At 69.5% G+C, this 55685-nt stretch carries 55 protein-coding genes (1 of these 55 cut by a window edge); 37 read left to right on the forward strand and 18 right to left on the reverse strand.

Features of this window, described 5'->3' with window-relative positions; all coding sequences use genetic code 11:
* Positions 1 to 41: 41 nt before the first annotated feature.
* Complete coding sequence (locus ASE44_RS13450) at positions 42 to 1682, reverse strand: stealth family protein (protein ID WP_369796452.1); 1641 nt, start codon at positions 1680 to 1682, stop codon at positions 42 to 44.
* Between the two features lie 188 nt (positions 1683 to 1870).
* Here ASE44_RS13450 and ASE44_RS13455 point away from each other — a divergent pair, with 188 nt between their 5' ends.
* Both ASE44_RS13455 and ASE44_RS13460 read left to right on the forward strand, forming a co-directional pair.
* Entirely contained in the window at positions 1871 to 3322 is a 1452-nt protein-coding gene (locus ASE44_RS13455; protein WP_056780599.1) for a CCA tRNA nucleotidyltransferase, read from the forward strand.
* An 85-nt stretch (positions 3323 to 3407) separates the two neighbouring features.
* A complete protein-coding gene (locus ASE44_RS13460) occupies positions 3408 to 4724 on the forward strand; it encodes a sugar ABC transporter substrate-binding protein (RefSeq protein WP_056781221.1) in 1317 nt (438 codons plus the stop codon).
* Between the two features lie 62 nt (positions 4725 to 4786).
* Here the strand turns inward: ASE44_RS13460 and ASE44_RS13465 are convergent, their stop codons facing one another.
* Positions 4787 to 5485, reverse strand: a complete 699-nt coding sequence (locus ASE44_RS13465) for a GntR family transcriptional regulator (protein ID WP_056780601.1) — start codon at positions 5483 to 5485, stop codon at positions 4787 to 4789.
* A 143-nt stretch (positions 5486 to 5628) separates the two neighbouring features.
* Here ASE44_RS13465 and ASE44_RS13470 point away from each other — a divergent pair, with 143 nt between their 5' ends.
* The 11 genes from ASE44_RS13470 to ASE44_RS13520 all read left to right on the forward strand — a co-directional run bounded on the left by ASE44_RS13470 (position 5629) and on the right by ASE44_RS13520 (position 18394).
* Positions 5629 to 7254 carry an ABC transporter substrate-binding protein gene (locus tag ASE44_RS13470; RefSeq protein WP_056010310.1) on the forward strand — a complete coding sequence of 542 codons (1626 nt, stop codon included), beginning with the start codon at positions 5629 to 5631 and terminating at the stop codon, positions 7252 to 7254.
* 128 nt (positions 7255 to 7382) lie between these two features.
* A complete protein-coding gene (locus tag ASE44_RS13475; RefSeq protein WP_056780603.1) occupies positions 7383 to 8396 on the forward strand; it encodes an ABC transporter ATP-binding protein in 1014 nt (337 codons plus the stop codon).
* Positions 8393 to 9460 carry an ABC transporter ATP-binding protein gene (locus ASE44_RS13480; RefSeq protein WP_056780605.1) on the forward strand — a complete coding sequence of 356 codons (1068 nt, stop codon included), beginning with the start codon at positions 8393 to 8395 and terminating at the stop codon, positions 9458 to 9460. The genes ASE44_RS13475 and ASE44_RS13480 overlap by 4 nt, the downstream gene beginning before the upstream one ends.
* Positions 9457 to 10389, forward strand: a complete 933-nt coding sequence (locus ASE44_RS13485) for an ABC transporter permease (protein ID WP_056010316.1) — start codon at positions 9457 to 9459, stop codon at positions 10387 to 10389. The genes ASE44_RS13480 and ASE44_RS13485 overlap by 4 nt, the downstream gene beginning before the upstream one ends.
* Positions 10390 to 10392: 3 nt before the next feature.
* Positions 10393 to 11328 carry an ABC transporter permease gene (locus ASE44_RS13490; RefSeq protein ID WP_157579953.1) on the forward strand — a complete coding sequence of 312 codons (936 nt, stop codon included), beginning with the start codon at positions 10393 to 10395 and terminating at the stop codon, positions 11326 to 11328.
* 72 nt (positions 11329 to 11400) lie between these two features.
* The gene (locus ASE44_RS13495; RefSeq protein WP_056780607.1) at positions 11401 to 12561 is read left to right on the forward strand and encodes a Gfo/Idh/MocA family protein; all 1161 of its coding nucleotides are present in this window, start codon (positions 11401 to 11403) and stop codon (positions 12559 to 12561) included.
* Positions 12558 to 14084 (forward strand): TldD/PmbA family protein, encoded by a 1527-nt coding sequence (locus ASE44_RS13500; RefSeq protein ID WP_200921073.1) that lies wholly within the window; start codon positions 12558 to 12560, stop codon positions 14082 to 14084. Before ASE44_RS13495 ends, ASE44_RS13500 begins: the two co-directional genes overlap by 4 nt.
* Positions 14081 to 15520, forward strand: a complete 1440-nt coding sequence (locus ASE44_RS13505; RefSeq protein WP_082456014.1) for a metallopeptidase TldD-related protein — start codon at positions 14081 to 14083, stop codon at positions 15518 to 15520. The genes ASE44_RS13500 and ASE44_RS13505 overlap by 4 nt, the downstream gene beginning before the upstream one ends.
* Positions 15517 to 16425: a DUF4438 domain-containing protein gene (locus tag ASE44_RS13510; RefSeq protein WP_082456015.1), complete on the forward strand. Its 909-nt coding sequence runs from the start codon at positions 15517 to 15519 to the stop codon at positions 16423 to 16425. Before ASE44_RS13505 ends, ASE44_RS13510 begins: the two co-directional genes overlap by 4 nt.
* Entirely contained in the window at positions 16422 to 17306 is an 885-nt protein-coding gene (locus tag ASE44_RS13515) for a DUF4438 domain-containing protein (protein ID WP_056780610.1), read from the forward strand. Before ASE44_RS13510 ends, ASE44_RS13515 begins: the two co-directional genes overlap by 4 nt.
* A 68-nt stretch (positions 17307 to 17374) precedes the next feature.
* Entirely contained in the window at positions 17375 to 18394 is a 1020-nt protein-coding gene (locus ASE44_RS13520) for a D-2-hydroxyacid dehydrogenase (RefSeq protein ID WP_056010326.1), read from the forward strand.
* A gap of 31 nt (positions 18395 to 18425) precedes the next feature.
* Here ASE44_RS13520 and ASE44_RS13525 read toward each other — a convergent pair whose 3' ends face one another.
* Positions 18426 to 18977, reverse strand: a complete 552-nt coding sequence (locus ASE44_RS13525; RefSeq protein ID WP_056010328.1) for a TetR/AcrR family transcriptional regulator — start codon at positions 18975 to 18977, stop codon at positions 18426 to 18428.
* Positions 18978 to 19062: 85 nt separating this feature from the next.
* On the opposite strand from ASE44_RS13525, the gene ASE44_RS13530 reads away from it, so the two are divergent.
* On the forward strand, positions 19063 to 19986 hold the full coding sequence (locus ASE44_RS13530) for a ketopantoate reductase family protein (protein ID WP_056780612.1): 924 nt from the start codon (positions 19063 to 19065) through the stop codon (positions 19984 to 19986).
* 36 nt (positions 19987 to 20022) lie between these two features.
* Here the strand turns inward: ASE44_RS13530 and ASE44_RS13535 are convergent, their stop codons facing one another.
* Positions 20023 to 20466 carry a RidA family protein gene (locus ASE44_RS13535; RefSeq protein WP_056780615.1) on the reverse strand — a complete coding sequence of 148 codons (444 nt, stop codon included), beginning with the start codon at positions 20464 to 20466 and terminating at the stop codon, positions 20023 to 20025.
* On the reverse strand, positions 20463 to 21752 hold the full coding sequence (locus ASE44_RS13540; RefSeq protein WP_082456016.1) for a pyridoxal phosphate-dependent aminotransferase: 1290 nt from the start codon (positions 21750 to 21752) through the stop codon (positions 20463 to 20465). Before ASE44_RS13540 ends, ASE44_RS13535 begins: the two co-directional genes overlap by 4 nt.
* 304 nt (positions 21753 to 22056) lie before the next feature.
* Here ASE44_RS13540 and ASE44_RS13545 point away from each other — a divergent pair, with 304 nt between their 5' ends.
* The 4 genes from ASE44_RS13545 (at position 22057) to ASE44_RS13560 (ending at position 27731) form a co-directional block, all read left to right on the forward strand.
* On the forward strand, positions 22057 to 23688 hold the full coding sequence (locus ASE44_RS13545) for an ABC transporter substrate-binding protein (RefSeq protein WP_056010334.1): 1632 nt from the start codon (positions 22057 to 22059) through the stop codon (positions 23686 to 23688).
* A gap of 124 nt (positions 23689 to 23812) precedes the next feature.
* Positions 23813 to 24886, forward strand: coding sequence for an ABC transporter permease (locus ASE44_RS13550; RefSeq protein WP_056780617.1), 1074 nt, complete (start codon positions 23813 to 23815; stop codon positions 24884 to 24886).
* 2 nt (positions 24887 to 24888) lie between these two features.
* Complete coding sequence (locus ASE44_RS13555) at positions 24889 to 26013, forward strand: ABC transporter permease (RefSeq protein ID WP_056780621.1); 1125 nt, start codon at positions 24889 to 24891, stop codon at positions 26011 to 26013.
* Entirely contained in the window at positions 26010 to 27731 is a 1722-nt protein-coding gene (locus tag ASE44_RS13560; RefSeq protein WP_056780624.1) for an ABC transporter ATP-binding protein, read from the forward strand. Before ASE44_RS13555 ends, ASE44_RS13560 begins: the two co-directional genes overlap by 4 nt.
* A 140-nt stretch (positions 27732 to 27871) precedes the next feature.
* Here ASE44_RS13560 and ASE44_RS13565 read toward each other — a convergent pair whose 3' ends face one another.
* Positions 27872 to 28186, reverse strand: coding sequence for a YbjQ family protein (locus ASE44_RS13565; RefSeq protein WP_056780626.1), 315 nt, complete (start codon positions 28184 to 28186; stop codon positions 27872 to 27874).
* 95 nt (positions 28187 to 28281) lie between these two features.
* On the opposite strand from ASE44_RS13565, the gene ASE44_RS13570 reads away from it, so the two are divergent.
* Entirely contained in the window at positions 28282 to 30000 is a 1719-nt protein-coding gene (locus tag ASE44_RS13570; protein WP_056781227.1) for a bifunctional 3'-5' exonuclease/DNA polymerase, read from the forward strand.
* A 25-nt stretch (positions 30001 to 30025) separates the two neighbouring features.
* On the opposite strand, the gene ASE44_RS13575 is transcribed toward ASE44_RS13570, so the two are convergent.
* Together ASE44_RS13575 and ASE44_RS13580 are read right to left on the reverse strand one after the other, a co-directional pair.
* On the reverse strand, positions 30026 to 31117 hold the full coding sequence (locus ASE44_RS13575) for a hypothetical protein (protein WP_235522608.1): 1092 nt from the start codon (positions 31115 to 31117) through the stop codon (positions 30026 to 30028).
* A gap of 8 nt (positions 31118 to 31125) precedes the next feature.
* On the reverse strand, positions 31126 to 32433 hold the full coding sequence (locus ASE44_RS13580; RefSeq protein WP_162235755.1) for a heparan-alpha-glucosaminide N-acetyltransferase domain-containing protein: 1308 nt from the start codon (positions 32431 to 32433) through the stop codon (positions 31126 to 31128).
* 204 nt (positions 32434 to 32637) lie between these two features.
* Here ASE44_RS13580 and rpsF point away from each other — a divergent pair, with 204 nt between their 5' ends.
* The 5 genes from rpsF (at position 32638) to dnaB (ending at position 36312) form a co-directional block, all read left to right on the forward strand.
* Positions 32638 to 33045, forward strand: coding sequence for a 30S ribosomal protein S6 (rpsF, locus tag ASE44_RS13585; RefSeq protein WP_228506624.1), 408 nt, complete (start codon positions 32638 to 32640; stop codon positions 33043 to 33045).
* 5 nt (positions 33046 to 33050) lie between these two features.
* Complete coding sequence (locus ASE44_RS13590; RefSeq protein ID WP_056010349.1) at positions 33051 to 33569, forward strand: single-stranded DNA-binding protein; 519 nt, start codon at positions 33051 to 33053, stop codon at positions 33567 to 33569.
* Positions 33570 to 33634: 65 nt separating this feature from the next.
* Positions 33635 to 33898, forward strand: a complete 264-nt coding sequence (gene rpsR, locus ASE44_RS13595) for a 30S ribosomal protein S18 (protein WP_056010351.1) — start codon at positions 33635 to 33637, stop codon at positions 33896 to 33898.
* A 12-nt stretch (positions 33899 to 33910) separates the two neighbouring features.
* On the forward strand, positions 33911 to 34363 hold the full coding sequence (gene rplI / locus ASE44_RS13600) for a 50S ribosomal protein L9 (RefSeq protein ID WP_056780635.1): 453 nt from the start codon (positions 33911 to 33913) through the stop codon (positions 34361 to 34363).
* A 575-nt stretch (positions 34364 to 34938) separates the two neighbouring features.
* Positions 34939 to 36312, forward strand: a complete 1374-nt coding sequence (gene dnaB / locus ASE44_RS13605; RefSeq protein WP_369796480.1) for a replicative DNA helicase — start codon at positions 34939 to 34941, stop codon at positions 36310 to 36312.
* Positions 36313 to 36659: 347 nt separating this feature from the next.
* Here dnaB and ASE44_RS13610 read toward each other — a convergent pair whose 3' ends face one another.
* Entirely contained in the window at positions 36660 to 36923 is a 264-nt protein-coding gene (locus ASE44_RS13610; RefSeq protein ID WP_157579957.1) for a hypothetical protein, read from the reverse strand.
* A 58-nt stretch (positions 36924 to 36981) separates the two neighbouring features.
* Between ASE44_RS13610 and ASE44_RS18580 the strand changes: the two genes are divergently transcribed.
* The 5 genes from ASE44_RS18580 to ASE44_RS13630 all read left to right on the forward strand — a co-directional run bounded on the left by ASE44_RS18580 (position 36982) and on the right by ASE44_RS13630 (position 40187).
* Positions 36982 to 37296, forward strand: a complete 315-nt coding sequence (locus ASE44_RS18580; RefSeq protein WP_157579959.1) for a hypothetical protein — start codon at positions 36982 to 36984, stop codon at positions 37294 to 37296.
* A gap of 105 nt (positions 37297 to 37401) precedes the next feature.
* Positions 37402 to 38124 carry an HAD family hydrolase gene (locus ASE44_RS19110; protein ID WP_082456017.1) on the forward strand — a complete coding sequence of 241 codons (723 nt, stop codon included), beginning with the start codon at positions 37402 to 37404 and terminating at the stop codon, positions 38122 to 38124.
* Between the two features lie 42 nt (positions 38125 to 38166).
* A complete protein-coding gene (locus tag ASE44_RS13620; protein WP_056780643.1) occupies positions 38167 to 38514 on the forward strand; it encodes a helix-turn-helix transcriptional regulator in 348 nt (115 codons plus the stop codon).
* A gap of 39 nt (positions 38515 to 38553) precedes the next feature.
* Positions 38554 to 39255 carry an NAD(P)H-dependent oxidoreductase gene (locus ASE44_RS13625; protein WP_056780645.1) on the forward strand — a complete coding sequence of 234 codons (702 nt, stop codon included), beginning with the start codon at positions 38554 to 38556 and terminating at the stop codon, positions 39253 to 39255.
* A 182-nt stretch (positions 39256 to 39437) separates the two neighbouring features.
* Complete coding sequence (locus ASE44_RS13630; RefSeq protein WP_056780647.1) at positions 39438 to 40187, forward strand: hypothetical protein; 750 nt, start codon at positions 39438 to 39440, stop codon at positions 40185 to 40187.
* A gap of 177 nt (positions 40188 to 40364) precedes the next feature.
* On the opposite strand, the gene ASE44_RS13635 is transcribed toward ASE44_RS13630, so the two are convergent.
* From ASE44_RS13635 to ASE44_RS13655, 5 genes are all read right to left on the reverse strand, one after another.
* A complete protein-coding gene (locus tag ASE44_RS13635; protein ID WP_200921077.1) occupies positions 40365 to 43220 on the reverse strand; it encodes an FAD-binding and (Fe-S)-binding domain-containing protein in 2856 nt (951 codons plus the stop codon).
* Positions 43221 to 43322: 102 nt separating this feature from the next.
* Entirely contained in the window at positions 43323 to 44108 is a 786-nt protein-coding gene (gene nagB, locus ASE44_RS13640) for a glucosamine-6-phosphate deaminase (RefSeq protein WP_056780650.1), read from the reverse strand.
* Between the two features lie 20 nt (positions 44109 to 44128).
* Positions 44129 to 45049, reverse strand: a complete 921-nt coding sequence (gene murQ / locus ASE44_RS13645) for an N-acetylmuramic acid 6-phosphate etherase (RefSeq protein ID WP_235522609.1) — start codon at positions 45047 to 45049, stop codon at positions 44129 to 44131.
* 66 nt (positions 45050 to 45115) lie between these two features.
* On the reverse strand, positions 45116 to 46279 hold the full coding sequence (locus ASE44_RS13650; protein WP_235522610.1) for an anhydro-N-acetylmuramic acid kinase: 1164 nt from the start codon (positions 46277 to 46279) through the stop codon (positions 45116 to 45118).
* Positions 46276 to 47613, reverse strand: coding sequence for an MFS transporter (locus ASE44_RS13655; RefSeq protein WP_056780656.1), 1338 nt, complete (start codon positions 47611 to 47613; stop codon positions 46276 to 46278). Before ASE44_RS13655 ends, ASE44_RS13650 begins: the two co-directional genes overlap by 4 nt.
* A 134-nt stretch (positions 47614 to 47747) precedes the next feature.
* On the opposite strand from ASE44_RS13655, the gene ASE44_RS13660 reads away from it, so the two are divergent.
* From ASE44_RS13660 to ASE44_RS13670, 3 genes are all read left to right on the forward strand, one after another.
* The gene (locus ASE44_RS13660) at positions 47748 to 48635 is read left to right on the forward strand and encodes a MurR/RpiR family transcriptional regulator (protein ID WP_056780659.1); all 888 of its coding nucleotides are present in this window, start codon (positions 47748 to 47750) and stop codon (positions 48633 to 48635) included.
* A 55-nt stretch (positions 48636 to 48690) separates the two neighbouring features.
* A complete protein-coding gene (locus tag ASE44_RS13665) occupies positions 48691 to 49674 on the forward strand; it encodes a GNAT family N-acetyltransferase (protein ID WP_056780661.1) in 984 nt (327 codons plus the stop codon).
* Positions 49675 to 49799: 125 nt separating this feature from the next.
* The gene (locus tag ASE44_RS13670; RefSeq protein WP_056780664.1) at positions 49800 to 50204 is read left to right on the forward strand and encodes a VOC family protein; all 405 of its coding nucleotides are present in this window, start codon (positions 49800 to 49802) and stop codon (positions 50202 to 50204) included.
* Here ASE44_RS13670 and ASE44_RS13675 read toward each other — a convergent pair.
* Positions 50159 to 50683, reverse strand: coding sequence for a hypothetical protein (locus ASE44_RS13675; protein ID WP_056780666.1), 525 nt, complete (start codon positions 50681 to 50683; stop codon positions 50159 to 50161). The two genes, ASE44_RS13670 and ASE44_RS13675, sit on opposite strands and share 46 nt — an antisense overlap.
* A 123-nt stretch (positions 50684 to 50806) precedes the next feature.
* Positions 50807 to 51022 (reverse strand): hypothetical protein, encoded by a 216-nt coding sequence (locus tag ASE44_RS13680; protein ID WP_056010402.1) that lies wholly within the window; start codon positions 51020 to 51022, stop codon positions 50807 to 50809.
* A 125-nt stretch (positions 51023 to 51147) separates the two neighbouring features.
* On the opposite strand from ASE44_RS13680, the gene ASE44_RS13685 reads away from it, so the two are divergent.
* Positions 51148 to 51360, forward strand: coding sequence for a hypothetical protein (locus tag ASE44_RS13685; RefSeq protein ID WP_157579963.1), 213 nt, complete (start codon positions 51148 to 51150; stop codon positions 51358 to 51360).
* Between the two features lie 49 nt (positions 51361 to 51409).
* Here ASE44_RS13685 and ASE44_RS13690 read toward each other — a convergent pair whose 3' ends face one another.
* Positions 51410 to 52171 carry an SDR family NAD(P)-dependent oxidoreductase gene (locus ASE44_RS13690; protein ID WP_056781234.1) on the reverse strand — a complete coding sequence of 254 codons (762 nt, stop codon included), beginning with the start codon at positions 52169 to 52171 and terminating at the stop codon, positions 51410 to 51412.
* 176 nt (positions 52172 to 52347) lie between these two features.
* On the opposite strand from ASE44_RS13690, the gene ASE44_RS13695 reads away from it, so the two are divergent.
* From ASE44_RS13695 to ASE44_RS13710, 4 genes are all read left to right on the forward strand, one after another.
* Positions 52348 to 52956: a hypothetical protein gene (locus ASE44_RS13695; RefSeq protein ID WP_056780669.1), complete on the forward strand. Its 609-nt coding sequence runs from the start codon at positions 52348 to 52350 to the stop codon at positions 52954 to 52956.
* A 34-nt stretch (positions 52957 to 52990) separates the two neighbouring features.
* Complete coding sequence (locus ASE44_RS13700) at positions 52991 to 53698, forward strand: hypothetical protein (protein WP_056780672.1); 708 nt, start codon at positions 52991 to 52993, stop codon at positions 53696 to 53698.
* A gap of 139 nt (positions 53699 to 53837) precedes the next feature.
* The gene (locus tag ASE44_RS13705; protein WP_056780674.1) at positions 53838 to 54221 is read left to right on the forward strand and encodes a cupin domain-containing protein; all 384 of its coding nucleotides are present in this window, start codon (positions 53838 to 53840) and stop codon (positions 54219 to 54221) included.
* A 111-nt stretch (positions 54222 to 54332) separates the two neighbouring features.
* Complete coding sequence (locus tag ASE44_RS13710) at positions 54333 to 54800, forward strand: lipoprotein (protein ID WP_162235756.1); 468 nt, start codon at positions 54333 to 54335, stop codon at positions 54798 to 54800.
* A gap of 66 nt (positions 54801 to 54866) precedes the next feature.
* On the opposite strand, the gene ASE44_RS13715 is transcribed toward ASE44_RS13710, so the two are convergent.
* A protein-coding gene (locus tag ASE44_RS13715; protein ID WP_056780680.1) for a S41 family peptidase crosses the window boundary here: on the reverse strand, positions 54867 to 55685 show its 3' portion. The gene runs 237 nt beyond the window's last position; only the last 819 of its 1056 coding nucleotides appear in the window; its start codon lies off the right edge, out of view; its stop codon occupies positions 54867 to 54869.

Below are 55685 nucleotides of genomic sequence, written 5' to 3' on the forward strand. Positions count from 1 at the left end.
ACCGCGTCGGTCCCTGAGCCTGTCGAAGGGCGGGCGCACGCTCAGCTGAGCTTGGCGGGTTCGATCTCCAGGGTGCTCGGCACGGCGGCCTCGCGCTCCCACGGAGCCGGGAACGGGAAGTAGCGGTCGAGGAAGTCGATCACCGCGGTGGTGCGCTCCTCGACGGAGATCTCCGGGCGGCTGCCGTCGTTCAGGCAGAACATGTCCTGGTCGCGTCGCTTCAGGAGCCGCTCCATCTGTCCGAGCGACTGCTTGAGCGTGGTCTCGATGTAGCGGACCTTCGCCTGGGTCTGCTGCACCGCTCGCCCGGTCATGAGGCCGTAGTAGTGGTAGAACGAGTTCGTCACCGAGATGTTGTCGGCCGCGCGGAAGGCACTGTGGGCCGTCGAACGGAACTCCTCGGCGAACTCCTGTTCCATCTCCGCCATGATGCTGCGGCGGAGCGGTGCGGCGCAGTGCTCGAGGTGCCTCGTGGTGACGCGTCCGAAGCGCTCGTGCAGGAGGCGACGGTTCACGCGGGCGGCGTTCTCGAAGCCGCTGCGGGACGGGTCGTTCGCGCCGAGACCGATACGGGTCGTCGCCTCGACGAACTTGCTGATCCCGCCGGGTGAGAAGAACAGCTCGGGGCTGATCGGCCGGCCGAGGAACATGTCGTCGTTGGAGTACAGGAAGTGCTCCGAGAGCCCCTCGATGCGGTGGAGCTGGCTCTCGACGGCCATGGAGTTGTGCGTCGGGAGGGCGTCGAGGTCGGCGAAGAACTCCTCGCTGCGCACGATGGTGACCTTGGGGTGCTCCGCCAGCCATTCGGGCGCGGGGGAGTCGGTCGCGATGAAGATGCGCCGGATCCACGGGGCGAAGGTGTGGACGCTGCGGAGCGCGTACTTCAGCTCGTTGATCTGGCGGAACCGGGCGTCGGAGTCGTCGCCGTCGCCGACGACGTAGCTCTGCATGCGCTTCGCCCTGGCGCGCTGGAACTCCTCCGACGAGCCGTCGACCCACGAGAACACGAGGTCGATGTCGAAGGTGACGTCGCTCGCGAGCGCACCGAACATGTGCTCGAGGGTGCGCCAGGTGCGGCCGTACCGTTCGACGGTGGTCTCGACCGCCTCCGTGCGCGGCATGTAGGTGCGCATGAGGACGTTCTCGACCGGAGCGGTGATCTCCTCGTCGCCGAACCGCCAGAACTCGAGCTGCAGCGCCGTCTCCATGCCGTAGCGGAGGCGACCGAGCGGTTCGATGCGCGGTCGGTAGAGGCGGAACACCTCGGCCTTGCGCGAGCCGGCGAGCAGGCCGTCGGAGAGGAGGTGCGGTTCGCCGGCGGGCTTCATGGAGTCCATGCGCGCCTTGATCGGGACGCTGTAGAAGGGTTCGTCGGCGAACGCCTCGGCGAGGGCGGCCTGCAGGCGCTTCCGGAGCGAGCGGTCGATGACGATGACGGGCCGGTCGTGCTCCCCGCGGATGAGGAGGTACTCGATCTCCGCCGCGTCGAGCGCCTCGGCGACGGCGAGGAGGTCTTCGACCATCGACTGCTGCGGCGTGAGGTGCCCGTTGATGAGCGTGTAGATGCCCTTGCGCTGGACCACGTCGGGGCGCTCGAACCGCGGTGAGCGGGAGCCGCCGGTGACGAGCACGAGTTCCGGAGCCGTGGTGAACGGGAGTTCCGGCGGATTGGAGTCCTTCACGGTACTGGTGAAGGCCGTCGGTGCCTGAGTGCCGACGGTGATCCGCTGGTCGTCGAGTTCGTTCGTGATCGTGTCCGCCTCTGGTCTGCTGGGGAGTGGGTTCCTCGTTATTGTACGGCCGTCGTCCACTCGCGGCGTCAGCTTGTCGGCGACGGGGCCTCCGGTGCCGTCCGGCTACGATTGATCCCATGGTGAGCGTGGCGGAATCCTTGGTGCGCCTGCGGGACCTGGCCTCGTCGCCCGTGGTCGCCCGGGTCGCGACGGTGTTCGCCGAAGCCGGCTTCGAGCTGGCCCTCGTGGGCGGTCCGGTCCGCGATGCGATGCTCGGTCGGCAGGTCAGCGACCTCGACTTCACCTCGAACGCCTCACCCGATCAGATCCTCTCCGTCCTCAAGCCGATCGCGAGCGCGTGGTGGGACGTCGGCCGCGACTTCGGCACGATCGGTGCGAAGGTGTCCGTCGTCGACGACGCCGGGGTCGAGCACGCCGACACGGTCGAGATCACGACCTACCGGGCCGACGCGTACGACGGCGTGACACGGAAGCCCGTCGTCGCGTTCGGCGACACCCTCGAGGACGATCTGCGGCGACGCGACTTCACCGTCAACTCGATGGCGCTCCGCGTGCCCGAGATCACCCTGGTGGACCCCTCCGGCGGGGTCGAGGACCTCGTCGCCCAGCTGCTGCGGACGCCGAGCGCCCCCGAGGTCTCCTTCGGCGACGACCCGCTGCGCATGCTCCGGGCCGCCCGGTTCGCCTCGCAGCTCGGGTTCCACCCCGCGGACGACGTCGTGCAGGCGATGGAGGAGCGTCGCGAGACCATCTCCATCGTGAGCCCCGAGCGCATCCAGGCCGAGCTCGGCAAACTGCTCGCGACCGACCGTCCGCGGGCCGGCCTCGAGCTGCTCGTCGACACCGGCATCGCCGACCTCGTCCTCCCCGAGCTGCCCGCGCTCCGGCTGGAGCCCGACGAGCACCACCACCACAAGGACGTCTACCAGCACTCGCTCACCGTGCTCGAGCAGGCGATCGGCTACGAGCACGCACGCCACCCCGGTGAGGCGCCGGACCTCGTCCTCCGCTGGGCCGCGCTCCTGCACGACATCGGCAAGCCGGCCACCAAGAAGATCGGCCCCGGCGCCGCGGTGACCTTCTACCACCACGACCTCGTGGGTGCGAAGCTCGCGAAGAAGCGCCTCACCGCGCTCCGCTACGACGGCGACACCATCAAGAGCGTCGCGCGGCTCGTCGAGCTGCACATGCGGTTCTTCGGGTACTCGGAGGGCGTGTGGGCGGACTCGGCGGTGCGGCGCTACGTGCGCGACGCCGGCCCGCTGCTCGAACGGCTCCACATGCTCGTCCGGGCCGACGTCACGACCCGCAACCGCCGCAAGGCCGACCGGCTCGGTTTCGCCTACGACGACCTGGAGCACCGCATCGTCGAGCTCCAGGAGCAGGAGGAGCTGGAATCGGTCCGCCCGGACCTCGACGGCAACCGCATCCAGGAGGTGCTCGGCATCGCGCCCGGTCGCGAGGTCGGCGAGGCCTACCGCTGGCTGCTGGAGCTGCGCCTCGACGAGGGCCCGCTCGGCGAGGAGGAGGCCACGCGTCGGCTCCTCGAGTGGTGGTCCTCACGCTGACCTCGTCACAGCCCGTCCCTGGCACTTCGCGGGCCTTCAGACTGAACTGCTAGCCTCCCTGAGGTCCCCGGAACGAAGGATGCTCATGCACAAGCGACACGCCGCCCTTGCGATCGCGGGCGCTTCGGCCCTGCTGTTGAGCGGGTGTGCCGCCGGGTCGACGGAACGCACGACCGTGACGGTCCGGGTCTGGGACTCGGCCGTCGCCGACGCCTACGAGACCTCCTTCGCCGCGTTCGAGCGCGAGAACCCCGACATCCGCGTCCGGGTGGACGTCGTGGAGTGGGCCGACTACTGGACGAAGCTCCGCACCGACGTCGCGGCCGACACCGCACCGGACGTCTTCTGGCTGAACAACACCTACCTCGCCGGATACGCCGACAGCGGCAGCCTCCTCGACGTCGGGCAGACCCTCGGCGACGACGCCTCGAAGGCCTGGGCGCCGAGCGTCGTCGATCAGTTCACCCGCGACGACAAGCTCTGGGCGGTGCCACAGCTGTCGGACGCCGGGATCGCGGTCTACTACAACGCCGACCTGCTCGACGCGGCCGGCGTGAAGCCCGAGGAGCTCACGAAGGCGACCTGGTCGCCCGACACGGCGAAGGACACGTTCCTGCCCTTGGCCAAGAAGTTGACGAAGGACGCGGCCGGTGTCTCGGCCGACCAGCCTGGCTTCAACCCGGCGGCTCCGGCCACCTACGGCACCGGCCTCGGCTACGACCTGCAGGCGGTGCTGCTGCCCTTCATCGGTTCGAACGGCGGCACGTACCAGGACGGCGACGATTTCGCCTTCAACGACCCGAAGACGAGTGAGTCCATCAGCTACCTCGTGAACGCGATCAACGGTGCCAAGGTCGCCCCGCCGGCCGCGTCGACGAACGCCGACGGCGATTTCGCGCGCGACGCCTTCATCCAGGGCAAGGTCGCGATGTTCCAGTCGGGGCTCTACAGCCTGAAGGCCGTCCACGACGGTGCCGACTTCCGCTGGGGCGTGGCCGAGCTCCCGTCCGGTCCCGCCGGTCGGGTGAGCGTGACGAACGGCATCGCGGCAGCGGGCAACGCGGCGACGGAACACCGCGACCAGGTGAAGAAGGTGCTCGCCTGGCTCGGCAGCACCGAGGGCAACGCGCCCGTCGGTTCGTCCGGCGCGGCCGTCCCCGCGGTGACCGCCGCCCAGAAGCAGTACTTCTCGTACTGGAAGGGTGAGGACGTCGACGTGCAGCCCTTCTTCGACGTGATCGACGACCACGCGAAGACGATCGCACCTCCGACGGGCGCCAGCTACGCCAAGGGCCTCGCGGCGTACGACCCGATCTTCAAGGAGATCTTCGCGGGCACGACGCCCGTGGCCGACGGACTCAAGAAGGCGCAGGAGGCGGCCAACGCCGCCATGAACGACTGAGCCTGCGTCCCGCAGGCGCGTGACGCCGCCCGCATCGCGGAGTGGTCACCGCGCTCGGGGCCTCACGCCGTTCCGGCGACCGGGTCGTCGTGCTGCGCGGCTCGGGCGTCTCCGGCGAGCCGCTCACTGACGCGCCCGTAGCCGGAGCCGATGTGGCGTTCGACGGTCTCGTCGATCTCGGCCGCCCGTCGTTCGAGGAGCAGGTCGAGGAGTTCGGTGTGCTCCTGCACGATGATGCTGTGGTAGTCGTCGACCTTGACGCGTCGCGTGAGGAGGAAGAGCGCGACCTGCCATTTGATGGCCTGCCAGGCGGTGTAGAGACGCGAATGGTCGGCGAGCAGGAACACCTGATCATGGAAGTCGATGTCGAGGCGGACGAGTTTGGCCTTCTGATCCGTCTCCACGGCGACGCGCATCTCTTCGATGATGGCGCGCATGGCGCTCACCTCGTCTTCGCCGGCTCGCTCGATCGCGCGTGACCAGGCGAGTCGTTCGAGCGCGGTCCGCAGTGTGGACAGCTCGAGGAAGTCCTGCGGTGACAGCGTGACGACGGACGCGCCCTTGTAGGGCAGCGACACGACGAGACCCTCCTGCTCGAGGTGGAGCAGCGCTTCTCGGACCGGCGCGCGACTGACACCGAGCGTGGTCGAGAGGTTCACCTCGCTGAGACGCTCCCCTTGGACGAGACGACCCTCCAGGATCGCCTCCCGGAGCTCGTTGACCGCGGCCCCTGTCAACCCGGTTCGTTCGAGAGTTTCCATGCCCGAATCCTAGCTCAAGCCATTCCTTGTTGTCGATTGTCGACAGTGTGCAGTCTGTGATATTGTCCACCAACAGCACATGAACGTTCCGTCGGCGGCTCGCTTCCTCAGGAGGTCCGGCACAACCCTGACAGGAGTACTCAGTGAAGAAGACACTGCGAGGCGCGCTGCTCGGAGCAGCGCTCGCGGTCGCCCTGACCGCGTGCAGCGCTGGCGGTGCGGGCGGCGGGAGTACGTCCGCCGCAGGCGGCGACCCCAAGTACGGCGGCACGATCACGACCGCGGCCGCATCCGATCCGGAGACCTTCGACCCGGCCGTCTGCACGGGCGCGACGTGCTGGAACATGATGCGGATGATGTTCGACCGCCTCTACGACTACGACCGCGACACCAGCGAGCTGAAGCTCCAGGCGGCCGAGTCCTTCCCGGAGGTGAGCGACGACGGCCTCACCTACACGATGAAGCTCAAGCAGGGGCTCACCTTCAGCAACGGTGACCCGCTCACCGCGAAGGACGTCGCCTACTCCTACGCCCGCGTCCTCGACCCCGCCACGAAGGCGGGCCTCGCGGAGTTCTGGCGCGGCATCGCCGGTGCCGAGGAGTACGCCGCCAACCCGACCGGACTGCCGAGCGGCATCGAGGTCGTCGACGACCAGACCCTGAAGATCACGCTGGCGACGCCGAACTCCTCGTTCAAGTACATCCTCGCCATGCCCGCCGGCTCGATCATCCCCGAGGGCAGCGGCGGGACCGTCGCGACCGAGCCCGTCGGCTCCGGGCCGTTCACGCTCGACACCTTCAGCGCGGGCAAGGAGATCACGCTCGACCGCAACCCGGACTACTGGGACTCGCCGCGTCCCTACGCCGACCACATCCGCATGATCCTCGGCGTCGACCCCGACAACCAGGTCCTCATGCTCCAGAAGGGCGACATCGACCTGATGGGCAGCCCGATCCCGCCCGCGAAGTTCATCCAGGTGACCTCGGACCCGAAGCTCAAGGACCAGCTCGTCGAGATCGAGAAGCCGAGCACCTACTACCTCACGATGAACGTCAACACGCCTCCCTTCGACAACCCGAAGGTCCGTGAAGCGGTCTCCCTCGCCTTCGACCGGAAGGCGCTGCTCAAGCTCGTCAACGGGCAGGGCACCGCGGCGACCGAGTTCATCCCGCCGAAGGTCCTCGGCTACACGGGTGACGAGATGACCCACGAGCAGGACGTCGCGAAGGCCAAGAAGCTGCTCGCGGAGGCGGGCTTCGCCGACGGCATCTCGACCGACATGTACGCCTGGAACGTCCCGCCCTTCTCGGCCCTCGCGCCGCAGATGCAGCAGGACCTCAAGGCCATCGGGATCGACGTGAACCTGCAGACGCTCGCCCCGAACACCTTCAGCGAATTGGCCGGAGCCGGCAAGGCCCCGCTCGCCCTGACCTTCTGGGTGGCCGACTACCCGGAGGGCTCGGACTTCCTGCAGGCACTCATGTCGTGTGCGTCGGCGGTCCCGCAGGGCCACAACTACGCGTACTACTGCAACCCGGAGATGGACGAGCTGGTCGCCCAGGCGCTCGCCGAGACCGATCCGGACGCGGCGACCGCGAAGTACGAGGAGGCGTCGAAGCTCATGCTCGCCGACAACCCGATCGTGCCGCTGTACTTCGGCACCAAGACCGAGCTCCACAGCACCGGCATCGAGGGGTACTTCCCGCAGCCGATCTGGGGTTGGGACATGGCTGAGTACTGGAAGTCGGACGGCACCGCCAAGCGGTAGTCACCGGTCCAGCAGCACCTGGCGCACCGGCGCGCCGACCGCATCACCGCACCACGGAACCACGGCACCCGAACCGCGGGTGGTCCCTCGACGGACCACCCGCGGCGCCCCCACCGAAAGGACGCGACATGAGTGCGCTGCTCGACGTCTCCAACCTCGTGGTCGACTTCCCGACCTCGTCGGGAGACCCGTTCCACGCCGTCGACGGCGTCTCGTTCCAGGTCTCGGCCGGTGAGCGGGTCGGCATCGTGGGGGAGTCGGGTTCCGGCAAGTCCCTGACCTCGCAGGCCGTCATGCGGCTCGTGTCGGACCCGGGGGTCATCGCCGGTGGCTCGGTCCGGTTCGGCGGCGAGGACGTGCTCGGGTACTCGGATCGGGCGCTGCAGCAGTGGCGCGGCTCGCAGGTCGCCATGGTCTTCCAGGACCCCATGTCGAGCCTCAACCCGCTCATGCGGGTCGGTCGTCAGATCACCGAGTCGCTCGAGACGCACCTCGGTATGGGACGGGTCGCCGCCCGGGCACGTGCCGTCGACCTGTTGCGCCGCGTGGGCATCCCGGACGCCGAGGCCCGCATGAACGACTTCCCCGGCGCGTTCTCGGGCGGCATGCGGCAGCGCGTCTGCATCGCCATCGCCACGGCCTGTTCGCCGAAGCTGCTCATCGCCGACGAGCCGACCACCGCGCTCGACGTGACCGTGCAGGCCCAGGTGCTCGACCTGCTCGACGACATGGTCTCGGAGCAGGACACGGGCGTCATCCTCATCAGCCACGACCTCGGCGTGATCTCGAGCTTCTGCGATCGCATCCTCGTGATGTACGCGGGCCGCATCGTCGAGGAGGGCACGGCCGAGCAGATCGTCGGCGACCCGCAGCACCCGTACACCCACGCACTCCTCGGCTCCATCCTCAAGCTCTCGGAGCCGATCCCGCCACGCCTCCGCACGATCTCCGGCGCCCCGCCCACCGCCGGCCGCCGCCCGCGAGGCTGCTCGTTCGCGCCGCGCTGCCCGGCCGCGATCGACACGTGCCTTACGAATGACCCGGCGCTCGTCCAAGCGCCACTCGGCGGAACCGGACAGCGGGTCGCGTGCGGGGTCGTCGCCCCCGAGGCGTTCGCCGTCGAGCAGGAGTCGGCCGCATGAGCCGGCTGGACGGTTCGGACCTCGTCAACGGTCCGAGCAGCCGGTCGCGGACCGGTGAGGCGCTGCTCGAGGTGCAGGACCTCGAGGTCACCTTCCGACGCTCCGGTGGCATCGGTCGCCGTGCCGCGCGCGTCCCCGCCGTGCAGGGTGTCAGCTTCCGGCTGCGAGCGGGCGAGACCCTCGGCATCGCGGGGGAGTCGGGCTCCGGAAAGAGCACCATCGCCAGGACGCTCATGGGCATCAACCAGGCGTCCGCCGGCAGCATGCGCCTGAACGGTGAGAACGTCGGAGCGCTGCGCGGACGTCGGCTCGCCGAGTACCGGCGCACGATGCAGATGATCTTCCAGGACCCGTACGACTCGCTCGACCCGCGGATGAAGGTGGGGGAGACGCTGCTCGAGGCGATCTCGCTCCGGACCACGAAGGCGACCGATCCCAGACGGGCGGTCGAGGGCATCCTCGACCAGGTCGGTCTCTCCCGGAGCTTCGTCGAGCGGCGTCCACGCGAGCTGTCGGGCGGTCAGCGCCAGCGCGTGTCGATCGCGCGGGCACTCTGCGTCGACCCACGCCTCATCCTCTGCGACGAGGCGGTCTCCGCCCTCGACGTCTCCGTCCGGGCCCAGGTGCTCAACCTGCTGAAGGACCTGCAGGAGGACCTCGGCCTCGCGTACCTGTTCATCTCCCACGACCTGTCGACCCTGCGCTTCATGGCGGACCACGTCGGGATCATGTACCTCGGTCGCCTCGTCGAGATCGGGACGCGCGACGAGATCTTCGACAACCCGCAGCACCCGTACACCAAGGCGCTGCTGTCGGCCGTGCCGGAGCCGATCGTCCGCGACCGCTCGACGCGCCTCCCGCGGGTCCGCCTGACCGGCGAACCGCCGAGCGCCGCGAACCCGCCGAGCGGCTGCAGCTTCCACCCGCGGTGTCCGATGGCCCAGGAGGTCTGTCGCACGGTCGCCCCGCCGCTGCGGACGACGAGCTCGGGCCAGGACGCTGCCTGTCACTTCGCAGATCCGGTGCTGGTGCCGGAACCCGTCCGGATCGGAGCCGAGGCATGAGCGAAGCACTCCCTCCCGTGATCGGCCAGGGCGTCGACCTGGCGGCCACCGACGACGACCGGCCCATGCGCGCCCGCGAGGTGCTGCGCAGTCTCCGACGCGACCCCGCGGCCCTCGTGTCGCTCGTCGTGCTCCTGCTCATCGCCCTGATCGCCGTGCTCGCGCCGCTCATCACCCCGCACGACCCGCTCCAGACCTACAACGACATCGGGCTCGGGCCCCAGGGGCAGCCCCTCCCGCCCGGCACGCCCGGCTTCCTGCTCGGCACCGACGCCCTCGGCCGCGACGTCCTCTCACGACTCATCTCCGGGACGCAGGTCTCGCTCGTCATCGGCATCGTCGCCAACGGGCTTGCGACGATCGTCGGAGTGACGGTCGGTGTCATCGCGGGCTACTTCGGCGGCATCGTCGAGGCCGTCCTCATGCGGATCACCGACGTCGTCATCTCGTTCCCGATCCTGCTCCTCTGCACCGCGCTCATCGCGGTCACCACCCGGAGCACCACGAACGTCATCATCGTCATCGCCCTCATCTACTGGACGACGCTCGCCCGCATCATCCGCGGCATGGTCATCTCGCTGAAGCACCGCGAGTTCGTCGTCGCGACCCGCACGCTCGGCGTCAGTCACCTCCGGATCATGTGGAAGCACATCATCCCCCACCTGCTGCCGGCGATCATCGTGTACGCCACCCTCGGCGTCGCGTCCTCGATCCTCATCGAGAGCGCGCTGTCCTTCCTCGGTATCGGTGTCCCGATCCCGCAGGCCTCGTGGGGCCAGATGATCTCGGACGGCAGCACCTACTTCCAGATCGCACCCTGGATGCTCTTCATCCCCGGCATCTGCCTCATCGTCACGGTGATGGCGTTCAACCTGGTCGGCGACTGGCTGTCCGAGATGCTCGACTCCGCAGCACCGATGGCGAGGTAGACCGTGTTCTGGTGGCTTGCACGACGACTCGGCCAGATGGCCCTCGTCCTCTTCGGGGTGGTCAGCCTCGCGTTCCTCCTCGTCTACGCCGTGCCCGCGGACCCCGCGGCCACGCTCGCCGGGCCGAACGCGAGCGCCGAGACGATCGCGTCCATCCGCGCACAGCTCGGCCTCGACGCCCCACTGTGGGAGCAGTACCTGGGATTCATCGGGCGGCTCCTGAGCGGCGACCTCGGCACCTCCTACGTCCTGCGGGAGACGAGCGTGTTCGAGCGGATCGTCTCCGCCCTGCCGACGACGGTGCTCGTGGCGATCGGCGGGCTCATCTGGCAGATCATCCTCGGCGTCCCGGCCGGCATCTACGCCGCCTACCGTCGCGGTGGTTGGGTCGACCGCACGGTGACCTTCGTCTCGCTCATCGGGCTCTCGGCACCGTCCTTCTGGCTCGGCCTGCTCCTCATCTACTACTTCGCCTTCAGCTGGGGACTGTTCCCGCTCAACGGGCTCGGCGATCCGATCATCTGGTACCTCGTGCTCCCGACCTTCACCCTCGGCTCGGGCGGCGGCGCCTGGTACGCCCGCATGACGCGCACCAACATGATCGAGACCCTCGACTCGCCGTTCGTCCGTATGGCCAGGGCGAAGGGCATGCCGGAGCGCACCATCCTCTGGCGCCACTGCTTCCGACACGTCGCCATCCCGCTCGTCACGATGATCGGGCTCGACTTCGGCTACTTCCTCGGCGGCGTCGTCATCGTCGAGACCGTCTTCGGGCTGAACGGCATCGGCCGGCTGGCCTTCGACGCGATCTCGAACCTCGACACCCCGATGATCGTCGGCACGGTGCTCTTCTCGGCCCTCTTCATCGTGGTCGTCAACTTCATCGTCGACCTCCTCTACTCCGTCATCGACCCACGCGTCCGCCTGCAGCGCGCGTGACCTGAACCTCCGACCGATCCCACCACCGTCCGCGCATCGCACGATGCCGGCACCCGCAGAAGGAGAACCACCATGTCCGATCGCAAGCTCCGAGTCGCCGTCGTCGGTGCCGGCCGCTGGGCCGTCCGCTCCCACATCCCCGGCTGGCAGCGCGACCCGCGCGTCGAGGTCGTCGCGCTGGCCGAGATCGACGAGGAGGCGCTCGCCTCGGCGGCCGCGGAGTTCGGCATCGAGCGCGCCGTCACCGACTACCGCGAACTGATCGACGACCCCGATATCGACGTCATCGACGTCGCGACCGGTAACGCCATGCACTTCGAGATCTCGATGGCGGCCATCGCCGCGGGCAAGCACGTGCTCTGCGAGAAGCCCGTCAACAGCGACTACACCGAGACCCGGCGCGCCGCGGCGCTCGCCGCCGAACGGGGCGTGAAGACGAAGCTCGGCTTCACCTTCCGCTTCGCCCCGGCGATCCAGTACGCGAAGCACCTCATCGACCAGGGCTTCATCGGCGAGCCGTACATCTTCAACGGCTATGAGCAGAACAGCCAGTGGATCGACCCGAAGACGCCGCTGCGCCAGGTGGACCCGGACGCCGACCCCGACGTCATCGCCGTGTCCTCCATCGAGGGCTACGGTGCACCGATCATCGACATCATGCACTGGTGGCTCGACGCCCCGATGACGAGTGTCGTCGGCACCATGCGCAACTTCGTCCCCGAGCGGATGGTGCGCGACACGGGCGCCATGCAGCGCATGAACATCGACGACGGCGACATGTGGATCGCCGAGTTCGAGCAGGGTCGTCTCGCATCGATCCAGTCGTCCTACGTCACCGTCGGCAACTTCCCCGGCATCGAGGCCCGCATCTACGGCTCGGAGGGTGCGATCATCGTCCGCCTGGTCGAGGAGGCCGGGATCTGCCAGACGATCAAGGTCGCGAAGAAGGACCAGGTCGAGTTCGAGGAGCTCGAGATCCCGCAGGAGTTCTTCCCCGAGGGCGGGGCGTCCACGGAGCCGTGGCCGTTCCTCTTCTACTCGAACCTCTGCAAGGACTTCGCCACCGAGATCCTGTCCGGCGAGGACTTCAACCAGGGCAACTTCGACCAGGGCGCGCTCGTCCAGGAGACGATCAACGCGTTCGAGCTGTCGTTCCGCACCCGCGCATGGTGCGACTTCCCGCTCGCGCTCGCCCCGTCGGACGCGGACGACACCGAGGCGGTCCGCGCGTGACGAGCGCCGACACGGTCGCGCCGCTCGCCGCGGTCGACGCTGCGGCTCATGCGTGGGGCGAGCTCGCGGACGACCAGGCCGCCGCGACCATGCTCACGACGGTCCTCGCCGCGGTGGACGTGCCGGGCGTCAGCTATGCCGACGCCCGCCTGATCGAAGCCGAGGAGGTCCGCCTGTACTCGACGCTGGAGTCCGGCCTCGACGAGCGGATCGAGCACAACCTCGGCGTCGGTGTGCGCGTGCTCTTCAACGGCAGCTGGGGGTTCGCCTCCGTGCCGATCGACGACGACGACGACCTGACGCTCGCCGCCCATCGTGCCCTCGCCAACGCGCGGAACGCCGACCGGGTCTCGGACGCCCACCGCACCGAGCTGCCGCCGATGCCACCGGTGAGCGGCCGGTACGCGACCGACGTCGTCCTCGACCCGTTCGCGGTCTCGGCGTCGACGCGCCAGGCCCTGCTCGGCGACATCCTGAGCGCCGCCAGCGCCCCCGTCGAGGTCGTCATGGCGCAGGCCGGTCTGAACGCGAAACGGCAGCACCGGCACTTCGCCAACACCGAGGGCTCGATGCAGCACCAGCACCTCATCGAGAGCGGCGCGATGGCGCTCGTGAACGCGGTCGGCAACGGCACGATGCAACGTCGCTCCTTCCCCAACTCGTTCCACGGCAACACCGCGCAGGCGGGCTGGGAGTACGTCGAGGGGCTCCGGATGGTCGAGGAGGCCGACCGCATCGGTCGGGAGGCCGTCGAGTTGTTGACCGCCCCGCTCGCGCCGCAGGGCACGGCCGACGTCATCATCGGCCCCGCCCAGATGGCGCTGCAGATCCACGAGTCCACGGGTCACGCGCTCGAGCTCGACCGGATCCTCGGCGACGAGGCGAACTACGCGGGCACCTCCTTCATCGGACCGGACGCGGTCGGCTCGCTCCGCTACGGCTCCGAGGCGGTGAACATCACCTCGGACCCGACGGTGCCCGGCACCCGAGGTTCCTTCGCGTTCGACGACGAGGGCGTCCCGGCGTCCCGTCAGCCGCTCATCTCCGAGGGCATCATCCGCAACTTCCTCTCCACGAGGGACTCGGCCGCCCGGATCGGGGTGCCGTCGATCGGCGCAGCCCGCTCGGACGGCTGGGGCTACACCCCCGTGTGCTTCGCGACGAACGTGTTCCTCGAACCCGGCAGTGGGTCGACCGAGGAACTGCAGGAGCGCCTCGGCGACGGGTACTACATCGACGACAACCGCAGCTGGTCCATCGACGAACGGCGCCACAACTTCCAGTTCGGCACCGAGGTCGCGTACGAGGTGAAGCACGGTCGGCGGGGTCGCCTGCTGCGTGGCTTCTCCTACGGCGGCACGACGCCCGAGTTCTGGCAGTCCGTCGAGGCGGTCGCCGGGCCGGAGGAGTTCAAGGCCTTCGGCATGCCCTGCGGCAAGGGCGAACCCAAGCAATGGGGCTTCCTCGGGCACGGCGCGTCGCCGACGCTCGTGCGGAACCTCCGGATCGGAGTGGACCGATGAGCGACACCGACAGCACGACCACCACCGCGTTCAGGCCCGTCGTGGGCGGCGAGCGAGCCGCGGAGGCGCTCGAGGCCGCCCTGCGCGACGCCCCGGCCGACCGCATCGAAGCCTTCCTCACCGGTCGGCGCGGGGACTTCACCCGCTTCGCCGGCCGCCGGGTGCACCAGAGCCAGGCCATCGACGAGGTGCAGATCATGGTCCGCGCCGAGGTGGACGGGCGGGCGTCACTCGCTGCCGCCAGCTCCATCGCCGGGCTCGGGCGGGCGGTCGCGAACGCGAGTGCCGCCGCGCGCGAGCAGGCCGAGCGAGGACTCCCCGCCGCTGCTCCTCGAGCCGATCCCGGTCCGGTCGACGAGCCGGAGGTGTCCGGCCGCACCGCGTCCGGCGCCCTGCTCTGGGGTGAGGACACGGCGGCTTGGGACGTCGGCGAACACGTCGCCCTCGCTGACCGCGCGATGTCTGAGGCCGACCGGGCCGGTGGCGTTGCTGCGGGCATGTTCGGCCGCGCGGTCACCGAGGTCGCCTTCCACGACCGCGAGCGCGGCACCTCCCGGTACGCCGCGGCGACCGAGGCGCAGGGCTCCCTCACGGTCCGCATCGAGGACGGTTCGTCCCACTGGAAGGACCTCTCCCGATCCTCCGACCGTCTGCTCGCGGCGGAGTCGGTCGAGCGGACGCTTGCGGAGGCGTCCGCAGCGCGGGGCCGTGCGCCACTCGCCCCGGGTGAGTACGACGTGGTGCTCGGGGCGCTCGCCGCCGGTGAGTTCCTCGACTTCTTCGGAGCGTTCGGCTTCACGGGCGGAGCCTTGGCATCCGGCTTCGGCACGGCAGCGACCCGCCCAGGCGAGCAGGCAGCCTCATCGCTCGTCTCCGTACACGACGACGCGACGGCCGACCTCGGTCTCCCGTTCCCGTTCGACTTCCAGGGCACCACGAAGCGCGACGTCCCGTTCCTCGACCAGGGGCGGGTGGCCGAGGTCGTCACCGACCGCGAGACTGCGTTCGCCCTCGGCACGGCGTCGAGCGGCAACTTCCACATCGCCCGGGAGGAGGCGCCGCATGCGATCCCGATGAACGTCATCCTCCGCGCCGCCGACACCACCGAGCTCGACCTCATCGCGGGTGTCGAGCGCGGGGTCTACCTGCAGCGCTTCTGGTACACGCGCACCGTCGACCCGGTCCGCTCGACGATCACCGGGGTCACGCGCGATGCGTGCTTCCTCATCGAGAACGGCCGGATCACGCGCCCGGTCGAGTCGCAGCGGTTCACGGTGAGCGTGCTCGAGAGTCTCGCCCGGGTCGACGGCGTCGGTTCCGTCTCCCTGAGCCAGCCGCTCATGAACGTGTTCAACGGTGCCGCCACCGCGCCGCCGCTCCGTATCCGCGGTTTCGCCCTCGGCACCGCACCGGTCCCGAAGGGAACGACGGCATGAGTCTCAGGACGAACGAGGACCGCCTGGTCACGCAGATCCTGACCGGCGAGGTCTGGCCGCCCCAGGCCGACCGACACGGTTACCGGGTCGACCCCGACGGCCACCCCTTCATCCTGCCCGGCATGGGCGGGGTGACGATGGGTGCGCACGTCGGCGAGGCGGCCACGGGCTACGCGAGCGACCACCTCGAACCCGGGCTGTCGATCCGGCATGCGGGCGGTGAGGCGAACGCCGCACTGCAGTTCCTCAGCTGCGTCGGCAACGTCGTGACGGTGCGTTCGGGTGCCGCCGTCGGAGCGGAGGGTGTGGTCATCGGTCAGCATGCCTATGTCCTCGCCGACTTCGCCGACGGCTCGCTCCGCCAGGTGACCACCGGTGACGCCGTGAGTGTGGAGGCCCGCGGTCAGGGCCTGCGCCTCCTCGACCACCCGGACGTCCGGGTGAAGAACCTCGACCCGCGGCTGCTCCCGCATCTGCCGTTCTCGACGGCGACCGACGGGACGCTCCAGGTCGGTGTCGCCATGCGCGTCCCGGCGGAGGCGGCGGGCGCAGGAGGCGGCATGCTCTCGGAGTTCGCCAACACCGACCTGATGGGCGCCTACCCCGGGCTCAGTGAGGACCTCTCGCTCGGCCTCGAGTCGCTCCGCATCGGCGACATCGTCGTCCTCGAGGACCAGGACCACTCCTACGGCCGCGGCTACCGGCCGGGTTGGATCACGATCGGCGTCATCTCCACGGGCGAGTGTCGGCTCTTCGGGCACGGTCCGGGGCCGTCGACCCTGCTGTCCGGACCGGCGTCGGCGTTCACCGTCGTCGACGATCGCGCCGCGAACCTCGGCGTCGCGCTCGCCGGGATGGGCCGCGCCACCACCACGACCACGACCACGACGGAGACGGCCGCATGAGCTCGATCATCGCCAACAACCTGCTCGGCTTCGTCGAGCACGCCGGCCTCACTCCGATGGTGTCGTACCGGATCGACCGCGACGGACACCCCTACGTGCCGATCGGAGACGGCGGCATCGTGCTCGGCGTCCACCTCGGCGACTCGGTGTTCGCCACCGACGCCGACCACGCGGCACCGGGGGTCACGCTCGTCCATCCGGACGCCGGTTCGCGCTTCGGGCTGACCTCGTTCGCCTGCATCGGCAACCGCGCGACCGTGCGTTCCGGTGCCGCGACGGGGGCGACCGGTTCGGTCGTCGGCAAACGCGGCGAGGCGGGACGGGTCATCGTGTCCTTCGACGACGAGACGATGGCGGCCCTGCTGCCCGGGGACCGGGTCGCGGTGCACGCCATGGGCCAGGGGCTGCGACGCGAGGACCTGCCCGAGGAGATCGTCCTGCTGAACATCGACCCCGCGCTCCTCGACGCCCTCCCGATGACCGTCGAGCAGGGTGTCGTGGGCTTCGACGTGGTCGGCGTGCTGCCGGGCAAGGTGGCCGGGAACGGTATCGGTCGGCCCGCACACCAGTGGGACGTGGACCTCGCCGTCGTCCCGGACTCGCCTGAACTCGCGGGGATCGACATGCGGCTCGGGGACCTGTTCGCGGTCGAGCACCTCGACGTCCGCCACAACATGGGGTACCGGCGCGACTGGATCACCGTCGGGATCATCGTGCACGGTGGCTCACCCATGCCCGGTCACGGGCCCGGCTTCGTCCCGATCGCGTGTGGACCGAGCTCGGTCCTGCGGGTTCGTGCGGTGACCGAGGGGACTGACGGCGTCCGGCCCGCGCTCACCGCCGAACGGCTCGCAGCGGTGGCCCCCTGGCCGACCGCCTGACCGGACGACATCGCGGCACGCCGCGTCACGACCAACGCACCGCCGCGCCCGCGGCAGGATGGACCATCATGCAGATCCTCATCGCCAGCCACCTCGAACCCGAGCACGTCGAGGCGATCCGTGCCTCGCACCCGGACGTGGAGGTGCTCTACGACCCCGCGCTCGTCGGTGCCCCGCAGTACGTGTCGGACCACCACGGCCCCACGCCGCAGCTCTCCGCGGCCGACCAACAGCGGTGGGAGGACATGCTCGCGCGGGCGGAGGTCGCGTTCGACTTCGACTGGCAGGATCCCGCTGCGCTGCCGGAGCGCGCTCCGAAGCTGCGGTGGATCCAGGCGACGAGCGCCGGCATCGGCGCGTTCATGCGTCGCACCGGCCTCGACCGGAGCGGCATCGTCGCGACGACGGCCGGTGGCGTCCATGCCGTGCCGCTCGCCGAGTTCGCCCTCACCGGGGCGCTCTTCGTCGTGAAGGGCCTGCCGGATCTGCAGCGTCGGCAGCGCGAGCGCCGGTTCGAGCGCTACACCACCAGGCAGCTGGCCGGCATGCGGGTCACGGTCGTCGGCGTGGGTGGCATGGGATCGAACGTGGTGCGGACCTTCGACGCGATCGGTGCCCGGGTGACCGCCGTGGGTCGGGTGGGCGGCTCCTACGAGCTGCCCGAGGGCGTCGAGCTGAGCGATGTGGACCGCCTCGAGGAGGTGCTGCCGGGCACCGAGGTGCTCGTGCTGTGCACGGCGCTCACGCCGGAGACCGAGAACCTCATCAGCGCCGAGCGGATCGCGCTCCTCCCCGAGGGGGCCGCCGTGGTCAACATCTCGCGCGGACAGGTGATCGACGAGGACGCCCTCATCGACGCCCTCCGTTCGGGCCGGTTGGGCGGTGCGGCCCTGGACGTCTTCCGCGAGGAGCCGCTGCCCGCGGACTCGCCGCTCTGGGACCTCGACAACGTGCTCATCTCGCCGCACTCGGCGTCCACGGTGGAGAGCGAGAACGCGACCCTCACGGCGCTGTTCATCGACAACCTCGCCCGATATCGCGCGGGGGAACCCCTGCTCAACCGCTTCGACGCCGAGCGGGGGTACTGACCGGCGGATCCGCAGCCGGTCGGACCGTTCGTCAGGCGACGTTCCGCAGGCCGGCGACGAGCACCTCGACGGCCGCCCGGGCTTCCGACGGCCAGTGGGGGCGGTCCGTCGATGAGCCGATGCCGTGGAGGACCACCATGACGGCACCGACGGGCACGCCGTCGCGCATGTCCCCGTCGGCGACAGCGCGGGTGAGGAGCTCGGCGACGGTGCGCTCGAGTTCGCCGCCACCGGTCCGTTGCACGTCCGGGTCGACGAAGGCCGCGAGAGCGCGGGCGAGGCCGGTGTGGGCCACGACGTGTTCCACGAACCCGCGCAGGAAGGCGACCAGGTTGTCTGCGGAGGTCCGTGCCGGGTCCTGGGCCTCGGCGCAGAGGGTCGCCACCTCGCCCTCGTAGACCGCGGCTGCCAGCGCCGCCCGGGTGGGGAAGTGCCGGTAGAGCGTGCCGACACCCACGCCCGCCCGTGCTGCGAAGTCGTCGAACCGCAGCTGCGCGTCCTGGTCGAAGGCTTCCCGGGCCGCAGCGACGATCGCGTCGCGGTTCCGACGTGCGTCGGCCCGGAGCGGGCGTGATTCCGGCATCGGGCCGCCTTCCGTTGACAAGTGGAGGTAATCTCCATATCTTGTGTACATGGAGACGATCTCCATCTTATGACTGGAGTCGACGATGCGGATCTTGATGTTCGGGCGAGGGGTGATCGCCACCGTCTACGGCCGCATGCTCGACGAGGCCGGGCACGACGTCGAGTTCTACGTGCGGCCGGGACGCGCCGAGGAGTATGGCGACGAGGTTCGGCTGGACTGGATCGACGGACGGCGGAAGCCCTTCGGGCGGCGACGGCAGGAGACGTTCCGGACGTCGTTGCGCGAGACGCTCGATGCTGCGGACGGGTTCGAGCTGATCGTGCTCAGCGTCGGCCACCATCGGCTCGCCGAAGCGGCGGCGTTCCTGGCCCCACGCATCGGCGAGGCGAGCGTGCTGGTGTTCGGCAACGTCTGGAAGGAACCACTCGACGCGGTCGCACCACTGCCCGCAGATCAGGTCGTGTTCGGTTTCCCGCAGGCGGGTGGCGGATTCGGCGAGGACGGCGTCCTCCAGGTGGCGTCGCTCCCCTCGGTCGTCGTCGGCACCGACGGCGCATCCGCTTCGATGCGGGAGGCGGCGGTCGTCGCCGCCTTGCGGGAGACGGGCCTCTCGGTCCGTCGGGAGCCGGACATGCGCGGATGGCTGTGGCTGCACTTCGTGGCCGACGCCGGCATGTTCGCCCAGGCGCTTCGGAGTGGATCGCTCGCCCGGATGATCGGCGACCGCCAGGCGTTCCGCACCGCGTTCGCGACCGCGCGTGCGCTGCTCCCACTCCTCGAGGCCAGAGGGGTCGACCTCGGACGGCATCGGAGCGCCACCCTGCCGTTCAGGTTCCCCGGCCCCATGGCGGCCGCATCGGCGTGGGTGACCAAGCTCGTCCCGATGGCCGGTCGAAGCCTCGCCGCACACACCGACCCTCGCGCCGCGGAAGCACTCGCCGTGTTGGCGGACACCCGCCTGGAGGCGCGCCGGCTCGGCGTCCCGATCCCGCGTCTCGAACCCTGAGCGTCGGCATGGCCCGATTCCCGGTCGAGGGCAGCCTCAGTCCCAGGCGTCCGAACCCGGCTGCAAGCGGGCGATGAGTTGGATCTCGACGGGCGCATCGCCGGGAAGCGCAGCGACACCGAGTGCGGCCCGGACGGGCAGGGCGGCGTCCGGGAAACGCTCGACGACGACGGCGCTCGCCGCGTCGGCGATCTCGCTCAGCCGGACGAACCCGTCGGCCACCGCGAGGTACACCGTCAGTGAGACGACCTCTCCGAGCGCTCTGCCCTCGGGTACGACGCTCGCGGCGGCCGCGAGGGCTCGCTCCGTTGCCACTCGGGTGGCTGCCAGCGCTTCGACGTCGTCCAGTTCACGGCCGATCCGCCCGGTCGCCAGGAGCGCGCCGTCGACGCGGGGGGTCATGCCGGCCGTGTGCACCAGGTCGTCGACGAGCCGGGCGACCGAGTAGGCGCCGGCCGGCCGGACCGTCGCATCGATCATGCCTCGATGCCGGCCGCGGTCGCGAGTCCGGTCAGGCAGGCGACCATCCGCTCGAGCGCCGCCGCCCACTCGGTCTCGTCGCGGGCGTAGCAGATCCGGAAGTGGCCGGTTCCGGAGGGGCCGAACTGGTACCCGGGAGACACGACGACCTGAGCCTCGCGCTGCAGGGCTCCGGCCACCTCGACGTCCGACACCCCGAAGGCGGAGACGTCGAGGAACAGATAGGCCGTCCCGTCCTGCGGCGTCATCCGCAGCCCCGGCACCCGCGACAGGCTCTCGACGGTGGTCCGCTTGATCGCCTCGAGGTCGGCGATGCGTTCCCGGAGGAAGTCGTCGTCGTCGACGAGCCACCGGGCGAGCATGCGCTGGGCGTAGGCGGGCGCGCGGAGCGAGGTCATGGCGAGCGTCTGCTCGACCGACGCGATGACGTCCTCCGGGGCGACGACGACGCCGATCCGGAACCCGCTCATGGACTCGGTCTTGGAGGGGCCGAGGAGCGTGATGGTGCGATCCGCCATGCCGGGCTCCGAGCGGAGGTGCGGGAACGGGACATCGGTGTAGAGGAGTCGGCTGTACAGCTCGTCGACGAGGACACGGAACCCGCCGGCGAGGGCGAGGTCGGCGACCCGGGAGATCATGTCCGCGGGGTACACGGCGCCGGTGGGGTTGTTGGGGTGCGAGAACATGAGCAGCTTCGGCTGCTCGGGGAGGAACCGTTCGACCGCGTCGAGGTCGAGGCTCGGTTGTCTTCCGTCCAGGATGAGCGGGATGCGCTCGACCCGCGCGCCCAGGAAGGCGAGGATGCGTTCGCAGAACAGGTAGTCCGGGTCGGCGAGGAGGACGAGGTCGCCCTCGTCGACGAGCGAGGAGAGCGTGGTGAAGAGCGCTCCCTGCGTGCCTGGCGTCAGCGCCAGGTTGCCGGGGCCCACCGGGCTGCCGAGGAAACCGCCGATCGCCGTCGCGAGGTCGGCGAGCACGCCGGGGTCGCCGCGGTAGGGGGTGTACGCCCAGGCGCCGGTCGCGACCGCCTCACGGATGGCCTCGTCCGCCCAGGCCGGTGGCGGGAAGCGGACCGTGTCGAAGTGGGTCGTGTCGAGGAGCCCGTGGCCACCGCCGTCCAGGCGGAGCGAGAGGTCGGCCTCGCGGACCGAGAGCCCAGGCGCGGCATCCCGGTAGGTGAGGTGTGTTCGCGCCACGCGGGCGCTCTGGGCGGGGCGCAGGCCTGGAGCGGCGGGCGTGTCGCCGCCGAGCTGAGCGGTGGTGGCCGCAGGCGGGTGCACAGACATACGAGCTCCTCAGAACGATGAGGTCCGCCTCATCCGGACCTGTCATCTGTAGACTGTATACTATCGACAACCGGTGATCCATGATCCGTCTCGAAGCCGACACTCGTCGGGATCGGCGGAAACGCGCAGTCGTTGCGTCGCGACAGCCGCGCGCGCACGTTTCGTGCTCGTAACGAATCTGCACCGGAAGCCTCCTGAGTTTGAGGGAGTTGTTCGGACCGTGCTGTAATCCTCTACAAGCACGTGCGAAGAACCTGCACACAGCCGTGCCGTCTCTCACACACAGAAAATGAGGTCGACATCAATGTCATCCCCACGTAGTGGATTCCGGAAGAGCGCCGTCGCGCTCGCGGGTCTCTCCATCTCCGCTCTCGCCCTCGCCGGCTGCGCCGCCGGTGGCGGCAGCGGCTCCAGCAGCGGTGCCAGCGGCACGATCGTCATCGGTACGACCGACAAGGTCACCACGCTCGACCCGGCCGGTTCCTACGACAACGGCTCGTTCGCCGTCATGAACCAGATCTACCCCTTCCTGCTGAACACGCCGTACAACAGCCCCGACGTCGAGCCCGACATCGCCGAGTCGGCCGAGTTCACCTCGCCGACCGAGTACACGGTGAAGCTCAAGGAAGGCCTCAAGTGGGCCAACGGCAACGAGCTCACCTCCTCAGACGTGAAGTTCAGCTTCGACCGCCAGCTCGCCATCGCCGACGACAACGGCCCGTCGTCGCTCCTCGGCAACCTGGAGAAGACGGACGCGCCTGACGACCTCACCGTCGTCTTCACGCTGAAGACCGAGAACGACCAGACCTTCCCGCAGGTGCTCTCGAGCCCCGTCGGCCCGATCGTCGACGAGGACGTCTTCTCGGCCACCGAGCTGACGCCGGACAACGACATCGTCAAGGGCAAGGCCTTCGCCGGTCAGTACACGATCGACAGCTACAAGTTCAACGAGCTCATCTCGTACAAGAAGTACGCGGACTACCAGGGCCTCCTCGGCGAGGCGAAGAACGACACCGTCAACGTGAAGTACTACACCGACGAGTCCAACCTGAAGCTCGACGTCAAGCAGGGCAACATCGACGTCGCGTCGCGCAGCCTCTCCGCGACCGACATCGAAGACCTGAAGAAGGACAAGAACGTCAAGGTCATCGACGGCCCCGGTGGCGAGATCCGCTACTTCGTCTTCAACTTCGACACCATGCCGTACGGTGCGACCACCGCCGACGCCGACCCCGCCAAGTCGCTCGCCGTCCGCCAGGCCGCTGCCGACCTCATCGACCGCGCCGCGATCGCCAAGGACGTCTACAAGGACACCTACACCCCGCTCTACTCCTACGTGCCCGCCGGCCTGACCGGTGCCACCGAGTCCCTCAAGGGCCTCTACGGCGACGGCGACGGCGGCCCGGACGCGGCGAAGGCCAAGGAGACGCTCGAGGCAGCCGGCGTGACCGTTCCGGTCGCGCTCAACCTCCAGTACAACGGTGACCACTACGGTTCCGGCTCCGGCGACGAGTACGCGCTCATCAAGGACCAGCTCGAGGCGGACGGTCTGTTCACCGTCAACCTGCAGCAGACCGAGTGGGTGCAGTACTCGAAGGACCGTACGACGGACGTCTACCCGGCCTACCAGCTGGGTTGGTTCCCGGACTACTCCGACGCTGACAACTATCTGTCGCCGTTCTTCGCCACGGACAACTTCCTCGCGAACCACTACGACAACCCGGCCGTCAACGACCTGATCAACCAGCAGCGCTCGACGACGGACGCCGACGCACGGACGAAGCTCATCGAGCAGATCCAGGATCTCGAGGCGGCCGACCTGTCGACCATCCCGCTGCTCCAGGGCGCTCAGGTGGCGGTCGTCGGCAAGGATGTCGAGGGCACCGTCCTCGACGCGTCGTTCAAGTTCCGCTACGCACCCATCAGCAAGGGCTGAGTAGCCTGACCAACTGATATCCGACTATGGTGAGTCGGACGTCGCGATCGGGGTGGCTCCACAGAGCCGCCCCGATCGTCTGTCCGGGCTCTACCGAGTCGGTGATCGAGGAGGATCCACTGCAATGACGGCAGCTGTCGCAACCCCACCCCCCAAGGCGGCCAGACGTTCCGGAGGTGGCGGACTCTGGCGGTACCTCGTCATCCGCTTCCTGTTGATCATCCCGACGGTGTTCATCCTGGTCACCATGGTCTTCTTCCTGATGCGCCTGACCGGTGACCCGATCACCGCGGCGCTCGGAGGCCGGCTCCCGGCCGACCAGCTCGCGGAACGCATCAGTGCCGCCGGCTACGACCGGCCGCTCTTCGTCCAGTACTTCGAGTTCCTCGGACAGATCGCGGTCGGCAACTTCGGCACGACGATCTCCGACAACCGGCCTGTCATCGAGGTCCTCCTCACCTATGGCTCCGCGACCCTCGAACTCGCGATCTACGCCCTCATCGTCGCGTTCATCGTCGGCATCCCGCTCGGCATGCTCGCCGCCGCCCGCCGCGATCGCTGGCAGGACGCCGGCCTCCGCGTCTTCGCGATCCTCAGCTACGCCACCCCCGTGTTCTTCGCCGGCCTGCTGCTCAAGCTGATCTTCTCCGTCTGGCTCGGGATCCTCCCGGTCGCCGGTCGAGCCAGCACCGGCACGGAGCTGACGCTTCAGACCATCTCCAGCCCCTCCGGCATCTACCTGGTCGACGCGATCCGGCTCGGTGACCCGACGGCGATCAGCGACGTCCTCGCGCACGCCGTGCTCCCGGCCATAGCCCTCGGCCTGCTGACGGCCGGAGTCTTCCTGCGTCTCGTCCGCACGAACGTCATCGGCACGCTCGGCTCCGGCTACGTCGACGCGGCCCGCTCGCGCGGCGTCAGCGAGTTCCGACTCGTGACGAAGCACGCCTACCGTCCGGCGCTCATCCCGATCATCACCGTCATTGGCCTGCAGATCGCGCTCCTCCTCGCGGGCGCGGTCCTCACCGAGACGACGTTCGAGTGGAAGGGCCTCGGCTTCATGCTGAGCGAGTACCTGAAGGCTCGCGACTTCGTGGCCGTCCAGGGCATCGTCGCGCTCCTCGCGGTGATCGTCGCCCTGACCAACTTCATCGTCGACATCATCGCGGCGATCATCGACCCGAGGGTGAGGTACTGAGCATGAGTGCTCCGACAGCCACCACCGCCGTGCAGACCGCGCCCGCGAAGCGTCCGCTGCGCGAACGCCTGCCCGTCGTCAAGCAGTTCCGCCAGTCGGTGGGGCTGCAGCGCGCGATGCTCGTCATCGGTCTCGTCGTCACCGGCGTCTTCGTGCTCATCGCGATCCTCGCGCCGCTCGTCGCGCCCTACCGCTTCAACCAGTTGCGCGGCGACGACGGGTCGTTCGGCACGCAGCAGGCGCCGAACGCGACGAACCTCCTGGGCACGACCGTCGGCGGGTACGACGTCCTGTCCCGCGTGCTCTGGGGTGCCCAGACCGCGCTCTTCGTCATCGTGTCCGCGATCATCCTGTCGATCTTCATCGGCGTGCTGCTCGGCCTCGTCGCCGGATACTTCGGCGGCTGGCTCGACCGCGTGCTCGTGGTCGTGTGCGACGCCGTCTACGCGTTCCCGTCGCTGCTGCTCGCGATCGTCATGTCGATCGTGATCAGCCGCGGCCAGTCGAGCCTCTGGGGTGGCATCCTCGCCGCCGCGATCTCGATCACCGTGGTGTTCATCCCGCAGTACTTCCGGGTGATCCGCTCTGAGGTGGTCCGCATCAAGAGCGAGGCGTTCGTCGAGTCGGCGAAGGTGATCGGTGCGTCCAGCTCGCGCATCATGTTCCGCCACGTGCTGCGGAACGCGACGAGGACCCTGCCCCTCATCATCACGCTGAACGCCTCCGAGGCGATCCTCACGCTCGCGGGCCTCGGCTTCCTCGGCTTCGGCATCGAGCCGACCGCGGCGGCCGAGTGGGGGTACGACCTCAACCGGTCCGTCTCCGACGTCACGAGCGGTATCTGGTGGACCGCGCTGTTCCCCGGTCTCGCGATCGTGCTCGTCGTGCTCGGCATCACGCTCGTCGGCGAGAGCCTCAACGACCTCTCCGACCCGCGTCTGCGCAGCCGTCGTCGGGTCGGCGCCTCGAGTGGCTCCGTGGCCGCGACCTCGAGCATCACCACCGCCGGTGGCACGCCGGACAGCCCCGGCGGGGCCGGGATGATGGACGCCGAGTCGCTGGGAGCCGTCAGCGACGCTGCGGCCGACAGCGATCTGGAGAACCGACGAGAGGACGAGCGCTCATGAGCCTGTCGAAGCCGACCACCGGTCCACGCGACCTCGGCACCAAGGACATCGTCAGCATCCGCGACCTCGGCGTCTCGTTCTCGACCGACGCCGGCGCGGTGAAGGCGATCAACGACATCTCGCTGTCGGTCGCACCGCGCGAGATCGTCGCGATCGTGGGCGAGTCCGGATCGGGCAAGACGGTCACGGCGAAGACCATCCTCGGTCTGCTCCCCGAGACGGCGACCGCGTCCGGCGCGGTCGTGCTGCGTTCGCGCGACGGCTCGACGGAGCAGGACGTCGTCACGGCGTCGGCCGAGCAGCTGCGGTCGATCCGCGGCAGCGACGCGGCGATGGTGTTCCAGGAGCCGTCGACGGCCCTCAACCCCGTCTACAAGGTGGGGTGGCAGATCGCCGAAGGTCTCCGCGCGCACGGGTCGTACACGAAAGCCGAGGCGCGGGCGAAGGCCATCGACATCCTGCGCCGCGTCGGCATCCCGGAGCCCGAGGAGCGGGTCGACTACTTCCCGCACCAGTTCTCCGGCGGGCAGAAGCAGCGCATCGTCATCGCGATGGCGCTCGTGCTCGACCCGGGCCTCATCGTCGCCGACGAGCCGACGACGGCACTCGACGTGACCGTGCAGGCGGAGATCCTCGACCTGCTGCGTCGGTGCCGCGACGAGTTCGGGACGGCCATCGTCCTCATCACGCACAACATGGGCGTCGTCGCCGACCTCGCCGACCGCGTCGTGGTCATGTACCAGGGCGACATCGTCGAGGAGGCTCCCGTGCAGGAGCTGTTCTCCTCGCCGAAGGCCGAGTACACGAAGAAGCTGCTGTCCTCGGTGCCGCACGTCGGCCGCGGCAAGAGCTCAGCGCCGGCGGAGGTCGAGCGCGGCAAGCAGCTGCAGCTCGGCGAGCCGGTCGTCGTCGCGAAGGGGCTCGAGATCGAGTACCCCGGGCGCTTCGGTCGGGCCGGTTTCCGCGCGGTGAAGGGTGTGGACTTCACGATCCACGCCGGTGAGGTCCTCGGGCTCGTGGGCGAGTCGGGGTCCGGCAAGACCACCATCGGCCGCGCGATCGCCGGGCTCACGAAGGTCACCGGCGGCTCGCTGTCGGTGCTCGGTGTGGAGATGAACCGGGTGAAGGAGCGCGAGTTCGCGCCGAAGCGGCGCGAGATCGGGTTCGTGTTCCAGGACCCGGCCACGAGCTTCAACCCGCTGCTCACGATCGCGGAATGCGTCGCCGAGCCGCTCATCGTGCACGGTCGCTTCGGCGACGCACGTGCGGCCCGGCGTCGGGTGGACGAGCTGCTCGAAGCGGTCCAGCTGCCGAAGGCGTTCGGCGACCGCTTTCCGCACGAACTCTCCGGCGGACAGCGTCAGCGCGCATCCCTCGCGCGGGCGCTCGCGCTCGAGCCGGCCCTGCTCGTGGCGGACGAGCCGACCTCGGCGCTCGACGTGTCGGTGCAGGCGCGCGTGCTGGAGCTCTTCGCCGAGTTGCAGCGCGAGTTCGGCTTCGCGTCGTTGTTCATCAGCCACGACCTCGCGGTGGTCGACATCCTCGCCGACCGCATCGTCGTGCTGTACCGCGGCGACATCGTGGAGGAGGGGCCCGGCTCGGCGGTGCTCGGTGCGCCGAGCGACGTCTACACGCGTCGCCTGCTCGCGTCGCTCCCGGTGCCGGATCCGGCCGAGCAGGCCGTCCGTCGCGAGGAGCTCCGCCGCCTCCGCGCCTGACGTCCGCTTGGTCCCTGAGCTTGTCGAAGTGCCCACCCTGGTCACTGAGCCTGTCGAAGTGCGCCCTTCGACAAGCTCAGGGACCAGGGCGGCTCAGGAAACGGGCGGGCTCAGGGACAGATGCCTCAGAAACCGCCGACTCAGCCGAGCTTGACGGCGGTCCCGTAGGCGACGACCTCCTGGTAGTTCTGGCCCACCTCGGCCGCGTCGAAGCGCATCGCGAGCACGGCGTCGGCGCCGAGGGCGGTGGCCGCTTCGATGAGGCGCTGCTTCGCCTCCTCGCGGCTCTCCGCGAGCTGCCTGGTGAGCCCGGACAGCTCGCCGCCCAGGAGCGCCTTGAAGTTGGCGCCGATCTGCACGCCGGCGTTGCGAGCGCGGACCGTCAGCCCGGTCACCTCGCCCAGCACCTCGGTGACCTGTCGGCCGGGGACATCGTTCATCGTCGAAATCAGCATGGTCGCAGTCTGGCACCGGCCCGCCGACCCCCATAGGGGGGATGTCCCGCCCTTCCGCGTCGGTCGTGGTCGGCGGGTGACGGCAGACTGGGGTGGTGCACATCGTCCTCCAGCAGCTCGACGGCGCCCGCGTGCGCGTCGTGCACCTCGAGGACCGCCCGGCGTCGCCCGGCGAGGCAGCTCCCACGCCCGAGACCACCATCACGCGCGCCGAACTCCCCGCGCTCGTCCGCCGCCTCGAGGCCACCCAGAACCCGCCGCGTTGGGTCTGGGACGACACCTCGCTCTGGTACCCGGCGCTCCTCGCCGCGGGGGTCCGCGTCTCGCGCTGCGTCGACCTCCGGCTCTGTCACAACATCCTCCGCAATGCCGCGTTCACCGCCGACTCAGACCTCGCCACGGCACCGCCCGGCCCCTGGGACGAGGTCCTCGACCCACGGGTCGCCCAGCGCGCGGAGGCGGTCGGTACGCTCTTCGACCTCGACCTCCCTGGTGGTGAACGCGACGCCGTCGCCGAGTTCGCCCTGCAGCGTGCCGCGGTCGACGGCGCGACGCCGCAGGGGCGCTCGCAGCTCGGACTCCTGCTGGCCGCCGAGTCCGCCGGCGCGCTGATCGCCTCCGAGATGACGTTCGCCGGCCTGCCGTGGAACGCCGAGGCCCACGACCGCATCCTCGCCGACGCACTCGGGCCGAAGGTGCCGCCTGGTGTCCGTCCTGCCAAGCTGGTCGAGGTCCTCGAAGAGGTCAAAGCCGCCCTCGGGGTGCAGGAGCTCAGCCCCGAGTCGCCCGGCGAACTCCTCAAGGCCCTCCAACGCGCCGGCATCCAGGCCACCTCCACCCGCCAGTGGGAGCTGCAGGAGATCGAGCACCCCGTCATCGAGCCGCTGCTCCGCTACAAGAAGCTGTCGCGACTCCTCACGGCGAACGGTTGGACCTGGGTCGAGACCTGGGTGAAGGACGGCCGGTTCCGCCCCACCTACGTGCCCGGTGGGGTCGTCACCGGCCGGTGGGCCTCGGATGGCGGGGGAGCCCTGCAGCTCCCGCACCAGGTCCGGGGTGCGGTCCTCGCGGACGAGGGCTGGCGGTTCGTCGTCGCCGATGCCGCGCAGCTCGAACCGCGGATCCTGACCGCGATGTCCGGTGACCGCGCGATGGCCGACGCCGGCCGCGGGGTCGACCTGTACCAGGGCATGGTCGACGTCGGCGCGGTCGACACCAGGCCGCACGCCAAGATCGCCATGCTCGGAGCCATGTACGGAGCGACGACGGGGGAGAGCGGTCGCCTCCTGCCCCGGCTGACGAGGGCGTTCCCGCGGGCGATCGAGTTCGTCGAGACGGCCGCGAGGGCCGGTGAACGCGGCGAACGGGTGAGCACCCGGCTCGGCCGCACCTCACCGCTCCCCGGTGAGACCTGGCGCGAGATCCAGTCGGCCGCCTCGATGGAGGGCGCCAATGCCGCAGCGACCCAGCGCGCCCGCATGGAGGCACGCAGCTGGGGGCGCTTCACCCGCAACTTCGTCGTGCAGGGCACCGCCGCCGAGTGGGCGTTGTGTTGGATGGCCGGCCTCCGCACGCGGCTGCAGGCGCTCGCCGCAGAGATCGGGGGCGCGAATGCCGCGCTCACCGGATCGGCGCACCTCGTGTTCTTCCTCCACGACGAGATCGTCGTCCACTGCCCGGAGGGGCAGACCGAGCGCGTCGTCGCCCTCGTGCGCGAAGCAGCGGCCGAGGCCGGGCGCCTCATCTTCGGTGCGGCGCCCGTCGAGTTCCCGGTCACCACGGCCGTCGTCACCTCCTACGCCGACGCCAAGTAATCGGCGAGGGTGAGCCCGGCCGAGCTCAGCCGCCGGTGATCGCCCGGATCGCGTCGCCGATGATGAGGTACCACCCGTAGACGGCGAGGACGAGTCCGATGACCCACCACCATCCCGTCCGACGGGACAGGCGCCGCCCCTGACCGGCCACCCCACGGGGCGGACGGAGCAGAGGGAACGAGCCGATGACGGCCGCCGTGTCGGTCGGGTCCAGCCGTCGATCCCGCCAGCGCTCCCACTGGGCGATGCGCTCAGTCAGGATGTCGACGACGGACATGAGCCAGCTCCACACCTCGGGGTCGAGGGTCGAGAGGTCCTTCGGGGCGTAGAGGAAGAGGTGGTCGTCGACGATCTCGACGTCGAGCTCGGCCACGGTGTCGATGAACCGGGCCATGATGTCGGGCGTGAACAGGTACAGGGCGTCGGTCTCGTACCCGCGCGGGCAGTACAGCTCGAAGTGGCGGTCGAAGTCCCCCTCGAGCGACAGGCGTTGGTCCTTCGCGAAGGTGACGGGGAGCCGAGGGTGCCGGAGGGAGTTGTTGCCGACGGCGTCGAGCACGATGTGGGGGAGCGGCACCGGGAGCCGGAGCGCGACGTAGCCCCAGCGGTGTTCCTTGCGGTTCCGTCCCGAGCCGACGATCGTGCGCTGGTTCCCGACCGACAATGGCGACCGTCCGTCGCGCCAGAGGAGATCCCGGACCACGCTCGTCCCGCCCATCGTGAAGATCATGCCGGGCAACGCGACCGGAATGGCGGTCGGCCGGTAGTTCAGCCCATTCGCCCGCGCGAAGCGGTCGAGCCGGAATTGCCGGACCCCGCTCCGCCGCCGGATCGTGCGGACCAGGAGGAACACCATCCCGACGGGCAGGGCGAGGTAGGGCAGGAGGATCAGGGCCGAGGCGTCCCACGGTTCGGCCGGGATCGAGCCGTCCTCGAGGACGAACCACCAGGCGGACAGGAAGCCGACCGGCAGCACGAAGAGCACCACGGCCGGCCAGACCACCGAGATGAGCGGCGGACGGACGTCACCGGGGAGCCGCCTGCGGTACTCGCGGAGAGCGCCTCGGTCGATCGGTTCGGTGAGTGGCCGGGTGTCCAGCGCAGCGCTTCGCGTCACCGAGCTGGTCATCGGAGGTCGGGGTGTTCCGCCGGACGTGGGGCCGGCGGCGGCGTTGCGGGCAGCGGTGTGCTGCGGCTCGCGAGGACGGCGAGCGCGCGCCCCGACGCGTGCACGAGCGTCTCCAGCGGGCCGCGGCGACGGGTCAGCGCGACGATCCAGCCGAGCAGTAGGGCACCGGCGACGTGGAGGGCCCAGAGTTGGGGGCTCGAGATCAGCCAGGCGGTGTCCTGGTACGACCCGACGATCGCTGCGATGAGCGCGCCGACCGACGCCATGAAGACGTGCGCCGAGTAGACGGTCAGCGGCGCTGCGCCGGCCCCGGTCGCCGGCATGAGCACGCGCGTCCAGCCGCGGTTCAACACGGTCCCCAGGGCCAGGCACAGGCCGATGACGACCGCGGCGATCCCGATCGTGAAGACGAGGTCGAGCGTGGTGCCGGAGTGCGGTGAGCGGGCAACGAGCCACCAGAACGAGTCCGTCGGGCTCGTGCCGTACATCCCCTCCGTGAGGGCGTCCTCGACGGCGGTGATCGTCGTCGGGTCGGGCTCGAGGCCGCCGGTCATGCCGCGGGCGATGCCCTGGACACCACCGAGCGGGCCGAGGAGGAGGGCGGCCATCCGGTCGGCTGCGATCGCGACCCCGAGCCCGATCGCGGCGAGTAGCAGGGCGAAGCGGCGGAGCGTCCCGTCGGCTCGCGCAGCCATGAGCATCCGACCGATCGCCATCCCGACGAGGACGTAGACGATCCAGGTGAGCGCCGGGTATACGCCCGTGATGAGGAGCCCGCGGGCGAATCCTCCGGTCGCGACATCGAACCAGGACGCGCTCCCGATCTCCGGTGAGTCCACCCCGTCGAGCGGCATGCGGACCGCCTGGGAACAGATCGGCCAGACGATCGCCCAGATCCCGGCGAGGATGAGCAGGGTGTGCGGCCGCCAGGTGACGGCCGGGATCGCCAACCAGAAGGTGACGCCGTAGTAGGCGATGATCACGTAGATGCCCCCGGGGATGACGCCGAGGGTGAGGCCGAGGACGAGCAGGGTGAAGCCGCGCCCGAAGAGGTTGAGCCGCGCGGCGGCGGGGGAGCCGGCGGCGAGGTCGCGTCGGCTGGTGAGCACGATGCCGATGCCGGCGAGGACGGCGAACAGGGCGGCGGCCTTGCCCGACAGCACCTGCGTGATCGGGGTGTCGCCGCCGGTCGCGATGTCGTACGCCCAGACGTGCGTGGCCATCATGCCGATGAGGGCGAGGAAGCGGGCGAGGTCGAGCCCGACGAGTCGGTCGGCTCGGGATCGGCTGGCTGGCGTGCTCATCCGGACCAGCATCCCACGTGCGCGGCCCGCGCGACAGGCCCGCGGTGGCGGTCGCAGTCCCCGTCCGGTACACTATGAAGGTTGCCCGGGCGCGTCCGCTCTGTTCTCGGCCGGTAGCAACGATGCTTACACCCTCCTGCCACAGAAAGTCTGTGGCCGTTCGAGTCCGAAGGAGGTGGGTTAGTGACGCATCAGTACGAACTCATGGTCATCCTCGACCCCGAGATTGACGAGCGCACGGTTGCACCGAGCCTCGACAAGTTCCTCAACGTCATCCGCAACGATGGTGGAACCATCGACAAGGTCGACATCTGGGGCCGTCGTCGTCTCGCTTACGAGATCAACAAGAAGACCGAAGGCATCTACGCCGTCGTGGACTTCACTGCATCGAGCACTGCCACGCAGGAGCTCGACCGTCAGCTGAAGCTCTCCGAGGCCGTCATGCGCACCAAGGTGCTGCGTGCCGAAGAGGCCATCGCTCAGGTCGCCACCGAGACGAAGCGCAGCGAAGAGAAGGCCGCCCGCAAGGCTGCCGCCAAGCCCGCTGCCGCTGTCGCCGCGGCTCCCAAGGCAGACGCGGCTCCGGCTGCGGCTGAGACCAAGGAAGCCTAGGGCTCATGGCCGGCGAGACCGTCATCACCGTGGTGGGCAACCTGACCAGCGATCCGGAACTGCGTTTCACGCAGAACGGCCTGGCTGTCGCCAACTTCACCATCGCTTCCACGCCGCGCAACTTCGATCGTGCGGCGAACGAATGGAAGGACGGCGAAGCGCTGTTCCTGCGCGCGAGCGTCTGGCGTGAATTCGCCGAGCACGTGGCCGGATCGCTCACCAAGGGAAGCCGTGTCATCGCGACCGGGCGTCTCAAGCAGCGTTCCTACGAGACGAAGGAAGGCGAGAAGCGGACTTCGATGGAACTCGAAGTCGACGAGATCGGCCCTTCGCTCCGGTACGCGACCGCGACCATCAGCCGTGCACCCTCGGGTGGCGGCGGCGGTGGACAGCGCGGCGGCGGAGCTCCGCAGGTGCAGCAGAACGAGCCCTGGGCTCAGAGCGCACCTGCAGCTTCCGGCGGCAACGGCGGTGCAGATGCCTGGAACACTCCGGGTAGCTACAGCGACGAGACCCCCTTCTAAACAGATTCGATCGGTCCGGTTCTGCCGGCTCAGCCGATCACTCCATTACACGCAAAGGAACAACCATGGCTGGAAAGTCGAGCGGCGACCGCCGCAAGCCTGCCCGCGGTGCTAAGGGCGGCAAGAACGTCGCTCCCGCGAAGGCGATCCGCGTTGGTGTCATCGATTACAAGGATGTCGCCACGCTTCGCAAGTTCATCTCCGAGCGGGGAAAGATCCGTGCTCGTCGTATCACCGGTGTCAACGTTCAGGAGCAGCGACTCATCGCACGCGCGGTCAAGAACGCGCGCGAGATGGCGCTCCTGCCCTACGCCGGCTCTGGCCGCTAGGAGGCGCCGCACATGTCCAAAGTGATTCTGACGCACGAGGTCTCCGGCCTCGGCTCCGCTGGTGACGTCATCGACGTCAAGAACGGCTACGCTCGCAACTTCCTCGTTCCCCAGGGTTTCGCGACCCCGTGGACCCGCGGTGGCGAGAAGCAGGTCGAGCAGATCAAGTCGGCCCGCGCTGCGCGCGAGCACGCCACGATCGAAGAGGCCCAGGACCTGAAGGCTCGCCTCCAGGCCACCAAGGTCAAGCTCACGGTCAAGACGGGTGGCGAAGGCCGTCTGTTCGGTTCCGTGAAGCCTGCCGACATCGCGAAGGCCGTGGCGGAAGCCGGGCTGGGCGAGGTCGACAAGCGCAAGATCGAGATCCACACCCCGATCAAGTACGTCGGCGAGCACGAGGCCACCATCAGCCTCCGCGACGAGATCGTCGCCACGATCACCCTTCAGGTGGTCGCGGCCAAGTAGTACTGCCGTGCGGCGTCCCGACCCTCGGGTCGGGACGCCTCATGCACGTCGCGTGAAGCGCGATGGCGGTGGACCGAGAGGTCTGCCACCATCGCGCTTTTCTGTGCCCTGAACGGGGGCGGAACGCGCGTCTCGAGGCCGATCGCTACACCGTTCTCGGCCTCGGAGTCAAGCAAGTTGTACACAGGTGACCCCCGTTCTCCCCAAGGTTCGACACAGGATCGAGAGAACTTTCCACACACAGCCTGTGGAATCGGAAAGCCCTGGTCAGAGATACTTTGTCCGACAAAAATACTTCTCTGTCCACAGGGTTTCCCACAGCTTGTGCACACGACACGCGGCGTTTCCCCCGATCTCTCCACAGAGTTATCCACAGGCAGAGTTGGTTGTGGAGACGAGTGGCCCTATCGTGAGTCATCGGCGTCTCGGAACAGCCGGGCGAGCAGGCTTCGAAGCCCTCGTCCGTGGCTCGCGAGGCCCGCGCGGCGGCCCGAATGTCCGCCGCCCCTGATACACCTGAATCGTCACCACCCGCTGCACCCGAGTCCACATCGAGAAGGGATGTCCACTTGTCGATCGCTCACCTCAACCGCTCGGAAGGCGGCGGTTCGTACGACGAGCCGCGCAGCAACGAGCGGGTCCCTCCGCACGACCTGCTGGCGGAGCAGAGCGCACTCGGCGGCATGCTGCTGTCGAAGGACGCGGTCGCCGATGTGGTCGAGACGCTCCGCGGTGTGGACTTCTACATCCCCAAGCACGAGGTCATCTACGACGCGCTGCTGACGCTGTACTCGCACGGTGAGCCGACGGACGTCATCACGGTCACCGACGAACTCGTCAAGACGGGTGAGTTGTCGCGTGCCGGTGGTGCCGACTACCTGCACACGCTCACGAGCCTGGTGCCGACCGCGGCGAACGCCGGCTACTACGCCCGCATCGTCGCTGAGCGCGCACTGTTGCGTCGCCTGGTCGAGGCAGGCACCCGCATCGTGCAGATGGGCTACGCGGCCGAGGGAGAGGCCGTGGAGCTCGTGAACTCCGCGCAGGCGGAGATCTACGCCGTCTCCGGCAACCAGGAGGTCGAGGACTACGTCCCGCTGACCGACGCGGTGAGTGCAGCGATCGACGAGATCGAGGCGGCGAAGCACACCGACGGTTCGATGACGGGCGTGCCGACGGGCTTCCGCGAGCTCGACGAATTGACGAACGGTCTGCACCCGGGTCAGCTCATCATCGTCGCCGCTCGACCCGCTATCGGTAAGTCGACGCTCGCGCTCGACTTCGCCCGTGCGGCGTCGGTCCACTACAACCAGCCGTCGATCTTCTTCTCGCTCGAAATGGGTCGCAGCGAGATCGCGATGCGCCTGATGAGTGCTGAGGCGTCGGTGCCGCTGCAGCTGATGCGTAAGGGCACGGTCGACTCGCAGGACTGGACGAAGATCGCCCAGGTCCGTGGTCGCATCAACGACGCTCCGCTCTACATCGACGACAGCCCGAACATGACGCTGGTGGAGATCCGGGCGAAGTGCCGTCGGCTCAAGCAGCGTGTGGGTCTGAAGATGGTCGTCATCGACTACCTGCAGCTGCTCACGTCGGGTAAGCGTGTCGAGAGCCGTCAGCAGGAGGTCTCGGAGTTCTCGCGTGCGCTGAAGCTGATGGCGAAGGAGCTCCAGGTCCCCGTCATCGCGCTGTCGCAGCTGAACCGTGGTGCCGAGCAGCGTGCCGACAAGATGCCGGCGCTGTCCGACCTCCGTGAGTCGGGCTCGATCGAGCAGGACGCCGACATGGTCGTGCTCCTCCACCGTGAGTCCGCCTACGAGAAGGACAGCCCGCGTGCCGGCGAGGCCGACCTCATCATCGCCAAGCACCGGAACGGCCCCACCCGCACCATCACCGTCGGCTTCCACGGCCACTTCAGCCGCTTCGCCGACATGGCGCCGGGGCAGTAGGGCGAGTGTAGGGTCCAGGTGGACCTGCTCGCAGGCTCGGGAGCGATCCGAGAGCACGGCATCGTCGACCGTCCTACCCAGGACATCGACCTGTTCACCTCCGACCTCGACGCCGGCCGGTTCGACACGGCCGTCAGCTCCGTCGTCAACGGGATCCGAGACGCCGGCCACGCCGTCGACGAGCTGCGATGTTTGGAGCAGTTCGCGCGCCTGGCCCACCCCGCCAAGCGCTGCACCCGAAGCCCGCTCCCCGGAGCAGAACCGCGACCCCCGGCGCAGTCGCTAGCACCCCACCACCCTTCGTACGGGCGATCCTTACTCAGTGACTCCCGTTCGGCGACAGGCGGTCAGAACGGTCGACGGCCGTGGGCTCGTTCAAAGGCCCGGAACCAGCGTGCGCGCGCTATCGCGACAATGAGCATGAATACTCCGCCGCCGCCCGCGATGACGAAGATGCCAAGGCCCACCACCACGACGCCGGTGGAGTCACCACCTATCGCGGTCAAGAAGAAGCAGAGAGCCATCACCAGCAGAAACGACCCCAGCAGCGCCTCACTGAGCGGAGTCCTCAGGGTCATCCGATACGGCCCGGAGGGTCGATTCGTGCTCATCCACGGGAAGGGTTCCGGCGGCAGGTCGTTCCGAGGTGCTGGGAGAGGATGGTTGCTCATGAGCTCATCTAAGCAGCGCGAAGCTAACGGCTCGGTGTCGAGCTTCCGTGCGTATGCGACGATCGCTCAACAGCTCGACGCAGATATGTTCGGTGCAGTTCTGGCGAGTTATCCACAGGTCGGTGAGTGTGCTTCGGTGTGGAGGGCGAAAAGCACTGACGTGGTAAGTGCAGATCTGTCAGTCCTCGGGGTTTTTCGCCGCAGCGACGATCTCCTGCTCGTCTTTGAAGGCCAGCTTGGTCGTCATCGACTCCCCTTGTTCTTCGTCTCAAGCGAAAGTCGCGATGAGGTGCGCTGCACCGACAGCGTCTGAACCAGGTGACAAGAGCCGAGTTGAGCTGTCGTCCTCGCCGCCTCCGAACGCCGATGAAACGGTTGAATGAGAGTTCCCTCGAGTTAGCCACGCTAGGTTCGTTCGATGAACGAGCGACGTGGCGACACAGCAGGCTTGCTCCGATCTGGGCCAGAGGATGTGCTCGCCAAAGGGCAGGTGGCCGGTCGGCAAGCCACTCGACCGAGGGCTGTCCTGCTCGACTTCCACAACACGTTGGCCGTCCCACGATCGATCGACGGCTGGATCGACGAAGCGCGAGCGCTGGTGGCTCCCGGCCAAGCGCCGCCGTCCACCGAGCGGATTCGAAACGTGTGGGTGGACGCGAAGCGACTGTTCCCCACCCAGGCGTGGGATCTTGATCCCGTCGCCCACCGGCACGCCTTCGTCACAGCGCTCAGCCACGATGGATCTGTGTCGACCGACTTCGCCGAAGCGCTGTACGAGGTCATGCCGAACCAGTGGGTGTTGAACGACGGGGCCTTCGACTTCATCGCCCGAGCGTCAGGCGCCGGCGTGCGTCTGGCGATCGTCTCCAACATTTCGCTCGACATCCGTCCCGCCCTCCAGCGGTGGGGGATCGACTCCTTACTGGACGCGGTCATCCTGTCCTACGAGGTCGGCTACGTGAAGCCTGACCCGCGGATCTTCCAGCTCGCCGCCGACGCGCTCGGCGTCGACCCGACGGAGTGCCTGATGATCGGCGACTCGCAACACGACGACGTCGGCGGCGCCGTCCTCGGGATGCCCTGCCTGATCGCCCGACCCGAGCAGATGTGGCGCGCATTCGCCCTGGCGAACCCGGTCTGACCGGCGCATGAACGCGACGAATCGACATAGAGTGGTTCGTCGATGGAAGAGGTGGTCAGGGTGCAGGACTCGGGAGCGATCGAACCGGATGCGCTGATCGATGCGCTGAAGGCGTTGGCCAACCCCGTGCGGCTCGAGATCGTGCAGTGGCTCCGCGACCCGGAGGTCGCCTTCGCGGATTACGAGCCCATCGCGAATCGCGCCGAGGTCGGCGCCTGCGTCAGTCACATCCAGGCGAAGAGCGGCCTTGCGCAGTCGACGATCTCCGCCTACATGGGAACCCTCGAGCGCGCCGGCCTCGTCCACCCCACCCGGGTGGGCAAGTGGACGCACTACCGACTCGACGAAGACCGCCTGCGACGCGTGGGAGACGCCATCGGTTCCTCGTGATCATATTTACGTATCGAAGTTTGTAGATATGATGGGCGAGTGACGACGACTCCCATCTCGACCGTGCTGATCGTGCACGCGCATCCAGAATCCACCTCCTTCAGTACCGCTCAGGCGCACGAGGTCCGCCGGGCCCTCGAGGCGCAGGGCTTCCAGGTCGACCTCCTCGACCTCTATGCGCAGGCCTGGCAGCCGGTCCTGGATCGCCACGAGTTCCCGGCGTTCGACGGCCCGTTCAAGCCGCAACGCGAGCAGTGGAGCGCCGTCCGCGACGGCACCCTGCCCGACGACGTGCGCTCCGACCTCGACCGCGTCCTGGCGGCCGACCTCCTCGTACTGTCCTTCCCGCTGTGGTGGTTCTCGATGCCGGCCATCCTCAAAGGGTGGCTGGATCGCGTCTTCGTGATGGGCGGCGTCGCCGGTGGTGACGCCGGCCTCTTCGAGACCGCGCGGCTCGCGGGGCGGCGGGCGGTGGTGCTCGCGACGACCGGTGGTCCGGCAGCGGCTTTCACGCCCGACGGCGCCTTCGGTGGCATCGACGAGTTCCTGTTCCACATCCATCGCGGCGTGTTCGAGTTCGTCGGGTACGACGCCCTCGCGCCCGTCATCACCTACGGACCGGCGCACCTCGACGACGCCGCTCGGGCCGATGCCCTCCGTGCTGCGGCGGATGCCTTCCGTGACATCGAACATCGGCCGAGCGCCGCCACCTCGCGGGCTCGGGGGAGCCTGGCCGGCTGACGGTCGCTGCCCGCGGTTCGCCCTGAGCGGGGCGCCGCCTCGGCGTGTGTCATCTCCATGCTGACTCGAGGTTCGCCCCGTCGATCGGCCCCGACGACGACCATCTGCTCCACCCGGGAGGGTTGCGGGAACGGCATACGGAAGCTATCTTCCTATAAACACGTTCTGCTGAGGTTGGAGAGATGATGACTCGCAAGAAGATCCTGGTGCTGCTCGCGTCCGGGCTGGTGGTCGCCGGCGGACTCGGCGGCGTGGCAGCGCAGGCGGTCGCGAACGCCTCGGAGGTGCGAGCGGCATCGACCGAGACGTCGGCAGAGACGCCCGCCGCCTCGCCCGCCGCAACCCCGACCCCGACCCCGACCCCGACGACACCGTCGGCCGCATCCACACACATCGACGAGTTCTACCTGCAGGACCTGTGGCTGCGGTTCCGCGAGGCGGGCCAGGTCGCGATGGCCTCCTGCATGGCCGACGCCGGGTTCGGGTTCGACCAGACCACCTTCGACGGGATGCCGCCGGCCCTCAGCGAGGCTGACCAGGCCGCGTGGCAAGCCGCCGCAGAGCCCTGCCGGGAGGTGCGCGATGCCGCGGTCGCCGCAGCCGAGGCCGCCTACGTCCCGACCGAGGAGGAGCGTGCGACGGCGCTGGCGTTCGCGACGCAGTACCAGGGCTGGATCGACGCGATGCGCTTGTGCATGGCCGACCGCGGACACCAGTTCGTCGGCGACGTCGACCTGACACTGCAGGTCGGCCCGTACCCCGAGGGTCAGCAAGCGACCGGGATGCCCGACGGGCTGTCTCCCGAGGAGGCCCACCAGTGGCGACTCGACTCGTCCGGCTACGACTCCAGCTACCCCGAGTCGGAGCAGAGCACGTGGGAGGCGTCCTGCGGCGCCGTCGCCGACGCCGCCTACGGAGGCCCCGGGCACTGACCGGTCTCTCGTCGGTGACAGCTCGCGATCGGCTGTGACGCACATGTCGGAACACCATCCCGCAACCGGGGTCGACATGCGCGTCGTGGTCGCGCGGCTTAGTGTCACTTAAGCCGTATAAGTGTCACTAGCGAGTGAGTTGGCGACAGGCGCTCAGCCGACCCGCGACTCAGCGCGTCATCGCAGGCGTGCTCCCACCCCACTCGCCGAGCCGGCGGACGCGGCGTCGAGCAGCTCGAGCACGTGGCGGTAGTCCTCGCCGGTCGCTCGGGTCATGCCGAGTTCGCAGGTGCGGTTGCACGACGCGTGCGCATCGGCACCGATGGCCGCGACTTCAGCGGCCTCGGCCTTCGTCGCAGAGGCGGTGAGCTCCGGGTGCAGCATGCCGCGGTCGCCCGCGAACGCGCAGCAGCCCCAGTCGTCGGGCACGTGCACGCGCTCGGCGACGGCCTCGCCGATCAGCACCAGGTCGGGGTCGAGCCCCATCTGCCGGGAGGAGCAGGTCGGGTGCAGGACCAACTGCTCGATGCGGGCGTCGACCTCGACCCGCGGCAGGATCTCGCGGGCGGCGAAGGCCACCGCGTCCTCCATCACGACGCCACTCGCGCTGAGCAGCTTCGCGAAACCCTCCGTGCAGCTCGACGCGTCGCTCACGACCACCAGACCACTGTCGGCGACCGCCGCTCGGACGCGCTCGACCGTGCGCTGCTCGTTCACCGCCGCCCCGGACGCGAAGCCCTTCGACGACCACGGCGTCCCGCAGCAGATCGACTCGACACCGTCAGGCACGATCATCTGCAGGCCCGCACGCTCCAAGAGGCGCGTGAAAGCGCCCATGACACCGTCGCCCCCGTCCGCCGCGCCAAACATGCTGTTCACGCACGCCGGAACGTAGATGCCGACCGTCGGACCGTCCGCTGCACCGACCGTCCGACCGAGCGCCTTCCGCGAGCGCCCGCCGCCCGGCAGGTCGCCGGAGTACTTCGGCACGGTGTCCGCGCCGAGCACGGCCCTGGCGACATCCGTCACCGCGCCGACCACGGGAGCCGGCAACAGCTTCGCGCCCGAGAGCGCGACCGAACCGATCCTCGTGGCTGGCCCCCAGCCGACAGCCGCCGCCTTCCACCCCGCCGCGGGGACCGGAGCCGCATCCTCGCGTCGCAGCCGCTTCACCAGGGCGCCGGTGTTGATCTGGACCGGGCACGCGGTCTGACACATGCCGTCGACCGCGCAGGTCTGCACGCCGGCGTAGTCGTAGTCGTCCGCCAGCTCCTCGGCCAGCGCGATGTCGCCGCGGGCCCGGGCGGACTCCTCGGCCCGGCGCACGACGATGCGCTGCCGCGGCGTGAGCGTCAGGTCCCGACTCGGGCAGACGGGCTCGCAGTACCCGCACTCCACACAGCGGTCGACCTCTTCCTCGACCGTCGGCTGCAGCTTGATCCCGCGGAGGTGCGCCTCCGGGTCCTCGTCGATGAGCACACCGGGGTTCATCACGCCGGCCGGATCCACGAGCCGCTTGAGCTCGAGCATGACGCCGTACAGCTCGTCGCCGTACTGCCGACGGACGTACGGTGCCATGGCGCGCCCCGTGCCGTGCTCCGCCTTCAGGTTGCCGCCAGCGTCGAGGACGAGGTCGACCATCTGCTCCGTGAACGCCACGAACCGACCGAGCGCGGCGTCGCCCTCGAACCGGTCGGTGAGCATGAAGTGGATGTTGCCGTCCTTCGCGTGGCCGAAGATGACCGAGTCGCGATAGGCGTGCTGCTCGAAGAGCTCCTGCAGGCTGGCACAGGTGTCGGCGAGGGCCGCGGTGGGGACGACGATGTCCTCGAGCAGCGCCGTCGTGCCGGAGGGGCGGGCGCCGGCGACCGAGGCGTAGAGCCCCTTGCGGAGCCCCCACGCACGCGCCCGCTGGGACGCGTCACTCGTGAACGCCACCGGCGCATACACGTCGAGACCGTTGAGGAACGTTCCGCCGGCGGTCGCGCGGTCCCTGAGCTCAACGGCGTCGCCGGACCGGTACTCGACGAGGAGGGCCGCGTGATCCTGCGGCGTGAACCCCTGGATCTCGGCCGGGCTGCCGGGGAGCCGCTGTCCGACCGTCAACGAGGTCGCGTCCATGAGCTCGAGCGTCGCGGCGCCGGACGCCACCAGCTCCGGCAGCGCGCGCGTCGCCGCGTCGAGCGAGGGGAACACGGCCAACGCCGTGGACACCAGCGGGAGGACGGGAACGGTGCGGAAGGTCGCCTCGGCGACGAACGCGAGCGTGCCCTCCGAACCGATGAGCAGGTGCTGGAGGACGTCGACGGGGGAGTCGAAGTCGAGGAAGGCGTTGATCCCGTAGCCCATGGTGTTCTTCAGCGAGAACTGGCGCTCGATGGACGCGACGGACGCCGGGTCGGACCGCACCCGCCGTTGCAGCCGCTCGATGCCCTCGGCGAGCTCAGGTTCGGCGTCGTGCAGCTGACGGTCTGCCGTGGGATCGGCCGTGTCGATCGTCGTGCCGGAGGGGAGCACGAACACCATCGACTCCAGCGTCCGGTAGGTGTTCTCGTCGATCCCGCAGGCCATGCCGCTCGAGTTGTTCGCGATGACGCCGCCGATCGTGCACGCCACCTCGCTCGCCGGGTCGGGGCCGAGGCGGTAGCCGAGTCGCGTCAGCCGGGCGTTCACCTGGGCCACCGTCGCCCCGGGCTGCACGCGGACACGCTTGCCGCCGTCGAGGACCTCGATGGACTTGAACCGCTGCCTCGTGTCGATGACGAACCCGGAGCCGGATGCCTGGCCGGAGAGGCTGGTGCCGCCGGACCGGAACGTGACCGGAGCGGCGGAACGGCTCGCGGCCCGCAGGATCGCGGCGACCTCGGCCGCGCTCTCCGCGATGACGACGGCCTCCGGCGTGAGGAGGTAGTGCGAGGCGTCACCGGCGTAGGCGGCACGGTCGATCGCGCGGGTCCGGATGCGGGCGGGATCGCCGACGGCCTCGCCGATGGCCTGGGTGGCGGGGGATGGGACGGTGGTCGGGTGTGCCACGAGGCTTCCTTCTCGAGATCGGGCGTCAGCGGCGCGCGGGGATGCGGGTGCAGGATCGCGACGCCTCAGGTGGATGGAGCGTCATCGGCCATCGCCCGACCCTCATTCGAAGCGTTGCCACTCCGGCCGGTTGTCGTAGGTGTAGCGATAGTAGTCCGCCAGCTTGAGTCGCGACGCCGCGGCCTCGTCGACGATGACGGTCGCGTGCTCGTGCAGCTGCAGCGCGGACCCGGGGACGAAGGAACTCAGCGGTCCTTCCACTGAGGCCGCGATGGCCTCCGCCTTCCCGGCACCCTGCGCGACGAGCACGAGTTCGCGGGCCTCGAGGATGGTGCCGAGCCCCTGGGTCATGCAGTGGGTGGGCACCTGGTCGAGCGAGTCGAAGAACCGGGCGTTGTCCTCGCGGGTCTTCGGCGCCAGGGTCTTGATCCGCGTGCGCGAGGCGAACGACGACGTGGGCTCGTTGAACCCGATGTGTCCGTTCGCGCCGATCCCGAGGATCTGCACGTCGATGCCGCCGGCCTCAGCGATGGCCCGGTCGTACTCCTGCGCGGCGGCCGCGAGGTCGGTGGCCCGGCCGTCGGGGACGCGCACGCGCGACGGGTCGAAGCCGAGCGGACCGACCACCTCCCGGGCGATCACCTTGGCGTACGACTCGGGGTGCTCCGCCGGGATGCCGACGTACTCGTCCAGCGCGAACCCGCGGGCACCGGCGAACGATAGCGAGCCCGCTGCGACGCGACGAGCCAGCTCGGTGTAGATGCCCTGGGGGCTGGAGCCGGTCGCCAGGCCGATGACCGGCTCAGGCCGCCCGGCCACGATCGACGCGATCTTCGCGCCGGCGACCCGACCGACCTCGGCTGCGTCGGGAAGGATGATGATCTCCACGGTGGTCCTCTCGTTCCTGTTCAGGCGCTCGCAGCAGCGGACACGGCCGCGCGGACGTCTCCGTCGTTCGCTTCGAGCAGGCGTGTCGCCGTCGCGGCGTCGACGTCGGCGAGGAGCATGACGACGGCCGTCTTGGCGTGTGACCCGGCCTGTTCCAGGGCGGCGTCCGCGACGGCGCGGTCCGCTCCGGTGGCGTCGGCGACGATCCGCTGCGCGCGGTCGACGAGCTTCTCGTTCGTGGGCCGCACGTCCACCATGAGGTTGGAGTAGACCTTGCCCGAGCGCACCATGCTCGCGGTGGAGAGCATGTTGCACACGAGCTTCTGCGCGGTCCCGGCCTTGAGTCGGGTCGAACCCGTCAGTGCCTCGGGGCCGGTCATGACCTCGATGGCGATCTCGGCCTCGGCACCGATCCGCGAGCCCGTGTTGCAGGACACCGCGATGGTCGCCGCACCGAGCTGGCGTGCATAGCGCAGGCCGCCGATGACGTAGGGGGTGCGACCACTGGCCGCGAGCCCGACGACCACGTCCGCGGGTCGAAGCTCGGCTGCGCGGAGCTCCGCGGCACCGAGTTCGAAGTCGTCCTCAGCACCTTCGACGGCGACCACGAACGCGTGCTCACCGCCGGCGATGAGCCCGATCACCTCGGAAGGGTCGGTCCCGAACGTCGGCGGGCACTCGACCGCGTCGAGCAGGCCGATCCGACCGCTCGTCCCGGCGCCCAGGTAGATGAGGCGCCCGCCGTTCCGTCGTGCCTCCGTGATGCGTTCCACGGCGCGGGCGATGTCCGGCAGTTCCGCGCGGACCGCATCCGCGACGAGCCGATCCTCGTCGTTGATGACCTCGAGCAGCCGAAGCGTGTCGAGGGTGTCGAGGTCGATCGTGCGCGGGTTGCGCCCCTCCGTCGAGAGTGCGGCCAGGGTACTCGAGGTCTCAGGCACGATGGGCCCTCCGTTCTGGGTCTGACGGCGTGCGGCCATCGAGGGGATCCGGGGTCGTGTCGGCGCTCATGCTTCGAACCGTAGCCCCCGCGGCGGCCCGTCGAGGGTGCGTGCCGGAAGGACGCGTCCGGGGACGATCGCGCCGAGCACGCTGCCGTGCGAGGCACCGGTGGCTGAGGGCAGGGATCCCGCCTGTCCGTTCACCGTCAGGAAGCCGAGGACGGCGAAGGCGAGCGCCTCCTTCGCGTCGGACGGGAGCCCGGCGTCGTCGCTGATCACGACCTCGGCATCGGGGAGGGCCGCGCGGATGCGTGCGACGAGCTGCGGGTTGCGGACCCCGCCGCCGGCGAGGATGACGCGTTCGACCCCGCGGACCGCGTCGGCCACGGTCCGGGCGGTCAGCTCGGTCAGGGTCGCGACCAGATCCTCCACGGGCAGCGTCGGACGCCCGGCGAGCTGCTGCCGCAGGTACGCGAGGTGGAAGAGTTCCTTGCCCGTCGACTTCGGTGCGGACCGCTCGTAGTACGGCTCGCGGAGCAGCAGCTCGAGGGTCTCCTCGTGGACGGTGCCGCGCGCGGCGAGTTCACCGTCGGCGTCGTACTGCCGGGCGCCACCCGTGTGCTCGGCGACGACCGCGTCGATGAGGGCGTTCGCGGGTCCGCTGTCGAACGCGATCGGATCCGTTCCCGGGCGCACGATCGTCGCGTTGGCGATGCCGCCGAGGTTGACGGCTGCGGCGGTCCCACCCGCGAGCCAGAGGGCGTCGATCATGCTCACGAGCGGGGCGCCCTGGCCGCCGGCCGCGACGTCGCGCGAACGGAGGTCGGCGACGACGGTCACGCCGGTGCGTTCGGCGATCCAGGCAGGCTGGCCGAGCTGGAGGGTCCCCTCCACCCGGCCGTCCTCGACCCAGTGGTACATGGTCTGGCCGTGGGAGACGATCAGATCGGCGTCGCCGTCGCACAGCTCGGCGACGGCCCGGACCGCGAGGTCGGCGAACGCCTGGCCGATCCGGGTGTCCAGACGGCAGACGTCCTCGACGCTCGTTGCCGCGGGCGGGAGGGCTGCGGTGATCATGGCCCGCAGCTCCGGCTCGTACCCGGCGGTGATGAGGCCGAGTGGGCGGACGACGAGGGTGTCGCCGTCGACGCTGATCTCCGCGGCGGCCGCGTCGATCGCATCGTGCGAGGTGCCCGACATGAGGCCGATGACGCGCATGGGCCGGGTCACTTGCGCAGCTCCGTCCGGTGCGCGTTCCCTCGGAGGGTGCCGATCGCGATCGCGCTCACCACGCACGTCGCCATCACGTAGTACGCGGGCACGTCGAGGTCGCCGGTGGAGGCGATCAGCGAGGTGATGATGAGTCCGGCGCTGCCCGAGAACACGGCGTTCGAGATCGAGTACGACAACCCGAGGCCGGTGTAGCGGACGGAGGTGGGGAACATCTCGGCGAGCATGGCCGGGCCGGGGCCCGCGATCATGCCGACGACGGCTCCGGCGACGAACACGGCGAGCCCGTGGATCCCGACCCCGAGGTCCGGGTTCTGGAGCACGTTGAGCAGGGGCAGCGCGAGGATGACGATGAGGCCGGTGCCGGTGAGCATCACCCAGCGGCGACCGATCTTGTCCGACAGCCATCCGGCCGGGAGGATCGTCGCGGCGAATCCGGCGTTCGCGAGCACGGTCGAGATCAGGGCCTCCTGGAACGACGCGTTGAGGCTGCTCTGCAGGTAGGAGGGCATGACGACGAGGAAGGTGTACCCCGCGGCGGACCACCCCATGAGGCGGCCGATGCCGAGGAGGATCGCCTTCGCGGTCGCCGCAGCTCCGGCACGGACGACCGGCTGCGTCGCAGCCTTGGCTGTGTCGGAGCCGTCGGAGCCCGAGGCGGTGATCTGCTGGAACTCCGGCGTCTCCTCGAGCTTGAGGCGGAGGAACAGGGCGACTGCACCGAGCGGGATCGCGAGGAGGAAGGCGATCCGCCAGCCCCACGCCGCCAGATCCGCTTCGGACAGGACGGCCGACAACAGCGCGACGGTTCCGGCGCCGCCGAGGAGGCCGAGCGCGACGGTGAACGATTGCCAGGAGCCGTAGAGTCCGCGCTTGCCCGCAGGTGCGAACTCGGTCATGACCGAGACGGCCCCGCCGAACTCGCCACCCGCGGAGAGCCCCTGGAGGATGCGCACGAGCGTGAGCAGGATCGGAGCCGCGACACCGATCGACGCGTACGTCGGGAGGATGCCGATGAGGGCGGTCGCTCCGGACATCAGCACGAGGACGAGGATGAGCGTCGGCTTCCGACCGATCCGGTCGCCGATCCGGCCGAACAGGGCCGCACCCACCGGGCGGAAGAAGAAGGCGATGGCGAAGGAGGCGTACGTCGCGATGAGCGACTCGATGCCCGTCTGCTCGCCGTCACTGAAGAACTGGGCCGCAAGGATCGTGGCGAGGAACCCGTAGATCCCGAACTCGTACCACTCGATGAAGTTGCCGACGCTGCCGGCCACGATGGCGCGACGCCGGGCGGCGCTGCTGATCGTGATGGGCGGTGTGGAGCTGGTCACGGGACCTCCCTTGGTTCCTGGATCGTGCTCGGGGCTTTGCCACAAAGATACACGGTCAGACGAGGGATGGTACTTTCCATACCTGTCGTCGGCCGGTGCCGACGGTACAGTGATGACCGACGAGGGGAGCACGCATGGGAGCAGACGGCCGCAGAGCGCGGGCGGTGTCCACCGAGGTGCGCGCTCGTCTCGAAGAACTCCGCCCCTCGGAGCGCCGCATCGCGGAGTCGCTCCTGGCCGACCCGGGCGCGTTCGCAACGCGGTCGGTCGCGGAGATCGCGGAGGAGGCGTCCACCTCGACGACGACGGTTGTGCGGTTCACGCGGAAGATCGGCTACGACCGCTTCAAGGACTTCCGGCACGACCTGACCGAGGAGAACCTCCGCGAGCGGCTCGCCCTGGCCGGCACGAACGCCCAATCGCCCGACATCGTCGCCGGCGACAGCCTCGACGACATCGTCGCGAAGGTCGCCGCGAACGAGTCCCTCTCGATCGCCGACACCGCCCAGGCCCTCGACACCGAAGCCCTCACGCGCGCAGCCGCAGCGGTCGCCGGCGCACGCCGCGTCGACATCTTCGGCGTCGGAGCGAGCTCGATCGTCGCCGTCGACCTCCAGCGCAAGCTCTCCCGCATCGGCCGAGTCGCACTCGAATGGCCCGACTCGCACGCGGCCTGGACGGCTGCCGCGATCCTCGACGAGCAGTCGGTCGCCGTCGCCATCTCGCACTCCGGAGCGACCGCCGACACCGTCGACTTCCTCCGTCTCGCCGCCCGCTCCGGGGCGACGACGATCGCGATCACGAACCACGCGGAGTCGGCGCTGGCGAACGGCGCGGACATCGTCCTCCAGACGGCCGCCCGGGAGACCGCGTTCCGGTCGGGGGCGCTCGGAAGCCGGATCGCGCAGCTCATGGTCGTCGACTGCCTCTTCATCGGCGTCGCCCAGGTCGACTATGAGGCGTCCACGGCGGCCCTGCAGCGCACCTTCGACGCGGTGCGGGAGCGTCGCACCGCCGAGTGACGTCCGCCCAGATCCGCCCTGGACAGGCCGGGCGCTCCTCGCCAAGGTGGGAGGGATGACCGACACCCGAGCAGACGTCCTGATCCGACCGGCCACCGAGCCTGAGCTGCGCCACCTGCCCGACTGGGCGATGAGTGGCCCGGTGACGACGGTGGCCTTCGAGCGCTTCGCCGGCGAGGTCGATGCCCGGAACTATCGGCCGGAATGGACCTGGGTCGCCGAGCGGGACGGGCGGATCGTCGGTCACGCGCTCTGGTGGGGACAGTCCGACGCGTCGAGACCCGCGACCCTCGACCTCCTCGCCGTCGACCCCGAGCTATCGGCCCCTGAGGCGGTCGGAGCGGCCCTCATCCGCGCCGGCATCGACGCGTTCGGCGCCGGCCCGGCACTGGAGTTCAACGTCGACGTCGCTCCGGGGTGGGCGGATGACCCCGGAGCGGTCGCCGCCGTCCGCTGGCGGGAGGCCGCGGCTCACGGGGGAGGGCTCTCTCGCACCACCGAACGCATCAGCTTCGCGAGGTCGAGCACCGATCCCAGACCCTCGCGCTCGACTCGCCTGCGCTTCGTCGAAGCCCCGGACGAGCGATTCCATGAGCTGTTCGCCCAGGTCGCGACCGGGACGCTCGACGCGCACACCCTCGACATGGTCGCCAGCGAAGGCGTGCAGGCGCTCGCCGACGACGACCTCGCGTTCTACCGCTCCCTGCCCGGGAAGCGCGAGGCGTGGCGGGTCGCCGAACTCCTCGACGGCACGACCGTCGGGTTCATCATCCCGACCAGGACCGCCTACGACGCGAGCATCAGCTATCTCGGCGTGCTGCCCGACCATCGTGGACACGGGTACGTCCACGACCTCCTGGCGGAGATGGTCCACGTGCACCACGACGACGGTCAGGACCGGATCGTCGGCACGACCGACGCCGCGAACGTGCCGATGCGGAACGCGTTCGCGCGCGCGTCCTTCTCCGTCACCCGGGTGCGGATCGTGCACGCCCAAGCGGGCGACGGTGCAGAAGGCGACGCGGCCGGACTCGCCTAGAGCATGCCCGTCAGCGGCGATGGACTCGACCATCGCGGCGTCGCCATCGGACGGTCGCGCATCGCGCCGACCGCAGCCCGGAGATCGTCCTTGTGGCTGATTCGTGCCGGGCGTAGCTTGACCGCATGAGCCTCTTCATCACCTGCCCGGTCGAGAGCGTCGAACGCGCGACCGCCTTCTACGACGCCCTCGGCTGGACGCGCAACGCGGCGATGTCCTCCGAGCAGGTGTCCTGCTTCGAGATCGCTCCCGAGCAGTTCGTCATGCTCGGCAGCCGCGAGATGTACGCCGGGGTCGGTGGCACCGAGGACCTCATCGGCGGACCGGACACGCCGTCGAAGGTCACGGTCTCGTTCGACCTCGGCAGCCGGGAAGCGGTCGACGAACTCGTCGAGCGTGCTGGCGCCGCGGGCGGACGGGTCGGCGACACCGACGACTACCCGTTCATGTACCAGCGCCAGTTCGACGACCCGGACGGCTACCACTACTCACCGTTCTGGATGAAGCCGGACACCGAGCCGACCGCCTGAGCGACCCCACCTCGACACGGTACGGCGAGCAGGTCTCCAGCCACGAGGTCTCGCGGGAGCTGCACGCACGGCTCGTCGCCCGCCGGATCGAACGCGGACTCGTTGTCGAGGCGGAAGGCGACGGAGTGCGTCGTGGACGCCCGGCCGATCAAGCGGAGTTCCGACCAGCACGCGTCGGTTTCCGACAGGCGGGCGTCGAGGGTGAGGTGATGGCCGTCCTCGCCGACGGCTACCGCGACGACGCGGGCGACGACCACTGAGGTCTGCTCGGTGGAGGAGGGGCACCCGCCGGTGCCGGGGATCACCGCTGCCGCCGTGTGGACGCACGGCGTTCCCTGCCGTGCGACCAGGTGCAGCATCGAGACGTCGGCGACGATCACGTCCGTGGTGCTGAGGCTGGTGTGTGCCGGCCAACGGTCAGGGACGAACGGGTCCGGGATGCTGCGGCGGAGCGAGGGCAGGATGGTCGTGAGGGTCATGACGACCGGTCTACGCCTCACCAACCCGCCGGATGCCGGTCCTCACGGGATCCATGCGTCGATGAGCGGAACCCCGACGGTCTCCTCACGCTCCGAGCTCAGGACTCGAGCGTGGCCCGCGAACTATGAGGGTTCGCCGTCCTCGTGCACCGGTCGCTGCGCCGCTCGACGCCGGCGGTCGTCGCGCCACCTGAGGAGGGTCATCGCCAGGTTGAGGGCGAGGAGCGAGAGGGCGGCGAGCTTCAACGGGAGCGGCATGGACGGGTTCAAGCCGAGGATCAGCGCGAGAACACCGAGGAACCCGAGCCGGACCCAGGGTGCCGCAGCCGCGTTCTTCATCCGGCCACCCTAGCTGCAGGCTTCCGGCGGCGAGTCGCGCGCGCAGTGTGCCCCGCACGCTGAGCTGCGCATGACGTGAAGGAACCGCTGGCGACGACCGGCCGGGACGACCTAGGCTGACGTCCATGCCACCGCCGCCCATGAGCAGGACCCGTTCCACCCTCCTGCTCGCTGCGGCGGCGCTGCTGACCGTCGCCGGGCTCGCGCAGCTCGTGTTGTGCCTCATCGACTGGTCCGGTGAGGCCGGCGACGTGTTCCAGCTGGTGCTCGCCGCGGTGCAGTTCGTGTGCGGGCTGATCGCGTTCATCCTCACCGCGCGTCGTCGTTCTCGGTCGTGATCGCGAGTGGTTTCGGCAACCCCTGCTGACCGCGAGTCGCGGGCCCCCGTCAGTCGATGGTGTGGCCGCCGTTGACGGTGATGCGCTGGCCCGTGATGAACCCGGTCCGGTCGGAGGCGAGGAACGCGACGGCGTCGGCGATGTCGTCGATCGTGCCCATGCGCCCCATCGGCACCTCGGCGAGGTACGCGGCGATGTCCTCCGCTGACGCGTCGGCGTGGCGCTCGACGGGGATCCACCCGGGGGCGACGAGGTTCACGGTGATGCCGTCCGGCCCGAGCTCGCGCGCCCACGACCTGGTCAACCCGAGCTGGGCACCCTTCGCCGCGACGTAGGCGGACATCTCGGGGAGGGCACGCTCGAACATGTCCGAGCCGATCTGGATGATCCGGCCGAACCGCTGCTCACGCATGTGCGGGGCAATGGAACGCACGAGGAGGGTCGGACTCTTCACGAAGAACGCCAACTGGGCGACGTGGTCGTCCCAGCCGAGCCGGTCGATCGGCACCGACGGCTGCGGGCCCGTCGCATTGGCGACGAGCACGGAGATGGGCGCGGCTGCCTCAGTGATGCGCTCGACGAGCGAGACCACCGACTCCTCGTCCGTCACGTCCGCGCTGAACGCCTCGGCGGCACCACCGGCCTGCCGGATCGATTCGACGACGTCGGCCGCCTGCTCGGCCCCGGATCGGTAGTTGACGGCGACGAAATACCCGTCAGCACCCAGCCGGCGGGCGATCCCGGCGCCGAGCCCTCTCGACGCTCCGGTCACCAAGGCGACTCGTTGACCTGCGAACCCGAGTGAGGTCATCGCCGTGCTCCGTTCGATCGTCGGCTCGAACGCCGATGGATGGGATGCCACTCCGCGCGGCTGTTCAGTGTCGGCGTCGCGTCTGCCCTGACCTTCCCGAGGATAGTCGGCCGTTCGACCGGGTCGGCGCCCGACGACGTGACTCGGCCGCAGCCCAGGGGCACTACCGTCGAGGGATGCGTCCTGCTCCCCGCCCCACCGGCAGCCTCCGCGTCGCCCAGGTGGTCTCGGAGGTCTTCGGGCCGGCGCCGCTCCTGACGTTCGCCCTGATCCAGGCCGGTGTCGGCACCGCACCGCGTGGCATCTGGACGGCCCTGCTCGCCTCGCTGCTGATCGCGGTCCTGCCCTACGCGGCACTCATCCTGTTGGCGCGCTCCGGCAGGGTCAGCGGGCGGTTCGTCTCCGACCGCCGCCAGCGCGGACCGATCCTCGCGTGCGTACTGGTGTCCGTGGCGCTCGGCGTGTCACTGCTCGTCTTGCTCGGCGCCGACGCCCGGTTGTTGGCCGTCGGCATCGCCGCGATCATCGGCTTGCTCGTCGTCACGGCGGTGAACCTGGCGTGGAAGTTGTCGATCCACGCGGCCATCGCCGCCTTCGTCGCCATCCTGCAGTTCGGCTCCCTGCCCGTGGCGCTCGCCGCGACCCTGCTCCTCGTGCCGCTCGTCGTCGGCTGGGCCCGCGTCCGCGAGGGGGCGCACACGACGGCGCAGGTCATCGCCGGGTTCGGTGCCGGTGGTGCGGTCTTCCTCGCATATCTCCCGATCCTCGCCGCGCTCCAGGGGTAGCGGGGGTGTACCCGTCTCCGGCCAGAATGGTCGCATGACGACCCGACCACTCGCCGACGACCACTGGCGCACCTGCCTCATCTCGCCGTACCTGCGGGCTCCGGGCGATGCCGGGGCTGCGGCGTTCTTCGTGCGCACGTATGCTCGCGACCTCGTGTTCCCCGGGTTCGTCTCGATCGACGAAGCGCGGCCCGTCGTCCGCAGATACGCCGAGGTCGTCGGGCTCGACGAGGGGTCGGCGGACGGGGTCCTCGCCGAGGTCGTCGACGCCCGGATCGTCGAGACCGCCGCTGGGCCCGGCGCCGAGGTCCCGTTCGCCGTTGCTCTCGCCCAGCTGCGTGACCAGGGTGTGGCGGTGCGGGTCGGCCTCGACTGCTGTCGGGACCGGGCGCTCGAACGGGTCGAACGCGACCACGGCGACCACGACCGCACCTTCGCGGTGGCGGCGATCGACGACCTCATGAAGATCGCGCGGGCGTCTCGGATCGACGTCAGCTTCTCCTATCTCGACAGCGCGATGGTCGACGTCCTGACGCCTGAGCTCAACGCGCGAGCGGCCGCCGGCGATCGAGAGGCACAGGCGACGTGGCTCCGGGCCGTGGACGACGCCGAGCGGGTGGCCGGCGGACTGGTCGCTTCGGCGATGCGGGATGTGGCCGGCCTCGACGTGACGTGGAACGGCACCGCCCAGGACACGGTCGGTGTGCACGTCCCCGGCTGGAGCCGTCCGCTCCCAGTGTGATCCGATCGGCCGGGTGCACGGGGTCGTGGCGCCTCTCGTGCGTCGGGGCATGCGCCGGCCGCTCGTCCTCCAAGCCGGCGTGCGGAACGTTGGAGGTGTCGTGCGGCACTCCCTGCATCCGGTCCGGGACGATGGTCGTATGACAGCTCTGAACGGGATCGACATCGCGGCCGAACTCCGACAGGTCGAGGCCCACTGGACCCCACGAGTGGTCGGACGGGTGAACGACCAGTACGTGAAGGTCGCCAAGCTGCTCGGCCAACTGGTTTGGCACGCCCACGCGAACGAGGACGAGATGTTCCTCGTCGTCTCCGGCACCCTCCGGATCCAGCTCCCCGACGATCAGGAGGTGGTGCTGACCCCGGGGCAGTTCTTCGTCGTACCGCGAGGCGTGCAACACAATCCCATTGCCGAGGAGGAGGTCGAGATCGTCCTCATCGAGACCGTCACGACCGCGCACACCGGCGATGTGGTCGTCGAGGGCACCGTGCCCGTGGAGCGACAGGTCGGCGACTTCCGCTGAGACCAGGCGCCCGACAGCTCGGGAACGCCGCGGTCAGGATCCGGGGGCGGGGGGTCGGAGGACGCTCCTCGCGAGTCCACCGGGCCAGACCGTCGTGGTATGAAGGTCGCCATGCGCCGCGCCGTCAGCACTCTCCTCGCCATCTGCCTCGTCGGCACCCTTGCAGGGTGCGGGGCGCTCGACCGTGGGCCCAGCTACGAGTCTGCGAAGGAAGCGGCGCTCGCTTTGCGTCAGGAGTTCGAAGCGACGTTGCCTGACGGAGCGTCGACGGTGAGCGAGAAGGAGGTCGACCTCGCCTGCAGCGGCGGTGCCGCCCAGTACGACGGCAGCATCACGGTGAGCGTCGCAGAGGGGTTCGATCGCAACGCTTGGTTGGACGAGGCCGCGGCGATGTATGCCGACAGGCCGGCGTGGAAGGTCGAGAAGGCGGTCGCAGCCGACGACTCCTCAGACGCCACGAGCGGCGTCTCCTTCATCTCCGATGACGGCTATTACGTCCGTCTCGACGAATTCGCCGACACGTCAGAGTGGGGGCCGGTCCTCGTCCTGGGCACGTCCGGTCCATGTGTGCGACGCTGAGTAGGCCGTCCGTCCGCGCCCGTCGAGCGGCAGGTGGGCAACTTCCGCTGATGGAGCGGTCGCCGCTCAGCGGACCGTCGCGAACCAGTCGGTGACCGCGGCCGGCAACTGCGTGTCGTCGACGACGGTGTCCGGCTGGATCGGGACCCCGTACCGTTTGCCGGTGCGATCGGCGTCGACGGCGACGGTCAGGTTCACCACCGCTCCGTCGTAGAGGCGGAGCGGCTGGTTGGCGGTGCTGAAGCCGTAACTCGGCTGCCCGAACACGTGCACGTCCGCTTGGCCGATGAACGCGATCGCGACCGCTTCGGCGGAGCTGCCGGTCATCCCGTCGATCAGCACGGCGATGGGGCCGTCCACCTTCTGCTGCGGACTCGTCGCCGCGGCCTGCTGCGCACCATCTGAGGAGACCGTGCCGCCGTCCACCGATACCACGGTGGATCGGTCGACGGCTTCGAACGTCTCGACCGTGCCGTCGTCCAACAGCGGTGCGACGGCCGCGAGCATCGGCCAGACGTTGCCGCCGTGGTTGTCGCGGAGGTCGACGACCCAGTCGGTCGTGCTGGGCGCCGCGTCTGCGATGGCGGTCGTCACCGTGTCGATGTACCGCTGGCCGAAGGAGTCCGGCCCCGTCCCGCCGCCGATCAGGGTCGGCAGGCGGATGGTCGTCACGCCGTCGGTGCTGGTCACGGTCGGGAGCTCGTTGTCCGCTTCGTTCCCGGAGGATGGCCCGAACTGCTCCGCGGCCGCAGCGGGATCGGCGAACGTCGTGTGGGGGCCGCCCAGTTCGGATGCCGCTGCGGCGAGCGGCCCATAAGTGTCGGTGTACACGTCGGCGTCGGCGACCTCGGAGAGCACTCGCGCCCGGACCTCCGCGTACCGCTT

It is taken from the genome of Plantibacter sp. Leaf1, from assembly GCF_001421315.1.
Lineage (GTDB): Bacteria > Actinomycetota > Actinomycetes > Actinomycetales > Microbacteriaceae > Plantibacter.

Bases quoted from the DNA above. Each gene is read 5' to 3' on its own strand.
- ASE44_RS13455 (WP_056780599.1), top strand. From the start codon at position 1,871: ATGGTGAGCGTGGCGGAATCCTTGGTGCGCCTGCGGGACCTGGCCTCG.
- ASE44_RS13460 (WP_056781221.1), top strand. From the start codon at position 3,408: ATGCACAAGCGACACGCCGCCCTTGCGATCGCGGGCGCTTCGGCCCTG.
- ASE44_RS13465 (WP_056780601.1), bottom strand. From the start codon at position 5,485: ATGGAAACTCTCGAACGAACCGGGTTGACAGGGGCCGCGGTCAACGAG.
- ASE44_RS13475 (WP_056780603.1), top strand. From the start codon at position 7,383: ATGAGTGCGCTGCTCGACGTCTCCAACCTCGTGGTCGACTTCCCGACC.
- ASE44_RS13480 (WP_056780605.1), top strand. From the start codon at position 8,393: ATGAGCCGGCTGGACGGTTCGGACCTCGTCAACGGTCCGAGCAGCCGG.
- ASE44_RS13485 (WP_056010316.1), top strand. From the start codon at position 9,457: ATGAGCGAAGCACTCCCTCCCGTGATCGGCCAGGGCGTCGACCTGGCG.
- ASE44_RS13495 (WP_056780607.1), top strand. From the start codon at position 11,401: ATGTCCGATCGCAAGCTCCGAGTCGCCGTCGTCGGTGCCGGCCGCTGG.
- ASE44_RS13505 (WP_082456014.1), top strand. From the start codon at position 14,081: ATGAGCGACACCGACAGCACGACCACCACCGCGTTCAGGCCCGTCGTG.
- ASE44_RS13510 (WP_082456015.1), top strand. From the start codon at position 15,517: ATGAGTCTCAGGACGAACGAGGACCGCCTGGTCACGCAGATCCTGACC.
- ASE44_RS13515 (WP_056780610.1), top strand. From the start codon at position 16,422: ATGAGCTCGATCATCGCCAACAACCTGCTCGGCTTCGTCGAGCACGCC.
- ASE44_RS13520 (WP_056010326.1), top strand. From the start codon at position 17,375: ATGCAGATCCTCATCGCCAGCCACCTCGAACCCGAGCACGTCGAGGCG.
- ASE44_RS13525 (WP_056010328.1), bottom strand. From the start codon at position 18,977: ATGCCGGAATCACGCCCGCTCCGGGCCGACGCACGTCGGAACCGCGAC.
- ASE44_RS13530 (WP_056780612.1), top strand. From the start codon at position 19,063: ATGCGGATCTTGATGTTCGGGCGAGGGGTGATCGCCACCGTCTACGGC.
- ASE44_RS13535 (WP_056780615.1), bottom strand. From the start codon at position 20,466: ATGATCGATGCGACGGTCCGGCCGGCCGGCGCCTACTCGGTCGCCCGG.
- ASE44_RS13540 (WP_082456016.1), bottom strand. From the start codon at position 21,752: ATGTCTGTGCACCCGCCTGCGGCCACCACCGCTCAGCTCGGCGGCGAC.
- ASE44_RS13545 (WP_056010334.1), top strand. From the start codon at position 22,057: ATGTCATCCCCACGTAGTGGATTCCGGAAGAGCGCCGTCGCGCTCGCG.
- ASE44_RS13550 (WP_056780617.1), top strand. From the start codon at position 23,813: ATGACGGCAGCTGTCGCAACCCCACCCCCCAAGGCGGCCAGACGTTCC.
- ASE44_RS13555 (WP_056780621.1), top strand. From the start codon at position 24,889: ATGAGTGCTCCGACAGCCACCACCGCCGTGCAGACCGCGCCCGCGAAG.
- ASE44_RS13560 (WP_056780624.1), top strand. From the start codon at position 26,010: ATGAGCCTGTCGAAGCCGACCACCGGTCCACGCGACCTCGGCACCAAG.
- ASE44_RS13565 (WP_056780626.1), bottom strand. From the start codon at position 28,186: ATGCTGATTTCGACGATGAACGATGTCCCCGGCCGACAGGTCACCGAG.
- ASE44_RS13580 (WP_162235755.1), bottom strand. From the start codon at position 32,433: ATGAGCACGCCAGCCAGCCGATCCCGAGCCGACCGACTCGTCGGGCTC.
- rpsF (WP_228506624.1), top strand. From the start codon at position 32,638: ATGGTCATCCTCGACCCCGAGATTGACGAGCGCACGGTTGCACCGAGC.
- ASE44_RS13590 (WP_056010349.1), top strand. From the start codon at position 33,051: ATGGCCGGCGAGACCGTCATCACCGTGGTGGGCAACCTGACCAGCGAT.
- rpsR (WP_056010351.1), top strand. From the start codon at position 33,635: ATGGCTGGAAAGTCGAGCGGCGACCGCCGCAAGCCTGCCCGCGGTGCT.
- rplI (WP_056780635.1), top strand. From the start codon at position 33,911: ATGTCCAAAGTGATTCTGACGCACGAGGTCTCCGGCCTCGGCTCCGCT.
- ASE44_RS13610 (WP_157579957.1), bottom strand. From the start codon at position 36,923: ATGAGCACGAATCGACCCTCCGGGCCGTATCGGATGACCCTGAGGACT.
- ASE44_RS18580 (WP_157579959.1), top strand. From the start codon at position 36,982: ATGAGCTCATCTAAGCAGCGCGAAGCTAACGGCTCGGTGTCGAGCTTC.
- ASE44_RS19110 (WP_082456017.1), top strand. From the start codon at position 37,402: ATGAACGAGCGACGTGGCGACACAGCAGGCTTGCTCCGATCTGGGCCA.
- ASE44_RS13620 (WP_056780643.1), top strand. From the start codon at position 38,167: ATGGAAGAGGTGGTCAGGGTGCAGGACTCGGGAGCGATCGAACCGGAT.
- ASE44_RS13630 (WP_056780647.1), top strand. From the start codon at position 39,438: ATGATGACTCGCAAGAAGATCCTGGTGCTGCTCGCGTCCGGGCTGGTG.
- ASE44_RS13660 (WP_056780659.1), top strand. From the start codon at position 47,748: ATGGGAGCAGACGGCCGCAGAGCGCGGGCGGTGTCCACCGAGGTGCGC.
- ASE44_RS13665 (WP_056780661.1), top strand. From the start codon at position 48,691: ATGACCGACACCCGAGCAGACGTCCTGATCCGACCGGCCACCGAGCCT.
- ASE44_RS13670 (WP_056780664.1), top strand. From the start codon at position 49,800: ATGAGCCTCTTCATCACCTGCCCGGTCGAGAGCGTCGAACGCGCGACC.
- ASE44_RS13675 (WP_056780666.1), bottom strand. From the start codon at position 50,683: ATGACCCTCACGACCATCCTGCCCTCGCTCCGCCGCAGCATCCCGGAC.
- ASE44_RS13680 (WP_056010402.1), bottom strand. From the start codon at position 51,022: ATGAAGAACGCGGCTGCGGCACCCTGGGTCCGGCTCGGGTTCCTCGGT.
- ASE44_RS13685 (WP_157579963.1), top strand. From the start codon at position 51,148: ATGCCACCGCCGCCCATGAGCAGGACCCGTTCCACCCTCCTGCTCGCT.
- ASE44_RS13690 (WP_056781234.1), bottom strand. From the start codon at position 52,171: ATGACCTCACTCGGGTTCGCAGGTCAACGAGTCGCCTTGGTGACCGGA.
- ASE44_RS13695 (WP_056780669.1), top strand. From the start codon at position 52,348: ATGCGTCCTGCTCCCCGCCCCACCGGCAGCCTCCGCGTCGCCCAGGTG.
- ASE44_RS13700 (WP_056780672.1), top strand. From the start codon at position 52,991: ATGACGACCCGACCACTCGCCGACGACCACTGGCGCACCTGCCTCATC.
- ASE44_RS13705 (WP_056780674.1), top strand. From the start codon at position 53,838: ATGACAGCTCTGAACGGGATCGACATCGCGGCCGAACTCCGACAGGTC.
- ASE44_RS13710 (WP_162235756.1), top strand. From the start codon at position 54,333: ATGCGCCGCGCCGTCAGCACTCTCCTCGCCATCTGCCTCGTCGGCACC.